56 protein-coding genes and 1 tRNA gene (1 of these 57 cut by a window edge) are annotated in these 55360 nt (G+C 69.3%); 30 read left to right on the top strand and 27 right to left on the bottom strand.

Features of this window, described 5'->3' with window-relative positions; all coding sequences use genetic code 11:
- The 7 genes from FPZ12_RS19420 to FPZ12_RS19390 all read right to left on the bottom strand — a co-directional run.
- On the bottom strand, positions 1 to 1212 hold the 5' portion of the coding sequence (locus tag FPZ12_RS19420) for a thiamine pyrophosphate-binding protein (protein ID WP_144746755.1). The gene continues 489 nt to the left of window position 1, outside the view; only the first 1212 of its 1701 coding nucleotides appear in the window; the start codon lies at positions 1210 to 1212; its stop codon lies beyond the left edge, outside the window.
- Positions 1202 to 2131: an SDR family NAD(P)-dependent oxidoreductase gene (locus FPZ12_RS19415; RefSeq protein WP_144746757.1), complete on the bottom strand. Its 930-nt coding sequence runs from the start codon at positions 2129 to 2131 to the stop codon at positions 1202 to 1204. The genes FPZ12_RS19420 and FPZ12_RS19415 overlap by 11 nt, the downstream gene beginning before the upstream one ends.
- Entirely contained in the window at positions 2128 to 3948 is a 1821-nt protein-coding gene (locus tag FPZ12_RS19410) for a flavin-containing monooxygenase (protein WP_144746759.1), read from the bottom strand. The genes FPZ12_RS19415 and FPZ12_RS19410 overlap by 4 nt, the downstream gene beginning before the upstream one ends.
- Before the next feature lie 3 nt (positions 3949 to 3951).
- On the bottom strand, positions 3952 to 5307 hold the full coding sequence (locus FPZ12_RS19405) for an aromatic ring-hydroxylating oxygenase subunit alpha (RefSeq protein WP_144746761.1): 1356 nt from the start codon (positions 5305 to 5307) through the stop codon (positions 3952 to 3954).
- A gap of 12 nt (positions 5308 to 5319) precedes the next feature.
- On the bottom strand, positions 5320 to 6156 hold the full coding sequence (locus FPZ12_RS19400) for an SDR family NAD(P)-dependent oxidoreductase (RefSeq protein ID WP_144746763.1): 837 nt from the start codon (positions 6154 to 6156) through the stop codon (positions 5320 to 5322).
- A 5-nt stretch (positions 6157 to 6161) separates the two neighbouring features.
- Positions 6162 to 7751, bottom strand: a complete 1590-nt coding sequence (locus FPZ12_RS19395; protein WP_208025910.1) for an SMP-30/gluconolactonase/LRE family protein — start codon at positions 7749 to 7751, stop codon at positions 6162 to 6164.
- Between the two features lie 540 nt (positions 7752 to 8291).
- Positions 8292 to 9089 (bottom strand): FadR/GntR family transcriptional regulator, encoded by a 798-nt coding sequence (locus FPZ12_RS19390; protein WP_144746767.1) that lies wholly within the window; start codon positions 9087 to 9089, stop codon positions 8292 to 8294.
- A 95-nt stretch (positions 9090 to 9184) separates the two neighbouring features.
- Between FPZ12_RS19390 and FPZ12_RS19385 the strand changes: the two genes are divergently transcribed.
- The 4 genes from FPZ12_RS19385 to FPZ12_RS19370 are packed head-to-tail and all read left to right on the top strand — an operon-like array spanning position 9185 to position 13344.
- Positions 9185 to 10324 (top strand): acyl-CoA dehydrogenase family protein, encoded by a 1140-nt coding sequence (locus FPZ12_RS19385; protein WP_144746769.1) that lies wholly within the window; start codon positions 9185 to 9187, stop codon positions 10322 to 10324.
- Positions 10321 to 11226 carry an acyl-CoA dehydrogenase family protein gene (locus tag FPZ12_RS19380; RefSeq protein WP_144746771.1) on the top strand — a complete coding sequence of 302 codons (906 nt, stop codon included), beginning with the start codon at positions 10321 to 10323 and terminating at the stop codon, positions 11224 to 11226. The genes FPZ12_RS19385 and FPZ12_RS19380 overlap by 4 nt, the downstream gene beginning before the upstream one ends.
- Positions 11216 to 12352: an acyl-CoA dehydrogenase family protein gene (locus FPZ12_RS19375; RefSeq protein ID WP_144746773.1), complete on the top strand. Its 1137-nt coding sequence runs from the start codon at positions 11216 to 11218 to the stop codon at positions 12350 to 12352. Before FPZ12_RS19380 ends, FPZ12_RS19375 begins: the two co-directional genes overlap by 11 nt.
- The gene (locus tag FPZ12_RS19370; protein ID WP_144746777.1) at positions 12349 to 13344 is read left to right on the top strand and encodes an acyl-CoA dehydrogenase family protein; all 996 of its coding nucleotides are present in this window, start codon (positions 12349 to 12351) and stop codon (positions 13342 to 13344) included. Before FPZ12_RS19375 ends, FPZ12_RS19370 begins: the two co-directional genes overlap by 4 nt.
- Here FPZ12_RS19370 and FPZ12_RS19365 read toward each other — a convergent pair.
- The 3 genes from FPZ12_RS19365 to acuI are packed head-to-tail and all read right to left on the bottom strand — an operon-like array spanning position 13289 to position 17087.
- Positions 13289 to 14923, bottom strand: a complete 1635-nt coding sequence (locus tag FPZ12_RS19365) for a class I adenylate-forming enzyme family protein (RefSeq protein ID WP_144746779.1) — start codon at positions 14921 to 14923, stop codon at positions 13289 to 13291. The genes FPZ12_RS19370 and FPZ12_RS19365 overlap by 56 nt on opposite strands.
- A gap of 15 nt (positions 14924 to 14938) precedes the next feature.
- Positions 14939 to 16114, bottom strand: coding sequence for a MaoC family dehydratase (locus tag FPZ12_RS19360; RefSeq protein ID WP_144746781.1), 1176 nt, complete (start codon positions 16112 to 16114; stop codon positions 14939 to 14941).
- A gap of 13 nt (positions 16115 to 16127) precedes the next feature.
- Positions 16128 to 17087, bottom strand: a complete 960-nt coding sequence (gene acuI, locus FPZ12_RS19355; protein WP_144746783.1) for an acrylyl-CoA reductase (NADPH) — start codon at positions 17085 to 17087, stop codon at positions 16128 to 16130.
- Between the two features lie 139 nt (positions 17088 to 17226).
- On the opposite strand from acuI, the gene FPZ12_RS19350 reads away from it, so the two are divergent.
- The 3 genes from FPZ12_RS19350 to FPZ12_RS47010 are packed head-to-tail and all read left to right on the top strand — an operon-like array spanning position 17227 to position 20282.
- Complete coding sequence (locus FPZ12_RS19350; protein WP_144746785.1) at positions 17227 to 18366, top strand: CaiB/BaiF CoA transferase family protein; 1140 nt, start codon at positions 17227 to 17229, stop codon at positions 18364 to 18366.
- Positions 18359 to 19120 (top strand): enoyl-CoA hydratase/isomerase family protein, encoded by a 762-nt coding sequence (locus FPZ12_RS19345; protein ID WP_144746787.1) that lies wholly within the window; start codon positions 18359 to 18361, stop codon positions 19118 to 19120. Before FPZ12_RS19350 ends, FPZ12_RS19345 begins: the two co-directional genes overlap by 8 nt.
- Positions 19121 to 19145: 25 nt before the next feature.
- Complete coding sequence (locus tag FPZ12_RS47010; RefSeq protein WP_208025909.1) at positions 19146 to 20282, top strand: GyrI-like domain-containing protein; 1137 nt, start codon at positions 19146 to 19148, stop codon at positions 20280 to 20282.
- Between the two features lie 159 nt (positions 20283 to 20441).
- On the opposite strand, the gene FPZ12_RS19335 is transcribed toward FPZ12_RS47010, so the two are convergent.
- The 7 genes from FPZ12_RS19335 to exaC form a co-directional block, all read right to left on the bottom strand.
- The gene (locus FPZ12_RS19335; RefSeq protein ID WP_144746789.1) at positions 20442 to 20750 is read right to left on the bottom strand and encodes a hypothetical protein; all 309 of its coding nucleotides are present in this window, start codon (positions 20748 to 20750) and stop codon (positions 20442 to 20444) included.
- 167 nt (positions 20751 to 20917) lie between these two features.
- A tRNA-Asn gene (locus tag FPZ12_RS19330) sits at positions 20918 to 20990 on the bottom strand.
- An 85-nt stretch (positions 20991 to 21075) separates the two neighbouring features.
- Positions 21076 to 21579, bottom strand: coding sequence for an EXPERA domain-containing protein (locus tag FPZ12_RS19325; RefSeq protein WP_144746791.1), 504 nt, complete (start codon positions 21577 to 21579; stop codon positions 21076 to 21078).
- A 16-nt stretch (positions 21580 to 21595) separates the two neighbouring features.
- A complete protein-coding gene (lepB, locus tag FPZ12_RS19320) occupies positions 21596 to 22552 on the bottom strand; it encodes a signal peptidase I (protein WP_144746793.1) in 957 nt (318 codons plus the stop codon).
- 16 nt (positions 22553 to 22568) lie between these two features.
- Positions 22569 to 24455 carry a propionyl-CoA synthetase gene (locus FPZ12_RS19315; protein WP_144746795.1) on the bottom strand — a complete coding sequence of 629 codons (1887 nt, stop codon included), beginning with the start codon at positions 24453 to 24455 and terminating at the stop codon, positions 22569 to 22571.
- A gap of 10 nt (positions 24456 to 24465) precedes the next feature.
- Positions 24466 to 24834, bottom strand: coding sequence for a DUF779 domain-containing protein (locus FPZ12_RS19310; RefSeq protein WP_208025908.1), 369 nt, complete (start codon positions 24832 to 24834; stop codon positions 24466 to 24468).
- Between the two features lie 2 nt (positions 24835 to 24836).
- On the bottom strand, positions 24837 to 26360 hold the full coding sequence (gene exaC, locus FPZ12_RS19305) for an acetaldehyde dehydrogenase ExaC (protein WP_144746797.1): 1524 nt from the start codon (positions 26358 to 26360) through the stop codon (positions 24837 to 24839).
- A gap of 186 nt (positions 26361 to 26546) precedes the next feature.
- Between exaC and FPZ12_RS19300 the strand changes: the two genes are divergently transcribed.
- Positions 26547 to 28055 (top strand): helix-turn-helix domain-containing protein, encoded by a 1509-nt coding sequence (locus FPZ12_RS19300; RefSeq protein ID WP_144746799.1) that lies wholly within the window; start codon positions 26547 to 26549, stop codon positions 28053 to 28055.
- Here FPZ12_RS19300 and FPZ12_RS19295 read toward each other — a convergent pair.
- A complete protein-coding gene (locus FPZ12_RS19295) occupies positions 28039 to 28896 on the bottom strand; it encodes an MIP/aquaporin family protein (RefSeq protein WP_144746802.1) in 858 nt (285 codons plus the stop codon). The genes FPZ12_RS19300 and FPZ12_RS19295 overlap by 17 nt on opposite strands.
- Positions 28897 to 29047: 151 nt before the next feature.
- Here FPZ12_RS19295 and FPZ12_RS19290 point away from each other — a divergent pair, with 151 nt between their 5' ends.
- From FPZ12_RS19290 to FPZ12_RS19260, 7 genes are all read left to right on the top strand, one after another.
- Complete coding sequence (locus FPZ12_RS19290; protein WP_144746804.1) at positions 29048 to 29479, top strand: diol dehydratase small subunit; 432 nt, start codon at positions 29048 to 29050, stop codon at positions 29477 to 29479.
- Positions 29480 to 29489: 10 nt separating this feature from the next.
- A complete protein-coding gene (locus tag FPZ12_RS19285; RefSeq protein WP_144746806.1) occupies positions 29490 to 31184 on the top strand; it encodes a propanediol/glycerol family dehydratase large subunit in 1695 nt (564 codons plus the stop codon).
- Between the two features lie 10 nt (positions 31185 to 31194).
- Positions 31195 to 31776, top strand: a complete 582-nt coding sequence (locus FPZ12_RS19280; protein ID WP_144746808.1) for a propanediol/glycerol family dehydratase medium subunit — start codon at positions 31195 to 31197, stop codon at positions 31774 to 31776.
- 7 nt (positions 31777 to 31783) lie between these two features.
- On the top strand, positions 31784 to 33628 hold the full coding sequence (locus tag FPZ12_RS19275) for a diol dehydratase reactivase subunit alpha (RefSeq protein WP_144746810.1): 1845 nt from the start codon (positions 31784 to 31786) through the stop codon (positions 33626 to 33628).
- 2 nt (positions 33629 to 33630) lie between these two features.
- Entirely contained in the window at positions 33631 to 33951 is a 321-nt protein-coding gene (locus FPZ12_RS19270; RefSeq protein WP_144746812.1) for a glycerol dehydratase reactivase beta/small subunit family protein, read from the top strand.
- Positions 33952 to 33963: 12 nt separating this feature from the next.
- Positions 33964 to 34374: a GlcG/HbpS family heme-binding protein gene (locus tag FPZ12_RS19265; protein WP_144746814.1), complete on the top strand. Its 411-nt coding sequence runs from the start codon at positions 33964 to 33966 to the stop codon at positions 34372 to 34374.
- A 77-nt stretch (positions 34375 to 34451) separates the two neighbouring features.
- The gene (locus FPZ12_RS19260) at positions 34452 to 35312 is read left to right on the top strand and encodes a CARDB domain-containing protein (RefSeq protein ID WP_144746816.1); all 861 of its coding nucleotides are present in this window, start codon (positions 34452 to 34454) and stop codon (positions 35310 to 35312) included.
- 44 nt (positions 35313 to 35356) lie between these two features.
- Here FPZ12_RS19260 and FPZ12_RS19255 read toward each other — a convergent pair whose 3' ends face one another.
- From FPZ12_RS19255 to FPZ12_RS19245, 4 genes are all read right to left on the bottom strand, one after another.
- Positions 35357 to 36292, bottom strand: a complete 936-nt coding sequence (locus FPZ12_RS19255) for an LCP family protein (protein ID WP_144746818.1) — start codon at positions 36290 to 36292, stop codon at positions 35357 to 35359.
- Positions 36289 to 36798: a SigE family RNA polymerase sigma factor gene (locus tag FPZ12_RS19250; protein ID WP_144746820.1), complete on the bottom strand. Its 510-nt coding sequence runs from the start codon at positions 36796 to 36798 to the stop codon at positions 36289 to 36291. The genes FPZ12_RS19255 and FPZ12_RS19250 overlap by 4 nt, the downstream gene beginning before the upstream one ends.
- Positions 36799 to 36892: 94 nt before the next feature.
- A complete protein-coding gene (locus FPZ12_RS45650) occupies positions 36893 to 37090 on the bottom strand; it encodes a hypothetical protein (RefSeq protein ID WP_208025915.1) in 198 nt (65 codons plus the stop codon).
- Positions 37091 to 37151: 61 nt separating this feature from the next.
- A complete protein-coding gene (locus FPZ12_RS19245; protein ID WP_144746822.1) occupies positions 37152 to 37502 on the bottom strand; it encodes an STAS domain-containing protein in 351 nt (116 codons plus the stop codon).
- Positions 37503 to 37757: 255 nt separating this feature from the next.
- Between FPZ12_RS19245 and FPZ12_RS19240 the strand changes: the two genes are divergently transcribed.
- Both FPZ12_RS19240 and FPZ12_RS19235 read left to right on the top strand, forming a co-directional pair.
- Positions 37758 to 38183 (top strand): ATP-binding protein, encoded by a 426-nt coding sequence (locus tag FPZ12_RS19240; RefSeq protein WP_144746824.1) that lies wholly within the window; start codon positions 37758 to 37760, stop codon positions 38181 to 38183.
- A gap of 25 nt (positions 38184 to 38208) precedes the next feature.
- Positions 38209 to 38673 (top strand): DUF3237 domain-containing protein, encoded by a 465-nt coding sequence (locus FPZ12_RS19235; RefSeq protein ID WP_144746826.1) that lies wholly within the window; start codon positions 38209 to 38211, stop codon positions 38671 to 38673.
- Positions 38674 to 38749: 76 nt separating this feature from the next.
- Here FPZ12_RS19235 and FPZ12_RS19230 read toward each other — a convergent pair whose 3' ends face one another.
- On the bottom strand, positions 38750 to 39643 hold the full coding sequence (locus tag FPZ12_RS19230; protein WP_144746828.1) for an isocitrate lyase/PEP mutase family protein: 894 nt from the start codon (positions 39641 to 39643) through the stop codon (positions 38750 to 38752).
- Positions 39644 to 39775: 132 nt separating this feature from the next.
- On the opposite strand from FPZ12_RS19230, the gene FPZ12_RS19225 reads away from it, so the two are divergent.
- From FPZ12_RS19225 to FPZ12_RS19205, 4 genes are all read left to right on the top strand, one after another.
- A complete protein-coding gene (locus tag FPZ12_RS19225) occupies positions 39776 to 40069 on the top strand; it encodes a hypothetical protein (protein ID WP_144746830.1) in 294 nt (97 codons plus the stop codon).
- 74 nt (positions 40070 to 40143) lie between these two features.
- Complete coding sequence (locus tag FPZ12_RS19220) at positions 40144 to 41313, top strand: universal stress protein (protein ID WP_150980409.1); 1170 nt, start codon at positions 40144 to 40146, stop codon at positions 41311 to 41313.
- A gap of 559 nt (positions 41314 to 41872) precedes the next feature.
- Positions 41873 to 42379, top strand: a complete 507-nt coding sequence (locus FPZ12_RS19210) for a DUF3995 domain-containing protein (RefSeq protein WP_144746834.1) — start codon at positions 41873 to 41875, stop codon at positions 42377 to 42379.
- 106 nt (positions 42380 to 42485) lie between these two features.
- Positions 42486 to 43256: an enoyl-CoA hydratase/isomerase family protein gene (locus FPZ12_RS19205; protein WP_144746836.1), complete on the top strand. Its 771-nt coding sequence runs from the start codon at positions 42486 to 42488 to the stop codon at positions 43254 to 43256.
- A 240-nt stretch (positions 43257 to 43496) separates the two neighbouring features.
- Here FPZ12_RS19205 and FPZ12_RS19200 read toward each other — a convergent pair whose 3' ends face one another.
- Complete coding sequence (locus tag FPZ12_RS19200; RefSeq protein WP_144746838.1) at positions 43497 to 44123, bottom strand: TetR/AcrR family transcriptional regulator; 627 nt, start codon at positions 44121 to 44123, stop codon at positions 43497 to 43499.
- A gap of 74 nt (positions 44124 to 44197) precedes the next feature.
- Between FPZ12_RS19200 and FPZ12_RS19195 the strand changes: the two genes are divergently transcribed.
- The 4 genes from FPZ12_RS19195 (at position 44198) to FPZ12_RS19180 (ending at position 47247) form a co-directional block, all read left to right on the top strand.
- Positions 44198 to 44992, top strand: coding sequence for an alpha/beta fold hydrolase (locus FPZ12_RS19195; RefSeq protein ID WP_144746841.1), 795 nt, complete (start codon positions 44198 to 44200; stop codon positions 44990 to 44992).
- Between the two features lie 3 nt (positions 44993 to 44995).
- Positions 44996 to 45442, top strand: a complete 447-nt coding sequence (locus FPZ12_RS19190; RefSeq protein WP_144746843.1) for a YdeI/OmpD-associated family protein — start codon at positions 44996 to 44998, stop codon at positions 45440 to 45442.
- A gap of 204 nt (positions 45443 to 45646) precedes the next feature.
- Entirely contained in the window at positions 45647 to 46015 is a 369-nt protein-coding gene (locus tag FPZ12_RS19185) for a YciI family protein (RefSeq protein WP_144746845.1), read from the top strand.
- Positions 46012 to 47247, top strand: a complete 1236-nt coding sequence (locus FPZ12_RS19180; protein WP_144746847.1) for an RNA polymerase sigma factor — start codon at positions 46012 to 46014, stop codon at positions 47245 to 47247. Before FPZ12_RS19185 ends, FPZ12_RS19180 begins: the two co-directional genes overlap by 4 nt.
- 110 nt (positions 47248 to 47357) lie before the next feature.
- Here FPZ12_RS19180 and FPZ12_RS19175 read toward each other — a convergent pair whose 3' ends face one another.
- Positions 47358 to 47819 carry a nuclear transport factor 2 family protein gene (locus tag FPZ12_RS19175; protein WP_144746849.1) on the bottom strand — a complete coding sequence of 154 codons (462 nt, stop codon included), beginning with the start codon at positions 47817 to 47819 and terminating at the stop codon, positions 47358 to 47360.
- A gap of 222 nt (positions 47820 to 48041) precedes the next feature.
- On the opposite strand from FPZ12_RS19175, the gene FPZ12_RS46875 reads away from it, so the two are divergent.
- Positions 48042 to 48176, top strand: a complete 135-nt coding sequence (locus FPZ12_RS46875; protein WP_279537823.1) for a hypothetical protein — start codon at positions 48042 to 48044, stop codon at positions 48174 to 48176.
- A gap of 26 nt (positions 48177 to 48202) precedes the next feature.
- Here FPZ12_RS46875 and FPZ12_RS19170 read toward each other — a convergent pair whose 3' ends face one another.
- The gene (locus FPZ12_RS19170; RefSeq protein ID WP_166462823.1) at positions 48203 to 50992 is read right to left on the bottom strand and encodes an AAA family ATPase; all 2790 of its coding nucleotides are present in this window, start codon (positions 50990 to 50992) and stop codon (positions 48203 to 48205) included.
- A gap of 163 nt (positions 50993 to 51155) precedes the next feature.
- On the opposite strand from FPZ12_RS19170, the gene FPZ12_RS19165 reads away from it, so the two are divergent.
- Entirely contained in the window at positions 51156 to 52373 is a 1218-nt protein-coding gene (locus tag FPZ12_RS19165) for a PucR family transcriptional regulator (protein WP_166462822.1), read from the top strand.
- 7 nt (positions 52374 to 52380) lie between these two features.
- The gene (locus FPZ12_RS19160; RefSeq protein ID WP_144746855.1) at positions 52381 to 53451 is read left to right on the top strand and encodes a PucR family transcriptional regulator; all 1071 of its coding nucleotides are present in this window, start codon (positions 52381 to 52383) and stop codon (positions 53449 to 53451) included.
- Positions 53452 to 53634: 183 nt separating this feature from the next.
- Here FPZ12_RS19160 and FPZ12_RS19155 read toward each other — a convergent pair whose 3' ends face one another.
- Positions 53635 to 54297, bottom strand: a complete 663-nt coding sequence (locus FPZ12_RS19155) for a cutinase family protein (RefSeq protein ID WP_144746857.1) — start codon at positions 54295 to 54297, stop codon at positions 53635 to 53637.
- Between the two features lie 203 nt (positions 54298 to 54500).
- Between FPZ12_RS19155 and FPZ12_RS19150 the strand changes: the two genes are divergently transcribed.
- Positions 54501 to 54875 (top strand): YidH family protein, encoded by a 375-nt coding sequence (locus tag FPZ12_RS19150; RefSeq protein ID WP_144746860.1) that lies wholly within the window; start codon positions 54501 to 54503, stop codon positions 54873 to 54875.
- Positions 54872 to 55156: a DUF202 domain-containing protein gene (locus FPZ12_RS19145; RefSeq protein ID WP_144746862.1), complete on the top strand. Its 285-nt coding sequence runs from the start codon at positions 54872 to 54874 to the stop codon at positions 55154 to 55156. The genes FPZ12_RS19150 and FPZ12_RS19145 overlap by 4 nt, the downstream gene beginning before the upstream one ends.
- Positions 55157 to 55360 lie beyond the last annotated feature (204 nt).

The following is a 55360-nucleotide window of genomic DNA, read 5'->3' as shown; positions in this document are numbered from 1 at the left end:
GGCCTGCGAGTACGTCCAGCCGAAGATCGTGGTGGCCCCGCCGTCGCGCACCATGATGCCGTCCGCCGGGAACACCTTCGTCGCCTCGACGGCCAGCCGCGCTGGATGCACGGGAGACCTCCCGGACGGCGCCGACTCCGCCAGCTCCGCGAGCCGATCCGCGTCCTGCTTGATCCAGTTTTCCAGCCGCGGCACCGGTTTGCGTGGCGCGAGCGCTTCGGTCAGCTGCGGGACGACCGCGCGCAGATCGCCGACGAGCGGGACGTCGACGGGCCGGTTCACCCCGATCGCGGCGGGATCCTGTTCGACGAGCACCCATTTCCGGTTCGCCTCGTTCTCCACCCAGTGCCGCCCCCGTCCATAGTGGACAGGTTCGCCCAGTTCGGTGCCGAGCGCGACGCAGAGATCGGAGCCCACCACGGCTTCGACCGCCGAGGGGGAGAAACCGTACGGAAAGGTGCGGTCCTCCAGTCCCGCGATGTACGACGTCCCGCCCGAGGTCTGGATCACGGGGCAGGCCATCAGATCGGCCAGCGCCTTCACCGATTCGCCGGCGCGAGCGGTGTGAACTCCGTGCCCCACCAGGAGAATCGGCTGTTTCGCGGCCCCGATCAACGCGGCGGCTTCGGCGATCTTGTCCGGCCCCGCGGTCTGCCCGACCAGCCGGTACGCCGAGGGCGGCAGCGCCGGCGGCACGTCCAGCTCCTCCTGGATCACGTGCGCCGGGTACTCGATGTACACCGGGCCCGGCGTACCGGAAAGCGCCTTGCGAAGCCCTTCCCGGATGATCTCGTCGGTCTGGTCGGCGTATTCGATGCTCGCGGAGTACTTGACCGAAGGCTCGACCAGCCCGGCCTGCTGGACGAACTGGATCCGCCCGCGCCGTACCCGCTGCTCGGTGATCCGCGCCCGCTGCCCGCCGAGGAAGATCACCGGCGAGTTCTCCACCTTGGCGCACATGATGGCCCCGGCCAGGTTCGCGATGCCAGGGCCGAGCGTGCCGATGCACACCGCGGGCTTGCCGGTCATGCGGGAGACCGCCTCCGCCATGAAACCCGCCGACTCCTCGTGATGCGGCGACACCACGCGCCAGCCGCGTTCCTCGGCGAGGTGGAACAGGTGCACGAAGTTCGGGTCCGGGATGCCGAAGAGCGTGCTGATGCCCTCCGCCTCGAAGAGCTGCAGGATCCGTTCGTAGACCTTAACCGACATGCTGTTCTTCCTCCGTGGCGATCGCGAAACTCCGGCGGATGTGGTCCACGTGGGCGGACGGGACGACGGGCAGGATCCAGGGCGCGCCGGTGTCACGGATGGCGCCGAGGTCCTCGGCCACCTGCTCGACGGACCACGAAGGCCGGTACACGCCAGGGGTTTCGGCGAGGAACATCCGCGCCACCCGGCCGGCGATCGACACCAGCATCTCCCCGGTGATCGTGCAGGACTCGTGCGCAAGCCAGCCCACGACGGGCGCCGCCAGCTCGGGTTCCATCGGCGGGTAGGCCGAAGTGTCGATCCCCGCGGCCATCCGCGTCAGCGCGGCGGGCACGATGACGTTGCACCGCACGCCGCAAGCCGCGCCTTCGAGAGCGACCACATTGGACAGTCCGACGATGCCGGCCTTCGCCGCCGCATAGTTGGCCACGCCCTGGTTGCCGTAGAGGCCGCCGATCGAGGACGTCAGCACGACCCGGCCGTAACCCGCGTCGCGCAACACCGGGAACGCCGGGCGGACAACGTGGAAGGCGCCGCGCAGGTGCACGTCCAGCACGGCGTCGAAGTCCTCGTACGTCATTTCCGTCAACGGCGCGGAGCGCACGATTCCGGCGTTGTGCACGAGGATGTCGAGGCGCCCGTAGTGGTCCAGCGCGGACGAGACGATCCCGCGGCCTCCTTCGGCGGTGGCCACGGATTCCGTGCAGGCAACGGCTTCGCCGCCGTCCGCCGTGATTTCCCGGACCACGTCGGACGCGGGCCCGGCGTCCGCGCCGTTGCCGTCCATGCTGACGCCAGGGTCGTTGACCACCACCTTCGCGCCGCGCGAGGCGAGCAGCCGGGCGTACGCGCGGCCGAGGCCACGGCCCGCGCCGGTGACCACCGCGACCCGGCCGTCGTAGCGGAGTCCGGCGGTCATCCCTTGTCCAGCCCGGCCAGCTCACCGGTTTCGCGCCACGCGCTGAGCAGGTTCTCCAGCTCGTAGAAGCCGCCCCAGAACGGGTCTCCCAGGAACGAGCGGCCGTTCGGCTCGCCCTCGCTGTTGTAGTAGCCGGGCGTGCATTCGGTGACGAAAGTACTGTTGTCGACCGCGTTCGCCCGGATGGCGCGCACCCACTCCTCCTCGGCTTCCTCGGTCGGCGCCACCACGGTGAGCCCGCGGGACTGGGCCTCCTTGAGGATGTAGGCGATGTGGTCGGCCTGCTGCTCGAACATCAGCGTGGTGGCGGCGGTGACGCCGCCCTGGATGAACCCGGTGAACAGCAGGTTCGGGAACCCGTGCGCCATGATCCCGTGCAGGGTGCGGAAACCGCGGCCCCAGTGGTCGTAGAGCGAGCGGCCGTCGCGCCCGGCGAACGGCTGGATGTCGAGCTGGCGGTCGAGTGACGTGGTGATCTCGAACCCGCTCGCGAAGATGATGCAGTCGACCTCGTGCTCGACCCCGTCCGCGACGACGCCGCGCGCGGTGATGCGCTCGACGCCTTTCGTCGCCGAAACGTCGATGAGGCTGACGTTCGGCCGGTTGTACGCCTGCAGGTAGTTGTCGCTGAAACACGGCCGTTTGCACATGTTGCGGTAGTACGGCTTGAGTTTCTCCGCCGTTTCCGGGTCTTCGACGATCCGGTCCACCCGGCGGCGGACGCGTTCCATCGCCCGGTAGTCCTCGAGTTCCTTCCACTCCAGGAGCTTTTCCACGGTCAGCTCGGCCCACCCGTTGGTGGCGTTGAGCTTCGCGGCCAGGTTGCGGGCGACCTCCGTCCAGCCGTCGCAGATCAGGTCGGGTTCACCGGGGGAGTAGAACGCGAAGGCGGCGTTGTGGAAGTTGCGTTGCCGCTCCGCCCGCCAGCCCGGCTCCAGCGACGAGGCCCAGGCGGGATCCGTCGCGCGGTCGCCGCGTTCGAAGATGTACGACGGCGTCCGCTGGAACACGTAGAGATGCTCGGCGGCCTGCGCGAGGTGCGGGATCACGCCGACGCCGCTCGCGCCGGTGCCGATGATCGCGACGCGCTTGTCGCCGAGCTTGTCCAGGCCGCCGTGCATGTCGCCGCCGGTGTAGGCGTAGTCCCAGCGCGCCGTGTGGAAGGTGTGGCCATCGAACCCGGTGATACCCGGGATTCCGGGCAGCTTCGGCCGGTTGTACGGGCCCTGGCACATCACGACGAACCGGGCGCGGATGTCGTCGCCGCGGTTCGTGCCGATGCGCCAGCGCCGGATCTCCTCGTCCCATTCCAGCGAACGCGCCAGGGTGTGGAAGATCGCCTTGTCGTAGAAGCCGAACTGCTTCGCGATGCGCTGGGCGTGCTCGAAGCATTCGTCGCCGAAGGAGAACTTCTCCTTGGGGATGTAGCCGGTCTCCTCCAGCAGCGGGAGATAGCAGTAGCTGTCGGAGTCGACCTGGATGCCGGGGTAGCGGTTCCAGTACCAGACGCCGCCGAAGTCGCCGCCCAGTTCGAGGATCCGGAACCCGGTCACGCCCGCCTGCTTCAGCCGGTGCGCGGCGATCAGGCCGGCGAACCCGCCGCCGAGGATGACCACCTCGATGTCCTCGGTGATCGGCTCCCTCGGCTGCACCGGGGTGTGCGGGTCCTCCTCGTAGAACGCGGCGAACTCGTCCTCGGCTTCCAGATACTGTTGCTGGCCCTCGGGCCGTAGCCGTTTGTCCCGCTCTGCCAGGTACTTCGCCCGCAGGGCGTCGCGATCGACGTCGGGAGTCTCGGTGGGTGCGCAGTGCTCCATGTTTCAGGCCAGCTCTCGCGGTTCGCCGGTACCCAGGTACCTGGCCAGGTTGTGGTGCAGGTTGACGATGCTGCGTTCGCGGTACGGATTCGGTTTGGGGCCGGGGAAGCCGCGGGACTTGAGTCCTTTTTGGACGGCAGCCATGTTGGAGAAGTCCTGGGGCAGCACGGTGCGCCAGCCTGGGTCGTCCTGCGGTGTGTACTCCCAGCGCGTCTTCGGTTCCTCGCCGGGCGGGAACAGCTCGTACACCGCGGCTTCGAAGATGCACTTGTCCGGGTCGTGGCCGTAGGGGCGGAACCGGTAGCAGAGCATGTTGTTCAGCGCGTGCCCGATCTGGAAGTTGGGGAAGATCTGCCACGCCGTGCCGCTCTTGGCCACGGTTTCGGCGTCCACGGTCGGCCAGATCACGCCGCGTGCGGCGTCGTCGCGGCGGGCCGAGTCCAGCCAGTGCCGCAGGACCTCGCCGGGCGGGGTGCCCTCGGGCAGCTCGTCGATCAGCCGCCGCGCCGCGTCCACCAGCGTCCTGGTGGTGTTCGTGTTCGCGTTCTCCCAGGTGAAGTTCTGCAGTTCGATGGTGGACAGGCGGGCGTCGGGGCCGGTGCCGAGACGCAGCTTCGCCTGGTTCTCCTCCATGCCCTTCGGCGCGTCGTAGCCGATGTTGCTGTGCTTGCCCTGCGCCCTCGCCCAGCCGAGGAACCCGCCGAACTTCATGAACTCGGGGTGGGTGTAGGGCACATGGTAGGTCTCCATGAACGCCTCGAAGGCGACCTTCCAGTTGCAGTCGAACACCAGCCAGCGCCGCCACCGGTAGCGCATGTTCTCCAGGTGGAACGGTTCGAGCAGGCTCGCGGCCGGTTCGAGGTAGTCCCGCAGCGGTTCGCAGTCCGGGTCGAGGTTGATCCAGATCCAGCCGCCCCAGGTGTCGACGTTCACCGGTTTGAGGCCGTCGTTGTGTTCGGTCAGCGAACCGGCCCAGTCTTCGCGCTCGGGCACGTGGGTGTTGCGGCCGTCGAGGTCGTAGCGCCAGCCATGGAAACCGCAGACGAACTGACGGCAGAAACCGCGGCCCTGGTTCTCCTGCGGGCCGGTGTCGACAAGTCGTCGGCCACGGTGCGCGCAGACGTTGTGATACGCGCGGATCCTGTCCGGCGCGGTGCGCACGATGAGCACGGAGTCGTCCATGATCTCGTAGGTGAGGAAGTCGCCCACCTTGGGCAGTTCCTCGACGCGGCCGGCCTGCTGCCACACCTTCGCCCAGAGCTTGTCCCGCTCCGCGCGGGCGTAGTCCTCCGAGATGTAGGCCTCGACGCCGATCGTGAGTGGTTCCGTGAAGGCTTCGGCAGGGACTGTCCCGGTCATGGCAACTCCTGGTCAGCGGGTGATGGCGGCGCGAAACGCCTCGTCTTTGAGAAAGAGTGAGGTGTTGTCGGCGCCGAGGTGTGTCCACTTGAGATCGAGGCCGCCGTCCACCAGGATCGTCTGCCCCGTGATGTAGCTCGACAGTTCGGAAAGCAGGAAGAGGATGGCCCCGGCCTGTTCCTCCGGACGGCCGCGGCGTCCCATCGCGATGGCACGGCGGTCGCGTTCCGCGTCCTGGTCGACGTACGTGCCGGAAGCGGGTGTCTCGGTGACGCCCGGCGCGACGGCGTTCACGCGGATGCCGTCGAGGGCAAGTTCCACGGCCATCGTGCGGGTCGCCGCGACCAGCGCCGCTTTCGCCGTGCCGTACCCGACGTGGAAGGGCGCGGTGTTCATCCCGCTGATCGAGGAGATCGAGACGATCGACCCCGGGCGGCCCCGGGTTTTCAGCTCGGCCGCCACCGCCTGGCTGAGGAAGAACATCGTTTCCAGGTTCTGCGTTAACAGCGCGCGCCAGTCTTCGCGGGTGACGCGGGTGGCGGGCATCCAGGTGGCGGGCGCCGCGCCACCGGCGACGTTGACGAGCCCGTACAGCTCGCCCTTCCGGGCTTCCTCCAGTATCGCGGCGATGCCTTCGTCGGTGCTCGCGTCCGCGACGACCGGGACGACCGAAAGCCCTTCGGCCACCAGGGGAGGGACGTATTTTTCGAGGTTCTCCGGGGAACGGCCCACCGCGACGACGGTCGCCCCGGCGCGCGCGGCCATCGTCATCACCGCCGTGCCGATGCCGCCGCCCGCCGCCCCGGAGACGATGATCGAACGTCCTTGCAGGCCAAGAAAATCCGGCACCGGGTTCACCTCGCCTTCCGCAGCGCGAGCACGCTGCCATCGGCGTCGGCGGAGACGTAGAGCGTGCCGTCCGGCCCGGCGGCGATCCCCGCGAACGGGCCCTGCGGACCGGAGAACGGCGGCAGCCCCTTCAGGGGTTTCGGCCTGACCCCGGGCGGCGCGCCGACCGGCAGGCCGTCGGCGATCTTGTGCCGAGCCTTGCTTTCGAGGTCGACGCCGACGAGCGCTTTCGCGCCGGCGTCGACGACGTAGAGGACGCCCTCACGGACCAGAATCCCTTGCGGTGTCTCGAATCCGTCGACCACGGTGTCGGCGCCGGCCCCGGTGACCGCGACGATGCGCCCGGCCCCGGCCTCCGCGACGAGGCAGGTGCCGTCCGCCGCGAACGCCACCCCGATGGGTTCGTCGAGACCGGACGCGAGCTCGTCGGTCTCCCCGGGCCGCACGCCGAGTACCCGCCCGGTGCCGGTTTCCGTGACCACGACGCTCCCCGCAGGCGAGACCGCGATGCCGTAGAGCTGGTCGAATCCCCGGGCCAGGACCTCGCTCTCGTTGCTGCCCGGGCGCCAGCGGGTGACCTCGCCGTTCGAGGTGGTGACCAGGAATTCGCCAGGGGAGTGCGCGACCACGCCGCGGATGAACCCGGGATAGCCTTCGGAGAACAGCATTCCGAGGGTGGCCAGGCCGTCTTCGCCCACGACGTAGAAGTACGTTCCGTCCGCGATGCAGAGGGTGCCGTCCTCGTCGACGGTCAGGTCCAGCGGCCAGTTCAGCCCGCCGGGCAATGTGGCGCTCGTGCTGCCGTCGCCGAGGATTTCCGTGATCTGGCCGGTGAAGTTCGAGACGAACAGGCGGTCTCCGGCGAAGGTCAGGTTGTCGAGGCCGGGGCTCACGGTGGCGAGCACGGTGCTTTCGCCGCTGCGCGGGTCGATGCTCAGCACCTCGCCGGTCTGCACCTGGGTGGAGACGATGCGGCCCGCGGCGTCGAACTTCACGGCGTCGGGCACGCCGAGCCCGGCCGCGACGCGTTCCGGCTCGCCGCCGTCGGGGTGGATGCGCCAGATCTCGTTGGTGCCCATGACCGGGTAGTAGAGGAGCCCGTCGGGGCCGGCCTCCATCGCGTTGGGCATGGCCAGGTTCTCGGCGAGGATCCGCGGCTCGCCGCCGTCCGGGAACAGCTCCAGCAGCCTGCCGCCGACGCGGCATTCGTTGACGAACAGCCGATCCCGGTGGACCGTGATGCCGTTCGCGCTGGGCAGGTCGTCGCGCAGCACGCGGGTGCGGCCGTCCGCCCCGCGCACGCTGACGCGCCCGTCCATCACCTCGGTGGCGTAGAGGTTGCCGCGCGAGTCGAAGGCCACGTCGTCGGGCGCGATGATGTCGCCACCCTTGGCGCTGACCGTTTCCAGCTCGCCGGTGGCGAGGTCGAGTGCGCTGATCTGGCTGCCGGTGACCTGGGCGACGTAGACGCGGCCGTCCGGTCCGGCGCGCAGGCCGTTGGCGCCGAACAGCCTGCTGGGCGGGGTGAGCCGGTGGAGGCTCCATCCGTCGGCGAGGCCGGGTGATGTGCTGGTGTAGCGCGCCCCTTGGTTCAAGGTGCGGCCTCCTGGGGTGTGGGTACCTCGATGTCCGTATGCACTGGCGGAGAATCCGCCTCTCATCGAGGAGACTGTAGGCTCCCACACCCCGAAAACTCAAGTATTACCATCCTTGTAAGGATAGCCGCGCAGACGGGAACCCCCGTACCCCGCGTGTTGGCCGTTCCCGCGCGCGATTTGGCTCCCGGCGTTGGTGTGTTGGCCGTGGGGGGTTGGTGTATTGGCCGCCGGCGGTGGCAAACACGCACGCGGGAACGAGGCGGCCGATGCGGGCCTGGCGGGGCGGCCAACACGCGAACGTGAGCGGCCAACTCACGAACCGGAGGGGCAAACACGCGAACCGGAGCGGCAAACACGCCTGCGGGAGCCGCCAACACGCCTGCGGGAGCGGCCAACACGCCAGCGGGAGCCGCCAACACGCCAGCGGGAACGGCCAACACGCCAGCGGGAACGGCCAGCTCGCGCACGGGAGGGGCGAACACGCCCGCGGGAGGGGCGAACACGCCGGCTGGCGGCGAGAGGGTGTGAGCTACTGGATCAGAGCTGCGAGCGTTGGCCGCGGAGGGCTTGCATGGCGCTGGAGGCGTTGACGATCCCGTCGTCGAAGCGGTCCAGCACGATGGCCTGGGTGGCGACGAGATGCTTGCGGTACAAGCGTTCCGCCTCCGTGGCGCGACCGGCCGCGATCTTCTGCGCGATCCGCCGGTGGGTGCGGACGGCCTCCTGCGCCTCGGCCTCCGACGGGTATCCGCCGCGCCTCGTGATCCGCTCCGCCCAGGCCTCCTCCTGCGCCGACCACAGGGTGACGAGGCTCCGGATCACGTAGCGCACCGTGGCCGTCGGAGTGTGCTCGACGACGAGTTCGTGGAACTCCCGAGCCGTCTGGGTGAACGCCACCCCGTCCCCGACCACGGCGAGGGAGGCCTCGATGTTCGCGGTGAGCGCGGGCACCACCGTCTCGGCGCGATCCTCGCGGCGCGCGCATTCGGCCGCGCACAGCGGTTCCAGCATCCGCAGGCTCGCGGCGAGATCGCCGAGCGTGACCCGGGCGCCTTGCAACGCCAGCCCGAGGTGGTACGCCGCCGACCATTCGTCGGGCCGGTGCACCTCGGCGCCGCCGACGTTGCCGCGGCGCACCGTGACCAGCCCTTCGGTCTCCAGGATCCGCAGCGCCTCACGCACCGAGGGGTAGCTGACGCCGAAATCCTTGACCAGCTGGTCCTGGGTGGGGAGCCGGTAGTCCTCGGTGCCGGCGAGGATCCGGGTGCGCAGTTCCGCCGCGACCGTCTCCGCGATGCGGCGCTGGGTGACCCGGCCGCGGGGGGCATTCGTCACGGGCGAAACCCTTCGTCCATGCGCGCAGCCTAGTCAGCACGCCTCGATCATTCAAGTATTGCTATCCTTGCCAGGATTTAAAGTACCGTGGGGTCATGGACTTCGCGATGGGTGGGGCCGCCTCGTCGCTGCGGGGTGAACTTCGCCGGCTGGTGAAGGAGCACGTTCCCCCGGACTTCCTCGGCTCTTTCACCGGCGATCCGGCCGATTTCGAGGCGGCGCAACGGTTCTGCCGCCTGCTCGCGGAACGCGGCCTGCTGTGCCTCGCCTGGCCCGAGGAGTTCGGCGGCCGCGGCGCTTCGGTGTGGGAGCAGACGGTGGTGCGCGAGGAGATGTGGGCGCATCACGAGCCCCGCGGCGCGCAGTACATGGGGGTCAACTGGGTGGGCCCGGCCATTATGCGGCACGGCACGCCCGCTCAGCAGCGCAAGCATCTCCCGCCCATCGCGGGCGGCGAAGTGATCTGGTGCCAAGGGTTTTCCGAGCCGGACTCCGGTTCGGACCTGGCCTCGCTGCGCACCGCCGCCCGCCGCGACGGTGACGGCTGGCGCATCACGGGCCAGAAGATCTGGACTTCGTACGCCGCGCTGGCGCAGTGGTGTTTCCTGCTGGCGCGCACCTCGAAGGGCGAGCGGAAGCAGCAGGGCCTCACGATCTTCCTCGTGCCGATGTCCGATCCGGCCATCGAGGTCCGCCCCATCCGCAGCATGATGGGCCCGCACCACCTCAACGAGGTCTTCATCGACGACCTGGCCGTCACGGAGGCGGACGTCCTCGGCCCGGTGGACGACGGGTGGCGCGTGGTGCAGGAGGTGCTGGCGTTCGAACGGGTCGGCATCGCCCGGTACGCCCGCTGTGAGCGTCTGTTGCGGGCCGCGCCGTCGGCGCTCGGTGCGCGCTGGGAGCAGGTCCCGCAGGAGCTGCGCGCGAGGCGCGCGCGGATGCTCACCCACTGCCGCCGCGCCCGGCTGCTCGCGTACCGCGTGGTCTCCTTGCAGAGCGAGGGAAAGGTGCAACCCGGTGACGCCGCCGCGTACCGGATAGCGGTCACGAGGCTCGATCAGGACAGTGCCGAGGTGCTCGTCGAAATCGCCGCGTACGCGAGGGAGTCCGCCGAGCGTTTCCGTCGCGAGGTGGACGAGCACTGGCGCTACTCGCAGTCCGCCACCGTCGCCTCGGGAAGCCTGGAGATACAACGGATCCTGCTGGCCCGGGCACTGCTGAGCGGCTCATGAACATCGAGCTGAGCGGGGAAGCGCTCGAGTACGGGCGCCAGGCGCGCCGGGCGATCGACGCCGCGGGCGGGGACACGCTGGTCCAGTTGACGGAGGCGGAACCCGAGAAGCGCGAAAGCATTGTGGCGCCGGTGCTCGACGAGCTCGGCGCGTGGCAGCTCGAACCCCGCGGAAAAGCCGACGAACTGGAGGCAGCCGCCGCGTTGTGCCGTGCCGCCGGGTACTGGGCGCTGCCCTATCCGGTGGCGGAACGCCTTGCGCGGCCTGCGGATCTGGAGGTGGACGGGCTGGTCGTGGTCGCGGTTTCCGCCCCCGCCGGTCCGATCGCCGGGCTCGATCTCCGGTGGGCGGCGGTGACCTTGGGCGGCAGCCGGTCCCGTGCCGAAGCCCTGCCGGGCGAGCCGCCGCGCACGTCGGCTTTCGTCACGCGGCTGGCGTGCGAGCCGCTCGACGAAAACGGGGCGAAGGACGTGGCGCTCGGCCTGGTCCTGCCATGCTGGACGCTGCTCGGGATGCTCGACAGGGCGCTCGAGCTGACTCGCGCGCACGTGCTGATGCGTGAGCAGTTCGGGCAGCCGCTGGCGAAGTTCCAGGGCGTGCAGTTCCATCTCACCGACGCGGAGGTGGAGCGCGGCGGGGTGGAAATACTGGCCAAGCACGCGTTGTGGAATGTCCAAACCGGACAGGAGTCGGCGTTCGAGGACGCGCTGGGGCTCCGGCTGGCGGCCGTCGAGGCGGCGGAGGCGGTGTTCCGGGTGGCGCACCAGCTGCACGGGGCGATCGGGTTCTGTGACGAGGCAACGCTTTCCTGGCTTTCCCGGTACAGCCTGCCGTTGCGGCGGCTCCCGCTCGGGCTCTCGGCGACGCTGCGTGAGTTGACGCTGGTGACCGATGCGGGCTGAGTTTCGCGCGGAGGTCCGCGAGTGGTGCCGCACACACATCCCGGACGACTGGCGGCAGGTGCCGGACGAGGAGTTCGTCCGGTTCCAGCAGGAATGGTTCCAGGAGCTGCGGGCCGCCGGTTTCGCCGTGCCGCACTGGCCGGCGGAATGGGGCGGCGGGATGTCCGTCCCCGAGCAGATCGTGCTGTACTCCGAGCTCGCCGCGCACGACGCGCCCCGGCTGGTGCTGGCTTTCGTCGCGATCCACCACGCCGCGGCCACGCTGCTCGCGGCCGGGACGGACGAGCAGCGCAAGCGGCACCTCCCGGCGATCCTCGACGGCGAGATCTGGTGCCAGGGCTTCTCCGAGCCTGGCGCAGGCTCCGACCTCGCCGCGCTTCGCACGACCGCGCGGAAGCAGGGGGACGCGTACGTCGTCAACGGGCAGAAGCTGTGGGCGAGCGGCGCAGCGCACGCCGACTGGTGCTTGCTCCTCGCCCGCACCGATCCGGAAGCGCCGAAGCGCCACGGGATTTCCTACTTCCTGCTGGACATGACCACGCCCGGCCTCGACGTGCGCCCGATCCGCCAGGCGACGGGGGAATCGCATTTCTGCGAGATCTTCCTCAACGACGTCGAGATCCCGGCCGCGAATCTCGTCGGCCCGGAGAACGCGGGCTGGCAGGTGGCGCAGCGGACGCTGGGCGCCGAGCGCGGGATGACCATGCTGGAGCTGGCCGAGCGCCTGGGAAACCAGGGATTCCGGCGGATCGTGCAGCTGTGCGCGCCGCTGGACGATCCGGTGGTGGCCGACCGGCTCGCGATGTTGGAGACGGAGCTGGCCGGGTTGCGCGCGTTGTGCGCGGAGCTGGTGGCGACGGACGATCCGGGCCCGGCGGACGCGTCGGTGGTCAAGCTGTACTACAGCGAACTGCTGCAGCGGATGACGGACTTCGGGGCGGAGGTGGCGGGGCTGCCCGGGCAGGCCGAGCTGCACAGATCGGCGTCGAGCGGGTGGGAGTCCGGTGCGTGGGTGCTGGACTTCGTCGGCTCGTGGGAGTGGACGATTCCCGGTGGTACCAGCGAAATCCAGCGCACCATCATCGGCGAGCGCGGCCTCGGCCTGCCCCGGGAGCCGGCGTCGTGACGGACTTCGCGGAGTTCCACGACGAGTTGCGTGCGACGGCGCGTGACGTGCTCGCGGGCGAGGTCGGCTGGGCGCAGGTGACGCGAGCGGGCTGGCCGGGCCTCGAGGTCCCGGAGAAGTTCGACGGCGCGGGCGCGGGCTTCGCCGAGGTCGCGGTCGTGCTGCGGGAGCTGGGCCGTGCGGCGGCGCGCGGCCCGTATCCGGCGGTCGCGTTGTCCGTGGCGGCGCTCAATCTCGTGGAGCCCGAGCCGGTCCGAGACGAGCTGTTGCGGGAAACGGGTGCGGGCCGGGTGATCCCGATTCTCGTGCTGGACGGTGATTTCCGTGTGGAGGGCGCGCGGCTGTCCGGCTCGGCGGAGTTCGTGCTCGACGCGCCCAGCGCGGGATGCTTCCTGCTCCCGGCGCCGGAAGGTCTCGTGGTGGCCGACGCGCTGAGTGTGACCGAACAGCCGGTGGTGGACGGCACGCGCTCCTTCGGGCGGGTTGTAGCGGACGAAGCCGCCGTGTCGTCAGTGCTGCGCTTCGCCGTCCCTGAGCCCCTGCAGCTGCTGCGTGACCGGGCCGCCGTTGCCGTCGCGTGCGACAGCCTCGGGCTCAGCGAAGCGATGCTGGAGGCGACCGTCGCCTACGCCGGGATACGCGAGCAGTTCGGGCGCAAGATCGGGTCCTTCCAAGCGGTGAAGCACGCCTGCGCCGATATGTACGTGCAGCTGCGCGTGGCCGGGAAACTCGTCGAGGCGGCCGTGGGCGGTGGGTCCGTCGAGGCGGCGATGGCGAAGTCCTATGTCTGTGCGGCGGCGGTGGACATCGTGGGCAAGGCGATGCAGTTACACGGCGGGATCGGCTACACGTGGGAGAGCGGGGTGCACGCGTTTCTCAAGCGCGCCACGCTGAATCGTTCGTTGTTCGGCTCGCCCGCGATGCACCGGAGGCGGCTCAGTGAGCGGTATCGAGGCGTTTGGCCGCCAGCTCCCGCAGGTCGCTTGTCTTGATCTTCGCGCTGCCCGTAAGCGCTATCTCCGACTCCTCGAAGAACAGAACCTGACGCGGCACCTTGTAGCTGGCGAGCCGCTCCTTCAGGAACGCGCGGACGTTCTCGCCCGTCAGGCCGGCGCCGTCGTGGGCTACGATGCACGCGACGACGACCTCCCCGAGCGTCTCGTGCGGCAGGCCGACCGTGCGGGCGAACTTCACCCCGTGATGGCTCACGAGCGCCTCGTCCACCTCCAGCGGCGAGACGTTCGCGCCGCCGGTCTTGATGATGTCGGTGAGCCTGCCCTCCCAGTACAACCGGCCGTCGCCGTCGAGATACCCGCCATCGCCGGTGCGGAAGAACCCTTCGGCGTCAAGGGTTTCGTCCAACGGCGTGCCCACGTAGCCGAGCATGAGCGTAGGGCCCTTGACGCAGATCTCGCCGCGCCCGCCCCGGGGTACGACGGAGCCGCCGAGCGGGTCGACGATCTTCACCGTCACCCCGGGCAGCGGCACGCCGCTGCTGCCGGCGTGCACTTCCGCCGGGGTGTTCGCCGGGTAGCCCGTCGTGATCGTGAACGTCTCGGTGTTGCCGTAGGCGTGGCCCGGCTCGGACCAGTTCGACGACACCGTGGGATGCCGCGCGAGCGCGGTGTCGGAGTCCACGAACCGCAGGCTGCTCAGGTCCACGCTGTCCCAGTTCGGCGCGGCCTGCAGCTGCGCCCACTGATGCGGCCAGGCCACGGGGAAGGTCACGCGCTCGGACTGCATGAGCGCCAGCGCCTCGGCGGCGTCGAAGGTCCGTTGCAGGACAAGGGATCCCCCGCCGGCCAGCGTCGAGCCGATCGCCATGCCGAAGTTACCGGACCAGAAGAAGCCGTTGGCCGTCCAGCACCGGACCGTGTCCTCCGGGCCGAACCCGTACATCCGCCGGAACCGCCACAGCTGGATGCATACGCCGCGATGCGCGCTCAGGATCCCCTTCGGCTTGCTCGTGGAGCCGGACGAGAAGAAGAGCACGCCCGCGTCGCTGGGATGCACGGGTAGCTCCAGCTCACGCGGCTCGTTCCGGCCTCGCGCGAGGAAAGCGGCCCAGGACTCGTCGCCGAACGCCGCGACATCGCGGAGGAACGGGTACCTCGCCGAACGCAGTGAGCCGGGCGCCGCAGTGGCGATCCGCGGCTCCAACTCGTCGAGCATGGCGGAGAAGTCCTTCTTCAGTACCGTTTTCTCGAACAACAGCACCGAAACGCACGAAGTCCGGAGCAGCTGGTCGAGTTCTGCCGGGGTGGAGAAGGTGCTGAGCGTGACGGCGACGCCGCCCGCGAGCGAAGCTCCGAACACCGCGGCCAGCCATTCCGGCCGGTTGGTCATCAGCACGCCGACCCGGCCGTCCTTGCCGAGCCCGCACGCCCGCAGCGCCCGCGCGACTTCGAGCGCGCGTTCCCACAACTCCCCGTACGTCCAGCGCGTTTCGCCGAGCACCAGTGCTTCGCGTTCGCTGTACCGCGCGGTCACTTCGCGCAGGAAACCCGGCAGCGTGAGTGCGCCAAGGCCCGGCTCGTCGGCGAGCGCGGGACCGGAAACGACCGAGGACATCGCGGACTCCCGTCTCTAGCGGGGTAACTCGACTTCTGCCGTGCAGTCGACGATCACGTCACCGTCCTGGTTGGTGAGCCGCAGTTTCACCCCGACCAGCGGCACGCCCCACGGGCTTTCCGCCTCCTTGCCGGTGATCTCGGCGTCGAACCAGGTGATGTCACCCTCGAACGCCGGGCTGCGGAAACTCGCCTTGGAATGGCGGACCATCCCATCGTTGCCCGCCCAGTAGGCGAGGAAGTCGGTGCACCACGCGCCCATCGTCGCGCCGTAGCCGTAGGAGCGGGCCATGCCGACTTCGCTCGCCCGCTCGCTGTCGATGTGGCCGCGCGAGGGGCCGACGTAGAGCCCGTCCCGTTTGCGCGGGTCGATCCGCGCGCCTTCCTCGTCGAACTCGAAGCCTTCGACCCAGCCCGGATCCTGGTTGACCCACGGATCCTCGACCCCGGGCGGCGCGACCCAGCCGAACGTGCCCCAGATGTTGAACAGGAAGGCCCGGTACTCGGTGGTGAAACTGGCGATGCTGTGCGGGCCGAGCACGCGGCGTGGCAGCTTGTCGCCGACCTCGACCTCGTCGAACCGCGGCGAGACCCCGAGCCGGTTGGACAGGATCCACTCGTGCCGGAGCTTCTCGAACTCACGCAGCTCGGCCGCCGTCCAGGTCTTCACCTCACCGACCTGGTTCTCGTACATGCCACGCTGTTCGGCCTCGGCGGCCAGATAGCGGATCGCGGTGGACCGTTCGCGCGCCACCAGCGCGCCGTGCTGGTTGGTGTGCTTGGTGTCCCCGCGCGAGAACATGGTCGGCCCGGCGAACTTCGTCTCCACCACCTTGTAGTCGTGGAATCGCCGCTCCTGGAACAGTTTGTCGCCAGGGCGCACCGGGCAGCCGTAGAACCACCACTCCTCGCCGCCGAAGATCAGGTGGCTGCCCGGGATGTGCCCGACGCAGGCCGGCGCGGCGCCGTGCCCGTAGTCCAGCGCCACCGCGATCGACTGCGGGGCGATGATGCCGCCGTAACGGGATTCGCGGGCGAACTCCTCGTCCCAGTGCAGCGGGTTGGGGTAGTCCATCGCCATCGCCCAGCGGCGGATGTCGGAGGCGCTGCACGGCTCCCACAGCTGCCCGCCGCCGACGAGCCCGCCGACCCTGTGGTCCACATCGGACAGATCGAGTTCGGCCCCGCTCACGTGTTCCTCCCGGTCATCGGTTGACGTCGACGACGATGCGGCCCCGGACCTTGCCGTCCAGCAGCCGTTCCGCGGCTCCGGCCGCCTCGTCGAGCTTGATCTCCTGGGTGATCTCGTCGAGCACGTCCGCGGCCAGGTCGCGGGACAGCCTGCTCCACGCGGCCGTCCGGTGCGGCTTGGGCGCGTACACGCTGTCGATGCCCAGCAGGGAAACGCCGCGCAGGATGAACGGCGCCACGGAGGCTGGGAAGTCCATTCCCTGCGCCAAACCGCACGCCACGACTGTGCCGCCGTAGCGAGTCTGGGCGCACGCGTTGGCCAGGATCCAGCTACCGGCTGAATCGATGACGCCCGCCCAGCGTTCCTTCTGCAGGGGCTTTCCCGCCGCCGCGAATTCGGCGCGGTCGAGCACTGTCGTGGCGCCGAGTTTGTGCAGGTACGCGGCCTCGGCGGACTTCCCGGTCACCGCCGCGACCGAATAGCCGGCCTTGTTCAGCAGCGCGACCGCGACGCTGCCGACTCCGCCTGTTGCGCCCGTGACGAGGACTTCGCCGTCGCTAGGGTCCATGCCGGCCAGAGCGTCCACGCAGAGGGCGGCCGTATAGCCCGCCGTGCCGATTGCCATCGCCTGCCGGGCCGTGAACGCGGACGGCAGGGGCACCAGCCAGTCGCCGTCGACCCGGGCGCGCTCGGCGAGCCCGCCCCAATGGCTTTCGCCCACGCCCCAGCCGTTGAGCACCACGTTGTCGCCCGCGGCCCAGTCCGGGTGGCTGCTTTCGGTGACGGCGCCCGCGAAATCGATTCCGGGCACCATCGGGAAGGCGCGCACGACGGGGGAGCGGGCCGTGATGGCCAGCGCGTCCTTGTAGTTCAGCGTGGAGTACCCGACTTCGACGGTGACGTTTCCCTGCGGAAGCTCGTCGACGTCGGTGAGCCGGGCCGTGCCGCCCTTCTCGATGAGCAGTGCTCGCATCGAGGACCCTCCTGCGGTGGTGGGGACCCCCGGGACTCTACGCACTCTCGAAGTTATAAAACAAGTCTTGCAAACCTTATAAGGATGGTTACGCTGAAGGGTGGCCCAGGCGTCGGCGGGGACGGTGGTACCAGCGCGAATGTCCACATCAGACGGTCCGTTGTCCGGGGTCCGCGTCGTCGACCTGACGGCGATGGTGATGGGCCCGTACTGCACCCAGATCATGGCGGACATGGGGGCCGACGTGGTCAAGGTCGAGCCCCCGGCGGGGGACAACACGCGGTACATCTCGGTGGGGCCGGAGCCCGGGATGGCGGGCGTGTTCGTGAACGTGAACCGCGGGAAACGCAGCGTAGTGCTGGATTTGCGCGGGGAAGAGGAAAAGGCCGCGTTGCGCCGGCTCGTCGGGCGGGCCGACGTGTTCATCCACTCCATGCGCGCCTCGGCGATCGCGAAGCTCGGCTTCGGCTATCCGGACGTGGCCGCGCTCAACCCGTCCATCGTCTATACGAACTGTTACGGCTACGGCCGCGGCGGCCCGGACGCGAACCTGACCGCGTACGACGACACCATCCAGGCCGAATGCGGCCTGCCGTTCGCGCAGGAACAACTGACCGGTGAGGCCAGCTACGTCGGCACGATCCTGGCGGACAAGGTGGCCGGGATGACGGCGTTGTACGCCACGATGATGGCGCTGTTCCACCGGGAGCGGACGGGGGAGGGGCAGGAGGTCGAGGTGAGCATGTTCGAGACGATGGCCGCGTTCATGCTCGTGGAGCACGCCAACGGGGCGATGTTCAGTCCGCCGCTGGGATCGGCGGCGTACCCCCGCGCGTTGACGCCGAACCGCAAGCCGTACCGGACGCGCGATGGTTACCTGTCCGCCCTGGTGTACAACGACAAACAGTGGTCGGCATTCGTCGGCGCCGTGCGGCCCCCGTGGGCCGGCGAGCAGTTCGCCACGTTGGAGCAGCGGGCGCGGCGGATCGACAAGGTCTACGCCCTGCTGGCCGAGACCTTCCTGGAGCGTACGACGGGGGAGTGGCTGGAGTTGTTGCGCTCGCTCGACATTCCGGCGGCGCCTGTGCGCACGCTCGACGAGCTGTTCGACAATCCGCAGCTGAACCAGGGCGGGTTCTTCGAAACCGTCGAAACGCCTTACGGCCCAGTGCGTTTCCCCGGTCCGCCCGCGCGGTTCTCCCGTACGCCAGGGCATGTCGCGGGCCCGGCGCCCAGGCTCGGTGACCACACGGCGGAAGTCATGGCCGCCGATGGGTGACGCCGTCCTGTTCGAGGCGAGCGAGGGCATCGCGGTGATCACCCTGAACCGCCCCGCGACGCGCAACTGCCTTTCGCGCGAGGTCCGCGAGGGCTTGCGCGCTGCCTGGTCCCGGTTCGAGGCAGAGTCGGCGTTGAAGATCGCGATCCTCACCGGCGCGGGCTCGAAGGCCTTCTGCGCGGGCGGTGATCTGGCGGAGATGGTGGAAACGGGGATGGCCGTGCCGCCGCGCGAGATGTTCGCGCTGCCGTACGACACCGTGGAGCTGACGAAGCCGACGATCGCCGCCGTGAACGGCGCGGCGTACGCGGGTGGCTGGATGATCGCGCAGGCGTGCGACCTCTGCGTGGCGTCGGTCGAGGCGACGTTCGCCATCACGGAGGCGAAGGTCGGGCGGAGCTCGCCGTGGGCCGCGCCGCTGATTCACATGATCCCGCAGCGGATCATGATGGAGATTCTGCTGACCGGACGTCCGGTCAGCGCGCGGCGGGCGTACGAGATCGGCCTGGTGAACCGCCTCGCTTCGCCGGACGACGTGCTTTCGGTGGCGATGGAGTTGGCGCGGGAAGTGCTGGCGTGCGCCCCGCTGTCCGTCCGCGCCGCCCGCGAGACGGTGATGTTGTCGACGGAAATGGGCCGCTCGGCCGCGCTGCAAGCCGCCCGCCACGCGTCGGAGACGTGCTACCGAAGCGCCGACGCGCAGGAAGGGCCACGAGCGTTCCTGGAGAAGCGGGCTCCGCGGTGGTCGGGGTGACTATTCCAGCGCTAGAATAGCGGGTGTGACGCTGACCGATGCGGAGCTGACCGTGCTCGGGCTCGTCGTGGAGCAGCCGCGGCACGGGTACGAGCTGGATCGGGTCATCGAGGAGCGCGGGGTGCGTAACTGGACCGCGCTCGGGTTCTCGTCGATTTATTACGTGCTCGACAAACTGGCCAAACGGGGGCTGATCGAGTCGGCCGGCGCGCCCGCGTCGAGGAAGTCCCGCGCCACCTTCCGCGCGACGGCCGCCGGCCGCGAACTGTGCGCCACCGCCACCCGCGACGCGCTCACCACGCTGACGCCGTTGCATGCCCGCGTGTTGATCGGGATGGCCAACAGCCCCGGTTTGCCGGAGGCCGAGGTGTCGGCCGGCCTGACCGAACGCCTGTCCGCCCTGCGCGCCCAGCTCGCGACGGTCCGTGCCACCCGGCGTGCGCAGGAACCGTTGCCCGCGGCCGCGTCCGCGATCTTCGACTACAGCGAGGCCATGCTCGCCGCTGACGTGGCGTGGACCGAGAACGCGTTGAGGGAGACGATGGTGGAGAAGTACGACGTCAAGAAGGTTCATCGGGAGCTCTATTCGCCGTCGTCCAAGGGTTTCAGCGTCGTCGACGTGCCGGAGCTGCAGTACCTCGCCATCGACGGCCGCGGTGACCCGAACACCTCCACCACGTACGCGAACGCGGTCGAAGCGCTCTATGGGGTGGCGTACACGGTGAAGTTCGCGAGCAAGAACTCCCTCGGCCGGGACTTCGTCGTCGGCCCGCTCGAGGGTTTGTGGCGTGCCGATGACCCGGCGGTGTTCCTCGCGCGGCGCAAGGAAAGCTGGGCATGGACCATGATGATCAGCCAGCCGCCCTGGATCACCGAGGATCTGGTCCAGTCCGCCGTCGCCGACGTGGTGCGGAAGAAGGAAAACCCCGCGGTTGCCCAGATCCGGCTACGTCGTGTGGCCGAAGGAACCTGTGTCCAGATCCTGCACATCGGCCCCTATGACGACGAAACCCCCACCCTGCAACGCCTCCACGACGACTACCTCCCGGCCCACGGCCTCACCTACAACGGCGACCACCACGAGATCTACCTCAGCGACCCGAGACGAACGATGCCGTCGAAGTTGAGAACCGTCCTGCGGCAACCGGTGAAGGCGGGGTAGGTCGGGGCCTGTCGAGCGTCTGCCTCGCTGAATGGGGCGCAGCGGCGGATGGCCCAGCGCATGAACCGGCCGGCCGACGACTGCTGAGGTAAATCGTGATTCGTTCAAGGGCTTGATCGACGGCATGAAACACCAGAAGTAGCAACGCTCGCTGTTGCCCTAGATGCTTGTGGCTTTCACGCACATCTCGATCAGGAACCACGCCGCTGCCACGATCCACACACCCTCGTTCAGGATGATCCCCCACAGGGCCGGGGTGGATTTGGTGTGCCCGCGAGCGTGGTAGGCGCAGGGGAACCCGATCACAGTGATGACCAACAGAGCCCCCGCTCCGGCCCCGGTGGCGGCAGCGCGAGCATCGGTGGTGAGGCTTGTGACGATCGTTGCGGCGAGGGTGAGGGTCGCGAGGATGCCGCAGATGAAGTCAGCGGTACCGAGTGCGTCGGGGCGTCGGATGGCGGTGGCCATAGCGGGGGCTCCGTGGGGGCTGTGGATGTCGCCCGATAGTCGCGGACTGGCAAGGAGTCGTTACCGCCGCCCGGATCCACGTGGTCTCAAGTATGCGAGTTTTGTGCGAAAGCGGGTTTCGTGAGGGGATACAAACAAAAACCCCAGGTCTCTGACCTGGGGTGATGCTCCCCCGGCTGGACTCGAACCAGCAACCCTTCGGTTAACAGCCGAATGCTCTGCCAATTGAGCTACAGGGGAATGCTTGGGTGCCGACCCGGATCTCTCCGGGCCAACGGGTACAAACTTTAGCGCACCGGCGATCGCGCTCTGCGACCACCCCCTGTCAGAACCGGCGGGTGAACGGGAGCGGCTTGCGCATGCGGGCGAGCAGCACCAGCGGCACCAGCACGTACGGCAGGTTGAACGCCAGGAACTTAGCCGGGTTCTGGGTCCGCCACTCCGGCTCGCCGAAGAACTCGACACCGAAGACGACCACGCCGGTCAGGGTGACGATCATCGTGGCGTAGATGACCGCAGGCAGCTGGATCCAGTTCCGGCCCGTGACCAGGGCATACACCAGCACCACGTAGAACGGCATGTACACGAAGGCGGACAGGCCGGTCACTATCCGCATCCACGAGGGAGGGTGCATGAACAGCGGATCTGCATCGTGGGCGTACCAGTAGTTCGAGTTGACGAAGAAGTTCGCCGACGGGTGCGTGAAGTCGACACCCACCGTCGGCAGCAGATCGCTGATCACCGAGGTCACGGTGAACGCCGCGAACACCACGGCGAAGAACACGTCGACGCCGCGGCGGCGCAGGGGGAGGTTCGCCGGCGTGGTCATCTCCGGCGAACCGCTGTCATCGCCGCTTCCGGCGGGACGAGCGGGACGAGCGGGACCGGCGGGACGAACGCACCGAGCGGCCCACACGCCGGCTCGCGGCGAGCGTCGGCCACGCGGCGACGGCCCCGAACGCGACGGGGAGGCCCTGCTGCCAGTCCGGCGCGCCCAGTGCTTCGGCGCCGGTCGACGCCTGCGGGTCGGTGTCGCTCACGCCACCCCACCGGCTCGGCGGCAGCACGATGAACCTGGCCTTGCCGATGATGTTGCCGACCGGCACGGCCCCGTTCACGCCCCCGCCGCCCTGGTACCGCGAGTCCATCGAGTTGTTGCGGTTGTCGCCCATCACCCAGACCTCGCCGTCCGGGACTTTCACCGGATCGAATGAATCCTGGACCGGGTGGCCGGGGTCTTCCCAGTGGATGTACGGCTCGTTCAGCGGCTTGCCGTCCACCAGGACCCGGTTCTGCGCGTCGCAGCACTGCACCGTCTGACCGCCGGTGGCGATGATCCGCTTCACGAAGTCACGTTCGTCGGGCGGGGCGAGGCCGAACACCGAACCCACATCCTGGAAGAACCGGATGAACGAGTTGCTCGACCGCTGCGTCGGAGCTTCGTTCTCCACCCACGGCTGCGGGCCCTTGAACACCACGACATCGCCGGGTGTGGCGTCGGTGAAGTCGTAGGTGAGCTTGTCGACCAGCACCTTGTCGCCGTAGCAGCCGTCACAGCCGTGCAGCGTGGTCTCCATCGAACCCGACGGGATCGTGTACACGCGGGCGAAGAACTGCTGGAACACGAAAGCCAGCACGAGCGCGATCACGATCAGGATCGGCAACTCGATCCAGAAGGGACGCTGCTTCTTCGGGGCTTTTTTCTTCCGCCTGCTGCCTTTTTCGCCAGATTCCGGGGATACGTCCGGATTCGGGCGGTCCGGCTCGTCCGCGGCGGCACTCGAGTACACGGGTTCGACCACGGCGCCAGGCTACCGACTACTCCCTGGCGGTGCTGACCGGCGTAAGCACGGTACGCAGGGCATCGAGCACGGCCGGGTCTTCGATTGTGGAAGGGACCGGTTCGTCCCGGCCTTCGGCGAGCGCCCGCATGCTCTTGCGCAGGATCTTGCCGGACCGGGTTTTCGGCAGCGCGTCGACGACCGACACGCTCCGGAACGCGGCCACCGCGCCGATGTCCCGCCGCACCGCCGCGACCAGTTCCTCGCCGAGCACGGTTTCGTCCACGGTCACCCCGGATTTCAGCACCACGAACCCGCGCGGCAGCTGCCCCTTCAATGCGTCGTGGACACCGATCACCGCGCATTCCGCGACCGCGGGGTGCGTCGCCAGCGCGGCTTCCATCGCGCCGGCCGACAGCCGGTGCCCGGCCACGTTGATCACGTCGTCGGTGCGGCCCATGACGAACAGGTACCCGTCCTCGTCGCGGAAACCGCCGTCGCCGGTCAGGTAGTAGCCCGGATACCGCGAGAGATACGAAGCCACGAAACGCTCGTCGTCCTCCCACAGCGTCGGCAGAGTCCCCGGCGGCAACGGCAACCGCAGGCAGATCGCGCCCTCACCGCCGCGCGGCAGTTCCGCGCCCTGCTCGTCCAGTACCCGCACGTCGTAGCCCGGCATGGGCACCGTCGGCGAGCCCGGTTTGACCGGCATCGGTTCCAGGCCATGGGGATTCGCCGCGATCGCCCATCCCGTCTCGGTCTGCCACCAGTGGTCGATCACCGGGACCCCGAGCTTTTCCCGTGCCCAGTGGAAAGTCTGCGGATCGAGCCGTTCCCCGGCGAGGAAAAGCGTTTCCAGCCCTGGCAGATCGCCCGCGTCCGCCGCCTCCGGATCGACCTTCTTGATCGCGCGGATCGCCGTCGGCGCGGTGAACAACGCCTTGACCCCGTGCTCCGCGATCACCCGCCAGAACGCCGACGCGTCCGGGGTGCCGACCGGTTTTCCTTCGTACACAACGGTTGTCGCGCCCACGAGCAGCGGCGCGTACACGATGTAGGAGTGGCCGACCACCCAGCCGACGTCGGACGCGGTCCACCACACGTCGCCCGGCCCGATGTCGTAGATGTTGGTCATGCTCCACGCGAGCGCCACCGCGTGCCCGCCGTTGTCGCGCACGACGCCCTTGGGTTTCCCGGTGGTGCCGGACGTGTACAGCACGTACAACGGATCCGTCGCCGCGACCTCGACGCACTCCGCTGGGGAGGCGCCGGCGACCAGCGAATCGCCGTCGTGGTCACCCGGAAGCAGCTCCGCGCGCGACACTTCGCGTTGGAAGACCACGACTTCCGGCCGTTCCCCGCCCGCGAGTGAAAGCGCTTCCTCGACGATGGGCCGGTACGGGATCACGCGCGTCGGCTCGACGCCGCACGAACCGCACACGATGGCTTTCGGCCGCACGTCGGCGATCCGGACAGCCAGCTCCTTGGGCGCGAAACCGCCGAACACCACCGAATGCACCGCGCCGAGGCGGGCGCACGCGAGCATCGCGACCACCGCCTCCGGCACCATCGGCAGGTAGATCACCACCCGGTCGCCCTTGCCGACACCCAGCTCCCGCAGCGCGCCGGCGAACCGCGCGACCTTCTCGAGCAGTTCCGCATACGTGTAGCGCGCTTGCGTTCCGGTGACCGGGGAGTCGTATACGAGGGCGAGCCGGTCGCCGTGCCCGGCTTCGACGTGCCGGTCGAGCGCGTTGTAACAGGTGTTGAGCCGTCCGTCCGGGAACCAGCGGTACCAGGGCGGCCGCGCGTCGTCCAGCGCCTGGCGCGGTTCCCGCGCCCAGCTGATCGCCTTCGCCGCGGAGAGCCAGAAGCCCTCCGGATCACGCAGGCTTTCGGTGTAGACGTCCGCGTAGCCGCCCATTCCCGTCCTTTCAGTCCATTGTGGCCAGTTCTTGATCGGTGAGCAGGCGCGAGCGGATCAGGAACCGCACGCCTTCGGGGGCTTCGAGCGAGAACCCGCTGCCCCGGCCCTTGACCACGTCGATCGTGAGATGGGTGTGTTTCCAGTATTCGAACTGCGAGGCCGACATCCACACCGCGATCGGGGCGGGCACCCCGGCGACGCTGAGGTCGCCGAGGTGCACGTCCGACTGGCCGGTGCGGAACTCGCCCGCCGGGTAGCACATGGGCGCGCTGCCGTCGCAGCAGCCGCCCGACTGGTGGAACATCAGCGGTCCGTGCTGCCCGGCCAGCTGCCGCAGCAGATCCGCCGCGGCTTCGGTGAGATCCACCCGGGACATGATCAGAAGAACCCTTGCGCGTCGGGGGAGTACGACACGAGCAGGTTCTTGGTCTGCTGGTAGTGGTCCAGCATGTCCTTGTGGTTCTCGCGGCCGATACCGGACTGCTTGTACCCGCCGAACGCCGCGTGCGCGGGGTAGACGTGGTAGCAGTTCGTCCACACGCGACCGGCCTGGATGTCGCGCCCCGCACGGAAAGCGATGTTGCCTTCGCGGGACCAGACGCCGGCACCGAGGCCGTACAGCGTGTCGTTGGCGGTCTTGATCGCGTCGTCGTAGTCGTCGAACCGGGCGACCGACACGACCGGGCCGAAGATCTCCTCCTGGAAGATCCGCATCTTGTTGTCGCCCTCGAACACCGTCGGCTGGATGTAGTAGCCGCCGGACAGTTCGCCGCCGAGGTCCGACTTCTCGCCACCGGTGAGGATCTTCGCGCCCTCCTGCTTGCCGATGTCGATGTAGGACAGGATCTTCTCGAACTGGTCGTTGGACGCCTGCGCGCCGATCATCGTGTCGGTGTCGAGCGGGTGGCCCTGCTTGATCTTCTGCACGCGAGCCACGCCGTCGCTCATGAACCTGTCGTAGATCGAGGACTGCACGAGCGCGCGGGACGGGCAGGTGCAGACCTCGCCCTGGTTGAGGGCGAACATCGTGAAGCCCTCTTGAGCCTTGTTGTAGAACGCGTCGTTCTCCGCGGCCACGTCGGCGAAGAAGATGTTCGGGCTCTTGCCGCCCAGTTCGAGGGTGACCGGGATGATGTTCTCGCTGGCGTACTGCATGATCAGCCGCCCGGTGGTGGTCTCCCCGGTGAAGGCGACCTTCCGGATCCCGGGGTGCTGCGCCAGCGGCTTGCCCGCTTCGACGCCGAACCCGTTGACCACGTTCAGCACGCCGGCCGGCAGCAGGTCGGAGATCACCGAGAGCAGCACGTGGATGGACGCCGGGGTCTGCTCGGCGGGCTTGAGCACCACGCAGTTACCCGCGGCCAGGGCGGGGGCGAGCTTCCAGGTGGCCATCAGGATCGGGAAGTTCCACGGGATGATCTGCCCGACGACGCCGAGCGGCTCGTGGAAGTGGTACGCCACGGTGTCGTTGTCGAGCTGCGAGATCCCGCCCTCCTGGGCGCGGATCGCGCCCGCGAAGTAGCGGAAGTGGTCGATCGCGAGCGGGATGTCGGCGGCGAGGGTTTCGCGCACCGCCTTGCCGTTGTCCCAGGACTCGGCGACCGCGAGCTTCTCGAGGTTCGCCTCCATCCGGTCGGCGATCTTGTTCAGCACCGCGGCCCGCTCGGCCGGTGCCGTCCGGCCCCAGGCCGCGGCCGCGCCGTTCGCGGCGGCGACCGCGCGGTCGACGTCCTCGGCGGTGCCGCGGGCGATCTCGGTGAAGCTCTTGCCGGTGACCGGGGTCGGGTTCTCGAAGTAACCGCCCTTGGCAGGCGGCACGTACTCGCCGCCGATGAAGTGGTCGTAGCGCGGTTCGAACGCCACGACGCTGCCGGATTCCCCCGGAGCCGCGTACTTCGTCATGGAGCTGGTCCCTCCTGGTCGTCGTTGGCCGGTGTAGTGGGGCAACGGTAGGAACGGCGACGTTGCAGACGCGTTGCAACGACCGGGTCGTGCACTTGCAGAAGGCGCGGGCCGCGCGGCATGCTGCCTGGTGGGCCCGGGGTGCGCACCGGCCCGGCCGCCCGTCAACGCCGCCGCGGAGAGCCAATGAACGTCGAGACCGCCCGCCCGAAGTCCGCTTCGACGCTGTCCCTGTCCTCCGATCCGGAAGCGCAGTTCGAGCTGCTGCAACGGGTCCGCGAGGCCACGCTCAGCGGCAGCCGCCCGCCGGCGGCGCCCCGGTCGGTGATCTCGGAGTCCTGGCAGCGCTCGCTGCTCGCGCACATCGACCCCGACGACTACCGGCCGCCGGTGGTGTACCAGCCGGACGAGGTGGAGGACGTCCGGGCCGCGCACCCGCTGCAGGCGGTGCTGGCCCCGATGCGGGAACTGCTGGTCACGATCGCCGACGAGTCGCGGCACGTCATGATCATCACCGACGCCGAGGGCACGATCCTGTGGCGCGAAGGCCCGGCGGGGCTGTGCAAAATGGCCGATCCGGTCGGGCTGTGCGAGGGCACCGGCTGGTCGGAGGCCAGTATCGGGACCAACGCGATGGGCACCGCCCTCGCGGTCGACGCGCCGGTGCAGATCTACTCCGCCGAGCACCTCGTGCGCACCTATCACACCTGGACCTGCGCGGCCGCCCCGATCCACGACCCCGACACCGGTTCGGTGCTCGGCGCGGTCGACATCAGCGGGCTGCTCGACGCGCTGCACCCGGCCACGGTGTCCCTGGTCAACGCCACCGCCCAGCTCGCCGAGAGTCATCTGCGGCGGCGGATGGCCTGGTACGACGAGCGTTTGCTGGCCAGGAACATGACGCATCTGGCGAGCCTGCGCGGGGAGCCGGGAGCGTTGCTGACCTCCTCCGGCCGGGTGATCGCCGCCGAGCCCTGGGGCGATCTCCCGCAGCGCGTGCGGATCGCGTCCGGTGTGGACAGGGTGTTGCTCGACGACGGGCGCGAGGCGCGGCTGGAGGCGTTGCCCGAGGGCTACCTGCTCCGGCTGCCGCGGACGTCGCGTGTGGCGAGCCGCCCGACGTTGTCGTTGTCGTTCCTGGGCGAGCATCCGAGCGTCGCGCTCGATGGCCGTGAGCTGCCGTTGACGTTGCGGCGTGCGGAAATCCTCGCGTTGCTGGCGATGCACCCCGCGGGCCTGACGGCCGAGCAGCTGGCGCTGCAGTTGTACGGCGACGAGGGAAATCCGACCACGGTTCGCGCGGAGATCCACAGGTTGCGTACGCAGCTGGGCGCGCGGGTGATGAAGGCGAAGCCGTATCGCCTCGACGCGGATCTCGACGCCGACTTCCTCGCTGTACGCGATGCGCTCAGCGCGCGCGACGTGAAGACGGCCGCGGCCGCGTGCACCGCTCCGTTGCTGTCGCGTTCGGACGCTCCGGCGATTCGCGCGGAACGGGATCAGCTGGTCGCCGCCGTCCGTTCGACGGTGCTCGAGCGCGGGGACGCCGAAACGCTGTGGTCGTTCGGCCGGACCGAGACCGGGCGGGACGATCTGGAGGTGTACGAGGAGCTCACCCGGAGGCTTCCGGCGGGAGACCCGCGCCAGGGAATGGCGCGGGCCCACCTGGACTGGCTGCTCACCGAACCGGCGTGAGCTCCTCGCGGGCCTGCAGGACCCGGCCGATGAAGAAGTCGTAGGCCAGCGCGCCGACGACACCGCCGACCAGCGGCCCGACGATCGGGATCCACAGGTAGGGTCCCACTCCGGGTGCCGTACCGGGAATCGCCGTGTCGCCCCAGCCCGCGAAGAACGCGAACAGTCGGGGCCCGAAGTCGCGGGCCGGGTTGATCGCGTAACCGGCGTTGGCGCCGAACGAAAGCCCGATCGCGGCGACGGTGAACCCGATCAGCAGCGGCCCGAGGCGGAGCGAGGTGGCTTTGCTCCGGTTGTCGACCACGGCCAGCACGAGCGCGAGCAGTACGGCGGTGCCGACCACCTGGTCGAGCAGCGGGCCGACCCAGCTGTCGAAGTACTTCGCCGGTGCGGTGGCGAAGATCGTGAACGTGGTGGCGTGCCCGTCGGGGCCGGCCGCCGCTTCGTACGCCTTGATCGCGGGCCGGTACACGGCGTAGATCAGGGCCGCCCCGGCGAACGCGCCGGCGATCTGCGCGGCCCAGTAGCCGGGCACCTTCTTCCACGGGAACCCGCGTCGTACGGCCATCGCGAGCGTCACCGCGGGGTTGAGGTGCCCGCCGCTGATCCCGCCGGACAGGTACACGGCGAACGCGACCGCGAACGCCCAGCCCCACACGATGAGCAGCCAGTCGCCCGCGCCCTGGAAGATCACGGTGTCACCGGCCGTGCGGCCGGAGCCGGGCAGCCCGGCCACGGCCATCGCCACGCATCCGTCACCGAGCGCGATGAGCACGAAGGTGCCGAAGAACTCGGCGAGCAGATCACCAAAACTGCCGCGCAATGGCGGGTTGTCGGTCACGGGGTCCTCCTTGACCTCGGAATGCCTGAGCAACCCACGGTGCGGACGCCGGGGTTGCACGGACGTTGCTGCAACGTCGGTGCAACGTGGGCCGATCTACCGTCGGCCGCGTTCGGTGACCTCGTTCGACGGCGAAGGCAGGTGGCCCCCCGTGGCGCAAACCCGTTCCCCGGAACTCGATCCCGGTCGTGACTACCCGCTCGCGACCCGGCGTCCGGAACTGCTGCGCACCCCGACGGGCAAGCGGCTCGACGAGCTGACGATGGACGCGGTGCTGGCCGGGGAAGTCGCCCCCGAGGACCTGCGGATCGCGCCGGAGACGCTGCGGCTGCAGGCGCAGATCGCCGAGCGTGTCGGCCGCCCGCAGCTCGCGCAGAACTTCCGCCGAGCCGCGGAACTGACCGCGCTGCCGGACGAGCTGGTGCTGTCGATCTACAACTCGTTGCGGCCGCGGGCGTCCACGAAGGAGCAGCTGACGGAGATCGCGGACCGGCTGGACAACGAGTTCTCCGCGACGCTGTGCGCGAACCTCGTCCGCGAGGCGGCGGACGTGTACGAGCGACGCGACATCCTGGCGAGCTGAGGAGCACGAGATGACCCAGACTTCCCAGCGGCATTCGAAGCGCACCGAGGTCCTCGAGCAGCGGCCGGTCAACCTGGACGGGTTCGTCGAGGAATGGCCCGAGGTGGGCATGGTCGCGATGGACAGCCCCTTCGACCCGGAGCCGGGCGTCCGGGTCGAGGGCGGCGTCATCGTCGAGATGGATGGGAAAACGCGGGCCGAGTTCGACTTCCTGGACCAGTTCATCGCCGACCACGCGATCGACGCCGGCGCGACCGAGGCCGCGATGGCCTTGTCCGCCACGGAGATCGCGCATCTGCTGATCGACCCGCGGGCCTCCCGCGCGGACGTGCTGGCGGTTTCGCGCGGGCTCACCCCGGCGAAGCTCCTGGAAGTCGTCAAGACCATGAACGTGGTCGAGATGATGATGGCGCTGCAGAAGATGCGCGCCCGCCGGACCCCGGCGAACCAGGCGCACGCGACCAGCGCGAGGGACAACCCCGTGCAGGTCGCGGCGGACGCCGCCGAGGCTTCGCTGCGCGGCTTCCGCGAGCTGGAGACCACGCTCGGCGTCGTGCGGTACGCCCCGCTGGTCGCGATCGCGCTGCAGGTCGGCTCGCAGGCGGGGACTCCGGGCGTGCTGACGCAGTGCGCGCTGGAGGAAGCCACCGAGCTGGAGCTCGGGATGCGCGGGATCACGGCTTACGCCGAGACGATTTCCGTCTACGGCACCGAGCCGGTGTTCTGCGACGGCGACGACACCCCGTGGTCCAAGGCTTTCCTCGCTTCCGCGTACGCCTCGCGCGGCATCAAGATGCGCTTCACCTCGGGCACCGGCTCCGAGGTGCAGATGGGCAACGCGGACGGGAAGTCCATGCTGTACCTGGAAATCCGGTGCATCCTGGTGACCAAGGGCGCCGGGGTGCAGGGCCTGCAGAACGGCTCGATCAGCTGCATCGGGGTGCCCGGCGCGGTCCCGGCCGGGATCCGCGCGGTGCTGGCGGAGAACCTGATCGCGAGCACGGTGGACCTCGAATGCGCCTCGGGCAACGACCAGTCGTTCTCGCATTCGGACATGCGCCGGGTGGCGCGGCTGCTGCCGCAGCTGTTGCCGGGCACGGACTTCGTGTGCTCGGGGTATTCCTCGACGCCCAACTACGACAACATGTTCGCCGGGTCCAATGTGGACGCCGAGGACTACGACGACTGGAACGTCCTGCAGCGTGACCTCCAGGTAGACGGTGGTCTCCGGCACGTGCCGGAAACCGAGATCCTCGCGGTGCGCGCCAGGGCCGCGCGAGCCCTGCAGGGGGTGTTCGCGCAGCTGGGCCTGCCGCAGATCACGGACAAGGAGGTCGAGGCGGTCACGTATGCGCACGGCAGCCAGGATCTTCCGCCGCGGGACGTGCTGGAGGACCTCAAGGCCGCGCAGTCCGTGATGGACCGCGGGATCACCGGGCTGGACATCGTGAAGGCGCTGGACGCGTCCGGCTTCGGCGACATGGCCCACACGCTGCTCGCCGTGCTGCGGCACCGGGTTTCCGGCGATCTGCTGCACACGTCGGCGATCCTCACCCCGGACCTGGAAACGCTTTCCGCGGTGAACGACACGAACGACTACGCCGGCCCCGGCAGCGGCTACCGGCCGTCCGGTGCGCGGTGGGAAGAAATGAAGCGGCTGCGGCATGTCGTGAGCGCGCAGAATCCCGAGCAGGAAGTCGGCTGAGGAGTACGTCATGGCGGACACCAAAACGCGCACGCTCGACCTCACCGAACAGGGCCCGGCGGAACGGGGCACGACGTCGGACGAGGTCGTGATCGGGATTTCCCCGGCGTTCGGCGATTTCTTCTCCAAGACCATCGTGGACATCCCGCACGCCGAAGTGCTGCGGGAACTGCTCGCGGGCATCGAGGAGCAGGGCGCCCGCTCGCGGGTGATCCGGTTCCGCGGCGGCTCGGACCTCGCGGTGATCGCGCACGCCGCGGCGAAGCTGTCCGGCTCCGGGATCGGGGTCGGCGTGCTTTCCCGTGGCACCACGATGATCCACCAGAAGGACCTGGTCCGGCTGTCCAATTTGGAGCTGTTCCCGCAGGCGCCGCTGATGGACCTGGAGACCTTCCGCAAGGTGGGCCGTAACGCCGCCCGCTACGCGAAGGGCGAGTCCCCGGAGCCGGTGCCCGCGCGCAACGACTTCATGGCGCGGCCGCGGTGGCAGGCGAAGGCGGCGTTGCTGCACATCAAGGAGACCGAGTTCGTCGTGCCCGGCGCGGCGCCGGTCGAGCTGGGCGTGCGCATCCGCCTGGCGGACGCCGGGTAGCGCGGCCGTGGCGCTGGTCGTCGGCGTCGACATCGGCAACTCGACCACCGAAGCCTGCGTCGCCGAGGTGGGCACTCGCAAGGAGGTGGCCTACCTCGGGGGCGCGCTCGCGCCGACGTCGGGAATCAAGGGCACCACGGCCAACGTGCCCGGCGTGACCCGCGTGGTGCGCGAAGCGTTGCAGGCCGCGAAGCGTGATCCGGCCGAGTTGACGGCCGTGCTGGTCAACGAAGCGACTCCGGTGATCAGCGGGCTGGCGATGGAGACCATCACCGAAACGATCATCACCGAGTCCACGATGATCGGGCACAACCCGGACACCCCCGGTGGCGCCGGGCTCGGCGTCGGGACGACGGTGGACTTCCCGGCGCTCGGCGAGTGCCCGGCGGGGGAGCGGGTCATCTGCGTCGTCGGCGTGGGCGTGGATTTCGAGGACGCCGCCGAGGGGATCAACGCGGCGGCCGCGCGCGGGGTACGGGTCACCGGCGCGGTCGTGCATGCCGACGACGCGACGTTGATCGCGAACCGGCTGGACACGCCGATCCCGGTGGTCGACGAAGTGACCTTGGTGGACCGGGTTCCGGTGGGCATGCTCGCCGCCGTCGAGGTCGCCGAACCCGGCCGCACCATTCGTACCCTGTCCAATTCCTATGGCATAGCAACGGTTTTCGGGCTCGACGCGGACCAGACCCGGATGATCGCGCCGGTGGCCCGGGCGCTCGTCGGGAACCGGTCCGCCGTCGTCGTGCGCACTCCGGCGGGCGACGTGACGGACCGCCGCATCCCGGCCGGCGCGCTCACCCTGATCGGCGAGCAGTCGAAGCGGTCGATCGGGATGGACGCCGGCGCGGGAGAGATCATGGCGGCCCTGCGCCGCGTCACCCCGCTCACCGACGCCGAGGGCGAGCCGGGCACACACGTCGGCGGGATGCTCGCGCGGGTGCGCGACACGATGTCGGGGCTGACGGGAACGAAGGCGAGCGCGGTGCGGATCCAGGACGTGCTGGCGGTCGACACGTTCGTCCCGCAATCGGTGACCGGCGCGCTGGCGGGGGAGTTCGCGCTGGAGACAGCGGTCGCGCTCGCCGCGATGGTCCGCACGAGCCGCGGCCCGATGCAGGCGCTCGCCGCGGAACTGCGGGAGGCGCTCGGCGTCGAGGTGCTGATCGGCGGGGTCGAGGCGGACATGGCCGTGCTCGGCGCGCTCACCACGCCCGGGACCGACCGGCCGCTGGCGATCCTGGACCTGGGCGGCGGGTCCACCGACGCCGCGATCGCGACCGAAAACGGGGTCGTGCGGTCGGTGCACCTCGCGGGCGCGGGCGATCTGGTGACGAAGCTGATCGACGCGGAACTGGGCCTGGAGAACCGGGAACTGGCCGAGGACATCAAGAAGAACCCGCTCGCCAAGGCGGAGAGCTTCTTCCACGTGCGGATGGAGGACGGCACCGCGCGCTTCTACGAGCAACCGCTGCCCGCCGACACCTTCGCGCGCGTCGTCGTCCTCGGCGAGGAGGGGCTGCGTCCGGTGCCGACGCGGCACAGCATGGAGAAGATCCGGCAGGTTCGCCGTGGTGCCAAGGAAAAGGTGTTCGTGGTCAACGCACTGCGCGCGCTGGAGCAGGTCGCGCCGGGCGGGAACCTGCGGCAGATCGGGTTCGTCGTGGTGCTCGGCGGGTCCGCGCTGGACTTCGAGATCCCGGAGCTGATCGCCGAAGCCGTCGCCGGGCTCGGAATCGTGTGCGGCACAGGGAATGTGCGCGGCACCGAAGGCCCGCGCAACGCCGTGGCGACAGGGCTGGTGGCGCGGTACGCGCTCACGGAAGCGCTCGGCGAAGCGGTGGGGAGCTGACGATGCCCGTGCCACCCACTGTCGTCGTGTACAGCGCCTTTTCCCCTTGCCTGCGGGAAATCCTTGCCGGGCTGGAGGAGGAAGGTGTCCCGGCGGAGGTCTCCTCCTATCCTGGCGGGGATGCCGTCGTGCTGGCTTTCGCCGCCGCGCTGGCCTCACCGCTCGACGTGGGTATCGGCGTCGGTGACACGGGGACCGTCTGCGTGCACCACGCGAAGCTGCCCCAGGACGAGCCGGCGTTGACCGGCCCGGCGGGCGAAGCGCGCCGTCTTGGGCACAACGCCGCCCGGCTCGTCACCAGGATTCCGCTCAAGACAAGGTGAAGGAGAAACAACGTGGCCCCTCGACTCGCGCTCGCCGACGCCCAGAAGGTCCTCGACGCCGCGCTGGCCAAGGCCGGTGAGATCGGCCAGCCGATGAACGTGGCCGTCGTGGACGACGGCGCGCATCTGCTGGCCTTCGCCCGGCAGGACGGCGCGATACTGGCCAGCGTGGAGATCGCGATCGGCAAGGCGCGCACGGCGGCGCTGCTGAAGATGACCACGGCCGTGCTGGGCGAAGCCGCGGCGCCGGGCGCGCCGCTGTACGGGATCGAGGTGACCAACGGCGGCCTGGTCATCTTCGGCGGCGGGATTCCGCTGGTGCGCCGAGGTGAGGTGGTCGGGGCGATCGGCGTGAGCGCGGGCAGCGTCGAGCAGGACACGCAGGTGGCCGAGGCCGGCGTAGCGGCTTTCCCGAAGCGCTAGGCCCCGCGCCGTAACGAACCGGGTTCGTCCGGCGACTGACGAGAGTCCAAACACGACAGTCGGCGGAACGGAAGGTCATGAATCCGAGACGAAGAACCCTGTGCACGGTGCTGGCGGCCGCCACCTGCGCGATCCTGCCCGTGGCCCCCGCGCTCGCGGCGGACGAGCCGACCAGTTCGGCCCAGCTCGCGCCCGCCACCGTCGCCCAGGGTGGCACCTTCACCGTGACGGAGCAGATCCACAACTCGCAGAGTTTCACCGTCACCGGAGCCAAGGCCGCGCTGTACGGGGCGGAGCGGTCGCTGGTCGACGTCGCGGATCTGGTGTCCTGCACCGGAACGATCGCGCCCTGTGGCGCGCTCGGCAGCAGCTACCGCGGCGGCGTCGGCGACCTGCCCGCCGGAGAGAGCCGCACCGTCGTCTTCACCTTCCGGGTCAAGGACACCGCCGATCCCGGCGCGCTGACCCTGCAGACCCAGCTCGTGGGCGACAACTACGCCTTCGACACTCTGGACGGCCCGGCGCTCACCGTGACCGGCGCTCCCCAGGCCGCCGACATCAAGGTGTCGCTCGACGCTTCCGCGGTCAACGGGTTGCTGGGCACGAAGATCACGTACGCCGCGACAGTGAGCAACACGGGCCCGGCCGCCGCGACCGAGATCCGGCTCTCCGGCACGTACGCCAATGGCTTGGTGTACGCGGGTTCGACGGACTGCACGCATCCGGCGAACACGCGCACTGTCACGTGCGGTCTGCCTTCGCTCGCCTCGGGGGCGAGCGCCACGGTGAAGTTCGCCGTCGTGCCAGGACTGCTGGCTGTGGGACCGTTCACCACAACGGTTCAACGCACGCAGAGCACCCCGGCTGATCCCGTCGCCACGAACGACACCGCCTCGCGCGCCTGCTCGGCCCTGACCGGCCTGCTGGTGCGCTGCTGAAAGACCCGGGCCCCGCGGCTTCGCACCGTGGGGCCCGGTCCTGTTCAGTTCACGCAACCCGCGTCGTCCGCCGGGGGCGGCGAGGCGGTGAAGTCCTGCACGAACTCCCGCACCTTCGCGGGCTCGGCGGTGAACATGTTCTCGTTGTCCGGCGAGTCCACGGGGATGGTCGCCGTGCTGACGTTGCCGCGCAGCATCCCTGCGGCGGTCAGGGGATTCCAGCCCGCGTCGGTGTGCACGCTGTCCCGGACGGCGGCGATCACGGCGCCGTCGGTGAGTTTGCCGAGCGCCTGCTTCGCCAGCGACCGCATGAACAGCTGCAGCCGGGCGATGCGGTCGAGGTCTCCGTTCGGCAGGCCGAACCGCTGCCGCAGGAAGGACAGCGCCTGCGCGCCCGAGAGCGTCTGGTTGCCGGCAGGCAGGGACGCGCCGGAATACGGGTCGTGAGAAGGGTTCCGCAGGCACACCGGCACTCCGCCGACCGCGGTACTGAGCTTCGCGACCCCGGCCATGTCGACCATCGCGTAGTGGTCGATCTTGACGCCGGTCAGGTTCTGCACCGTCGTTTTCAGCGCCTCGGCGCCGCCCGCGCGGTACGCGGAATTGAGCCGGCCCGGGCCCTGCCCCGGGATGTCGACTTCGGTGTCACGCGGCAACGCGACCGCCGAGCCCGAACCGTCCTTGCCGAGATGCGCGAGCACGATCGAATCGGTGAAGCCGTTGTCGTCCAGCCCGGCGATGAGGATGTTCTGCTCGACCGGAGCGGTCCCGACCGGCAGCGCCGGGTTGCGCAGCAACTGCGGCACCACCACGGCCGCCGCGACGGCGACCACGACGGCGGCCGCGGTCAGGACGATCAGCGCGCCCCTGCGGCGGGGCTTGCGGCGTTCCAGTTCCGCGAGCACGAGGCGTGCGTCCACGGCGCGGTCGGCCTCGGCCTCGAAGGCCTGGCGGATGAGGCTTTCGGTGTCGCGGGTCATGACAGGGCCTCCGTGACGGACATGCGGGCTTCGTCGGCGCGCAACGCGCTCAGCGCCCGGGAGATGTGACTGCGGACGGTGCCGGTGGCGCAGCCCAGCACCTCGCCGATCTGTTCGTCCGTGCAGTCCTCGTAATAGCGCAACAGGATCGCGGCCCGTTGTTTACGCGGCAGCCGCGCTATCCGGTGGCGCATCGCGTCACGCTCGGCATAGCGGTGAGCGTGGTCGGCCGTCGGCGCGCCGAGCTCGTCCAGCTTTCCGTGCGTCGAGGCGATGACCTTGGAGGCCCGTCGGCGCCGCCAGGACAGGTACTCGTTGGTGACCATGCGGCGCAGATAGCTCTCCGGCGCGTCCATCGAGGAGATCCGCGGCCACCGGACCTGCGCCCGCAGCAGCACCTCCTGCACGACGTCCTGGGCCAGATGCGGGTCGCAGGTCAGCGCGGTCGCGTAGCGCAGCAGCCGGTCCAGCCGGCCGGCGACGAACTGCTCGAAGCGCTCAGGCACGCCTCCCCCTTCTCACGGTGTGACTGTGCGTGGGGAATAACGCGCCGGATGCACCGATTTGTTGAAAGCCCCGTCCGGAATTTTCCGGGCGACGCTACAGGCTACGGCCGGCGGCCAGCGCGCAGCCGAGCGCGATGAGCGCGAAGAAGACCGCGACCGCCCAGGCCCACCAGGCCGCGGTGCTGACCGCGAGGAACACTTGCAGGCCCGCCGTGACGGCGAAGACGAGTGCGCAGAGCAGCCACCACCAACGGCGGTTCCGCATGCTCGCGGCTGGAGGGTGAACGGACACGGGGCATCACCTCGACCTGGTGCCTATGCACCGTTATCGGGCGTGGCCCTTGGTCGTTACCTCATACCGCGGTCAGCGCCGCTTCCCGCGTCGGGTACAGGGCGAGCACCTCGTCCAGCCCGGTCACCGTGAACGCGCGGTGCACCTCACGGGCCGGGGCGACTATCCGCAGCCGCACGTCACCGGCCTGCTCGTGCGCGCGCATCAGGGCGGCCAGCCCGGCCGAACCGAGGAACTCGACGGAAGTGAGATCGACCACTATCGCCTTCGGTGACCGCGCCAGTAATTCGTCCAGCACACCCCGCAGCCGCGGGGCGGTCAGCATGTCCAGGTCACCGCCCACGACGACCACCGCGAGGCCGTCCTGAGGCCAGGTGGTCTCCAGTTTCAGGGAGCCCGGTGGCTGCGACATGACGGTGCTGACCTCCCTGTTCCGGCGGCCGAAGCAGACCAGGACGAGCCTCGCCCGGCGGTGGCGCACCAGCCGGGCGAGCGGGCCCAGCGGCTGCGGACCCGACCGCGTGCTTGCAGCGTAGTCGTGACCTTCCGGCGGGCAAACGCGCGTGGGTTGCGATCCGGACGCTGTTCACCCGACGTTTCCGATCGGCATGCGCGGGGTAGACGGTCGGTCACTCGCGTTGAGCTGCCAGCGGAGGTGATCGTCAGCATGGGTGCGCCGGCACACGGTGAACGGATCGAACGGCTCACGTTGAGTGGCCTGCAGGATCTGGGAAAAGTGCGTGACGTGGCACGGGTACTGCTGCCCGGCTGCGCCGAGGACGATGTGATCGACTCCGTGCTGGTCGCCGACGAGCTGTGCACGCTGGCCTGCGAATACGGCAACCTGCCGGCCGGGGTGTGCCTGATCCGCTCCTTCGACAGACCGTCCCTGCGGGTGGCCGTCTCGGCTCCGCACCTGTCCCTGCCCTGCTCGCCGAGCGCGTCGCGGACCAGCAGGTCCGTGCTCGAATCCTGTGCCACGGACTGGGGTATCGGCAACGAGGGCGAGCGGATGACGCTGTGGGCGCATGTGCGGGTCCGGCTGGCCGAGACCGAGGACGCGTTCCCGGTCCCGCGCGCGCCGGTGGGCTGACAGACTGGGGCCCGAGGAGGCCCCGATGCAGCTGCCCGAACTCACGCTGAGCCGTATCGCGCGTGTGCGCGTCGAACTCGATCCGATGCTCGTGCTCGGGCAGACGCCGCAGGGGCTGCGGCGGATCGTCCCGATCGTCGGCGGCACTATCGACGGCAGGCGGCTGCGCGGGCGGATCCTGTCCGGCGGGGCGGACTGGCAGCTCGTGCACGACGACGGGACGGCGCTCATCGACACGCGCTACACCGCCGAAACCGACGACGGCGCGCTGGTTTACCTGGCCACCAACGGAGTCCGGCACGGCCCGCCCGAGGTGCTGGAGCGCGTGATCGCCGGCGCCGAGGTCGGCCCCGAGGAGTACTACTTCCGCGTGAGCGTGCGTCTCGAAACCGGCGACCCGCGCTATTCGTGGCTCAACCGCACCGTTTTCGTGGCCTACGCCGCCCGTTCGGCGGACGCGGTCGAGTACGACCTGTACGCCTTGGACTGACGCCGGTCACGAATTCGGGTAGCGGTCGCCGATCGAGTTGACCTCGGGCAGCCCGATGAACTCGGACTGACGCCGGTCACGAATTCGGGTAGCGATCGCCGATCGAGTTGACCTCGGGCAGTCCGATGAACTCGGTGAACTCGCCGAACCCCGGCAGCGAGCCGAGGACGTTGAGCGGGGTGCCGTCCTTTTTGATCCGGCCGAGGGTCTCCCGCAGTGCCCCGGTGGCCGCGAGCAGTGTCGAGATAGGGCAGATCACGAGCCGGAAACCCAGCTCCCGCAAGCGATCCAGGCCGACCGGCGGGGTCTTGCCGCCCTCGACCCAGTTGAACAGCAACGGGAAACCGGCGAACTCGGCCGCGACCCGCTCGATCTCCTCCTCGCTCTGCAGCGCCTCGACGAACAACGCGTCCGCACCCGCCTCGCGATAGCGGTGCGCGCGCTCGATCGCCGCGTCGATGCCCTCGACGGCGCGGGCGTCTGTGCGCGCGATGAGCACGAAGTCGTTGTTGCGGCGGGCGCGCACGGCCGCCTTCACCTTGTCGACCATCGCGTCGGCGGTGACGACCTGCTTGCCTTCCATGTGACCGCACCGTTTCGGGGAAACCTGGTCCTCCAGGTGGATTCCCGCGACCCCGGCGGTTTCGTACTCGCGCACGGTGCGGATCACGTTGAGCGCGTTGCCGTAGCCGGTGTCGGCGTCGGCGACCACCGGCAGGTCCACCGCGGCCGCGATCCGGCGCGCCGCGTCGACCATCTCGGTCATGGTGAGCAGGCCGACGTCGGGGCGGCCGAGCAGCGAAGCGGTGACGCCGAAACCGGTCATGTAGACCGCGGGAAAGCCCGCGTCCTCGATCAGCCGGGCGCTGAGCGCGTCGTAGGCGCCGGGGGCCACCACGGGGTCTCCGCCTGCCAGGAGCTCCCGCAGCCGTGCCGGTCCGTCGAAGTCGCCACCGAGTAGCCGTGCCATGTTCACCCTCCGTATTCGTGCTTCCACCCACCCTAACCCGGGGTGGGGAAGCGTTTGCCGACAAAGGTTTGACCGCTTGGCCCGCCGGGCAATTCTGTGGTCGGTACGAGCGGTGTGCAGGAGGGGAGAGCCATGACGGAGGTGGCGTTCGAGACACCGGAACTCGCGATGGAGGCGGCGGATCAGCTTGCGGCGGCGGTGGCCGCGGCGCTGCGGCCGGATTCGCTGCCGCTGGAGTACGACCCGTGCCGGCGCGGGGTCGGGGCCGCGGTGGAACGGCTGGGGGACGCGCTCGTGCGGCTGATCGAGCAACTGGAGACGGGCGCCGGTTCGGTCGCCGGCGACAGCGCGATCACCAGGGCAGGCGAGCTGGCGGCGGCCGTCCGGTTCGCCAGGGCGCCGGCCGCGCTGGAGCTGCCGGCCTGAGATGGTCCAAAGTCCCTCGCGGTCGGGGACGAACGCCAGCGTCGCGGCGGCGGTTCGTTTCGTAGTTTCGGGGGATGAGCGAAGTCGCGGTCGGCCCGGTCGTGGTGGGCGTGGACGGATCCGAAGCGTCGCTGCGCGCGGTGCGGTGGGCGGCGCGGGAGGCGCGGTGGCGGCACACGCGGCTGCGCATCGTGCACGCGGTCGAGCCGCCGGCGTTCCATTTCACCAAGGGATACGTGGATACGGCCGGTGTCCTGGTGAAGCTGCGGGCCGAGGGTCGGCGCATCGTGGCCGAAGCCGCTGTCGAGGTGGCTGCTGCTGGGGCGGCCGGTGCCGGGGTGTCCGGTGCCCAGGTCCCCGGTGCCCAGGTGGCCCGTGCCGAGGTGTTCGGCGCCGAGGTCGCCGGGGCCGGGGCGCCGGGCGGCGAGGTGCCCGGTGCCGTGGTGTCCGGTGCCGACGTGGCCGGTGCGGAGGTGGCCGGTGCCGGGGTCGCCGGTGTCGGGGTGTCCGGTGTCGGGGTGTCCGGTGCCGACGTGGCCGGTGCGGAGGTGGCCGTTGCCGGGGCGCCCGCTGCCGGGGTGCCCGGCGCCGAGGTGTTCGCTGCCAACGTGGCGGGTGGCGGGGTGCCCGGTGCCGAGGTGGAAACCGAGGTCTCGATCGCCGCCCCGGCGAAGGCGCTGTTGGCGGAGTCACGCGGGGCGCAGCTGCTCGTGCTGGGCATGACAGGGCAGAGCGCGTTCCCGGGGTTGATGGTCGGCTCACTGCCCGCGATGCTCGCCGCGCACGCGTACTGCCCGGTCACGGTGGTGCGCGGGGAAAGCCGCCCGGGCCCGGTGGTGGCCGGCATCGACGGCGGGCCCCTGTCGGACGCGGTAGTCGGGATGGCCATCGAGGAGGCCGCGCACCGGGGCGTGCCCCTGATAGCGGCCCACGCCTGGAGCGACGCGGATTTCGACGGCGGGGCCGTGCAGCCGTACTTCGGCTGGGAACCGGTTGCGGAGGCCGAAAAGCAGGTGCTGGCCGAAAGCCTGGCCGGGTGGCAGGACAAGTACCCGGACGTGACCGTCGACCGCGTCGCGGTCCGCGACCGGCCGCGGCACCTGTTGCTGGAGTGGAGCCGGACCGCGCAGCTGGTCGTCGTCGGCAGCCGCGGCCGCGGCGGCTTCGCGGGGCTCCTGCTTGGTTCGACGGGCCAGGCGCTGGTGCACCACGCGCAGGGACCGGTCTTGGTCGTCCGCAGCTGAGCACCGCCGAGGTGATCCCGGTCGGTTCGGCGAGCCGGACGTTGGCGCGTCGCGCCGAGGAGCCGACGCGGGTTAGCGCGCGCTTGGCTGTGCGCCGGTTATCGCTGAGCGGCTCGATGGGATGGGCGTTGGCGTGCGATGTCGAGGGCCCGGCGCTAATCGGCAAGCAGCCCGCTGTCGGCGTCGTGGCGCCAATCGTTTCGTCGGGGCGGGTGCGGGCGCGCCACGCGGCGGAGCCGGTGCTGCGCCGGCCGATGGAGTCGCCGCTGGTGCATCACGCCGAAGGCCCGGTGCGGCTGGTCCCGGAACGGATTGCCGATGGGGCGGCGCTGGTCGGTCCGCCCAGGCAGGCGCTGGCGCACCCAGCCGAGAGGCCAGTGCCGGCGCGAATGCCAATGCCGATGCCAGGGCCGATGCCGACGCGAATGCCAATGCCGATGCCAGGGCCAGTGCCAGCGCCAGCGCCAGTGCCGATGCCGGCGCCAATGCCGGTGTCGCTCGCGGTCGGTGTCGGGAGCGGCGCTGGCCGTGCGTGGCCGTTCCTCGGTAACTTCGGAGTATGGGGGCACTTCGTGGTATCGACCGGCGGTCACCGGTGACCAGGGACCGGATCGGCGTCGTCGCGGCCTATGCGGCCGGGGTGCTCGGTTCGGCGTACGCGCTGCTCAGTATTTACTGGACCGCCGGCGGGCAACTGTTGCTGGACACGGTCGGCGGCCAGATCGAAGACCTCGCCCGCCGCGGCGGCGCGGCCGCGTTCGCGATCGGCGCCGGTGCCACCGTGCTGAAGCTGATCGGCGCGGCGATGGGCTTCTGGCTCGCGGTGACCCACGGACGGCCCCGGTGGCTGCTGGTCCTGGCCACCCTGGCCGGTTCACTCCTGATCGTCTACGGGGGAGTGCTGGTGGTGACCGGCGCCCTCGTGCTCACGGGCGTGACCGACCCGCCCGGCGAAGTCGACTACAACGCCCTGACCTGGCACGTCGCGTTGTGGGACCTGTGGTTCCTGGTGTGGGGCGTCGCGTACGCGGTAGCCGCGGTGGCTTTCCGGTGGAAGTGGCGCTGATGCGGTTCGGTGCCGGGTTGTGCGAACGTCGCGTCACTGAGGTCCATTGTGGACGGTGTAGCCGGTGCCACTGCGAGATCGGGCGCGCGGCCCTTACGCTGCGGGCGTGACGAAACTGGACATCGAGCCCACCGGCCTTGCCGTGCTGACCATCGACGCGGGCCCGCTCAACCTGTACACCCCTGAACTGCACCAGGAACTCGACAGTGCCCTCGATGGCCTGCACGAGGACATCCGTGCCCTGCTCATCCGCGCCGAGGGCAAGGTGGTCAGTGGTGGCGTCGATGTGCACCAGTTCGCCGCGCAGGAGAATCCCGAACAGGCCAAGCAGTTGTTCGACCGGATGCTGGCGCTGCCCGACCGCATCGCCGCCCTGGAGGTGCCGACGGTCTTCGCCGCGCACAGTTTGTGCCTGACCTGGGCCTTCGAGGTCGCGGTCGCCTGCGACCTGATCCTCGCCGCCGAGCGGGCGAGCTTCGGGCTGGTGGAGAAGGTCGTCGGCCTGACCCCGACGATGGGCGGCACCCAGCGCCTGGCCGCGCGCGCCGGTGTCGGACGGGCGAAGGAGTTCGTGATGACCGGCGACCGTTATCCTGCAGCGACCCTGGAGCGGTGGAATGTCGTGAACCGCGTGCTCCCTGATGAAGGCTTCGACGAAGCCGCCCGCGCCTTCGCGACGACACTGGCCACCGGCCCGACCCGCGCCCACGCCGCGACGAAACGGGTACTGGCCCACTTCGAACACGGCGGCGTCCCAGAAGCGAACGCGCACATCACCACCATCGCCGCGGACCTCTACCGCACCGAGGACCTCCGCTCTGCCGTCCGATCCTTCTTGGAAGACGGCCCAGGCAAAGCCACCTTCACCGGCCGCTGACGCATCGGCCCGCCGAGCGGCAACGGCCCTGGTCGTTCAGGGAGCTCCCGCGGGTGCCACGATCATCCGCGACGAGCTACCCGCCGCCGGCTCTCACGCGATCGTCCTCGGCTGTTGCCAAAGCTCGTTGCCGCAAGTTCGTTGCCGCAAGTTCGTTGCCGGAGTCGGCCACCAGCGTGGACCGTCGCACGCTCCGTGCCCTCGCTTGTCGCCATCCCGCACGTGCGGAGTGCCGTTCGGTCAGCGTCTGCCATACGCGGCAAGGAAAACGCGAACCCCTGCCTCGGCGAACCGAGTCACTTCCGCGGGCTCGGGAGGTCGCTCCCGGCCATGGAAGAGCGCACGGTCCAACGGCCTTCCGAGGATCAGGAACGCGAAGTGCTCGGCCGCCAGCGCCGGATCCTCGATCTCCAGCAGTCCCCGCTCCGCCAGTTCGCGGAAGCATTCGGCCAGTCGTGCCAACGTTCGTTCCGGTGCGCGCTCGTAATAGGTGCGGGCAAGCCCGGGCAGCCGTCCGGATTCGCCGATGATCAATCGCCGTAGCCGGATTACCTGCGGTTGCAGTACGACCGTGAGGTACCGGCGTGCCAGCTCGCGCAGTGCCGGTTCGAGGTCGGTGGCCTCCAGCAGCGACCGGATCTCGGTCCCGAACGGCTCCGCGGCGGCATCGAGAGTGCCGAGGATGATCTCGTGGAACAGCCGCTCTTTGTCCGCGAAGTTCTTGTACACGGTCTGTTTGGACACCGCGGCGGCCGCCGCGATCTCGTCCATGCTGGTTCCCTGGTACCCCTTCTCGAGGAAGATCCCGGTCGCAGCGTCGACGATCGCCTGCCGTTTGCGGGCAGACCGGTTCGATTCGTCAACCATCGCGACCTCCTCGGGTACTAGACGGTCCAGTACCCGCAGAGTACTGTCCCGTCCGCTACCGGAAGGAGAGGCCGATGGCCACCGTGACTTCCTGTGACGGCACCACCCTCACCTACGACCGGACTGGTTCGGGCCCGGCGTTGATTCAGGTCGACGGCGCGCTGTGCCACCGGGCGTTCGGCCCGAGTGGCCCGCTCGCCGAGCAGCTCAAGACGGAGTTCACCGTCTTCAGGTACGACCGTCGAGGTCGCGGCGGAAGCGAAAACACGTTGCCCTATTCCCCGGATCGCGAGATCGAGGACCTGCAAGCCGTGCTGGCCGAAGCCGGTGGTTCCGCTTTCGTCTACGGCGTGTCCTCGGGCGCGGGCTTGGCTCTCGAAGCCGCCAAGAACCTTTCCGGGATAACGAAACTCGTCGTGTACGAACCCCCTTTCATCGTCGATGACAGCCGGGCCCCGGTGCCCGAGGACTATCCGGAGCGGGTGGCCACCGCTGTCGAGTCCGGCCGCCGTGGCGAGGCCGTCAAACTGTTCATGAAATCAACCGGAGCTCCGGGCTTTTTCGTCGCGATCATGCCGCTGGTCGCTCCCTGGTCCAAGCTCAAAGCCGTCGCGCACACCATTCCGTACGATCTCGAAATCATGGCCTCCCACCAGCACGGCCACCCCCTGCCCGCCGAGGAATTCGGCAAGGTCTCCATACCGACCCTCGCGGTGGTCGGCGGCAAAAGTCCGCACTGGATGCAGCAGAGCGTGCGAGCGGTGGCTTCCGTCGTTCCGGAAGCCAGGTTCGAGGTGCTGCCAGGCCAGAACCACATGGTCAAACCAGGACCGCTCGCGCCCGTGCTGACCGGCTTCTTCAAGGAGTGACCCATGAGGTTCCGCGCCGAGCTCAGACTGAACGGGAAGACCGCCACCGGAATCCCGGTGCCCGACGAGGTCGTGGCCTCGCTGGGATCTCGCCGGCCCGCTGTGCGGGTGACGATCAACGGACACAGCTACCGGAGCACAGTGTCTTCAATGCGTGGTGAGTTCCTCCTTCCGGTCAGTGCCGAGAATCGTCAGGCCGCCGGTATCTCGGCCGGCGATGAGGTGGACGTCGAGCTCCGGCCGGACACCGAGCCGCGTGAGGTCGAGGTCCCCGCGGATCTTGCCTCGGCCCTGGCCGGAGACACCGAGGCCCGGGGCTTCTTCGAGAGCCTTTCCTACAGCCACAAGCGTGCGTACACGCTCTGGATCGACGACGCGAAGAAGCCGGAAACCCGGCAGCGCCGCGTTACCCAAGCCCTCCAGATGCTGCGCGAGAAGCGCCGCCGCTGAAACCCGGCCACGTCTGAGCTCTCCGGGGCGGAGCCGAAGACCGTACGCGGCGGGAATCGTCGTCGACGATGTCCGTACTCGCGGTCTTCACGCCCAGCCGGATTCGATGGCGAATACTCGACGGCGGATGTCGAGATCGTGTCCGCCGCTCCGACCTGTCTGCGAGAGGACACACCGGGGCCTCCGCCTACCGAGGAGCAAGCCATGAAATACCTGTTGATCATGCACATGAACCCGAAGATCTGGGACGCGTTGACCGAGGAGGAGCGCAACGCCGTGATGCAGGGCCACGAGCCCTTCATCGCCGAGATCCGTGAGTCCGGGGAAATGATCAGTACCGAAGCGCTCGGTGATCCCTCCACCAGTGCCGTGGTGAGGGTGATCGATGGCGCGCCGGTGGTCACCGACGGCCCGTTCCTCGAGACGAAGGAGTACCTGGCCGGGTACTACCTCGTCGATTGCGAAACCAGGGAACGCGCCCTCGAACTGGCCGCGATGATTCCCGACGCCGCGGTGCCCGGCATGGGCATCGAGGTCCGGCCCGTGATGTTCTCCGCCGGAATGGAGATGTGAACACCCCCGCCGGGATCGGGGACCTGCTGCGCGAGTCTGCGCCGCAGGTCCTCGGCGCGCTCATCCGCCGCTACGGCTGGTTCGACGCCTGTGAGGACGCCGTGCAAGAGGCCATGCTCGCTGCTGCCGTCCAATGGCCGGACGCGGGTTGCCCGGCCAACCCGCGCGGTTGGCTGATCACGGTCGCATCCCGCCGGCTCGTCGACCTGACCCGCAGTGAGGACGCTCGCCGCCGCCGGGAAGAAACAGTCGCGGCGCGAGAACCCGTCGAGGAGCCCGCGCCACACGAACAGCCTTCCGGCGAGGACGACACTCTCACATTGCTGTTTCTGTGCTGTCATCCCGAGTTGTCGGCAGCCTCGCAGATCGCACTTACCCTGCGCGCGGTCGGCGGGCTGACGACAGCCGAGATCGCCAGAGCCTTCCTGGTGCCGGAAGCGACGATGGCCCAGCGGATCAGCCGCGCGAAACAACGGATCAAGAAGTCCGGGATCCCCTTCCGGATGCCCGCCGTCGCAGACCGGCCCCCGAGGTTGCGGACAGTCCTCCATGTCCTCTACTTGATCTTCAACGAGGGCTATGCCGCCACGTCCGGCGCTGACCTGTATCGCATCGAGCTGACCCGTGAAGCGATCAGGCTGACGCGGCTCGTGCATGCGTTGTTGCCTGGACCTGGTGAGGTCGCGGGACTGCTCGCCCTCATGCTGTTGACCGATGCGCGCAGCCCGGCGCGCACGGATGCTCATGGCCTCCTCGTCCCGCTCGCCGAACAGGACCGAAACCTGTGGGAGCGCGCGAAAATCGAGGAAGGCGTCGGCCTGGTCTCCGCATCGCTGGCGAACGGTGAACTCGGGGAGTACCAGCTGCAGGCGGCGATCGCCGCCGTGCACGCCGAGGCGTCCGGCATGGCGGACACGGACTGGCCGCAGATCCTTGTGCTGTACCGGATTCTCGACAGGATCGCGGGCAACCCGATGATCACTCTCAATCGTGCGGTGGCCGTGGCGATGGTCGAAGGCCCGCGTGCGGGACTCGAGCTGCTCGACTCGGTCGCCGCCGACAGTAGGATGGCAGGGCACCACCGGCTCGAGGCCGTCCGCGGCCATCTGCTCGAGATGGCCGGCGACCTCGATGCGGCCTGTGCGTGCTTTCGCGGCGCGGCACGTCGAACCCCTTCGGTCCCGGAGCGGCGCTATCTCGAAGCCCAGTACCGGCGCCTTGCCGGCGGGTAGCCTGGCTGACACTTTCCCCGCATATGCCTGGAGAAATGATCGCCGGGCGCCCTTTTCGCCACGTCGCCCCGAATGGGGAACAGCTGGTCCGGCACGGAACGCCGCCCGGATCAGCCTGCCAGCCAGGGATAGCGCGCGGTGTCCTTGCCGGCGTAGTCCGGATCCAGGTAGATGAACACGCGCTGGATCTTCCAGTCGCGGACCTCGAACACATCGCACCAACGGCCCGCTCCCCATTCCGGGACACCGGCCCGCCAGCCGCCGTCCCGGTGCTCGCCGTGGCTCGTGCCCTCCGCGACGAAGGTGTCGCCGCCGGAGAAGATCCAGTTGAATCCCGCGTAGTCGTGCCGGATCGACCGGATCGTTCCCCCGACATCGCCGAAGAGCTTGCCGATCTCGGCCTTCCCGTTGGCCAGGCCCCATTTCGGGAAGTACACCTGCGCGTCTTCGGCGAACAGCTCCAGTATTCCGCCACCGGAACTGGTCACTCCGCCGTTGTCGAAGGCTTTGAGATACTCCAGCGCCACCGATTTGCGTTGCTCGTCGGTCATCGTCCGGGTGGACAGCGACATGGCCGTCTCCTTCCGCTCGTTCGCAGTGTCCCAGGAACGGCCGTGCGTCGTCGATGGTCGAAGACATGGATGTGAACCCCCTCGGTCGGTCGTGACGACCCACGCTAGCGGCCGGGCCGGCGCCACACCATCTGCCGAAAGACAGATTTTATTTTCGCCCTGGACCCGCTACTGTGGGAAACACCGCCCGATCCGTGGCGGTGGACTCAGGGGGATGATCGTATGGATGATGTCGTGTTCAGCGTGGTTTCGTGGAGCGAGGCCCGTACCAGGAGCCGCAACGCGTCGAGGGATTTCTCTTGGCACGCCGAGGATCTGCGGCCTGATGAGCCTGAACTGGCGCGCGCCGGGCCGTGACCCGTGGCTCGATTGTCCACAATGGATTATTGAATGTGGGGCTGTTGCACCCGCTTCAGCGATCCTTGTGCGACTTCGTCGCCTTGGCGGAAGAAGGCCGTGAGTTCCACCCTGGACCGGATTCCCAGTTTGGCGAAGATGTTCCGGAGATGGTGCTCGACGGTCCGGGGGCTGAGAAACAGCTGCGCGGCGACCTCCCGGTTCGTGGCTCCTGCCGCCACGAGGCGGGAGATCTGAGCCTGCTGCGGGGTCAGGTCCACCGATGCCGGAGCCGTGTGGTCAACGGCTTCGCCTGCCGCGCGCAGCTCCGCGCGGGCGCGGTCCGCCCAATAGCTGGCCTCGTAACGCTGGAACGTCTTCCACGCGTGGCGCAGGTGGGTTCGCGCGGCGCGCGGTTTACGGCTCCGGCGGAGGCGTTCACCGTAGAACAGTTCCGTTTTGGCGAGCTCGAACGGGCGGCCACCGGCGCGGTGCAGGCGCAAGGCTTCCCGGAAGCGTTCGCCTGCCTCGTCGTCGTCGGCCACGAGAGCCTGGCACCGTTGGGAAAGGGCGAGATAGGCCGTGTTCATCGTGCCGCAGGCCCAGCGGTCGAAGGTTTCCAGCGCGACGGTCGCGGCGGCGTTCTCGTCGCAGCGCACCGCCGCTTCGATGAACGCGGGGATGGCCATCACGCGAACGAACGGGTTGGAGTTGTCGGCACCGGATACGACCGGGCGCAGCCGGGTCAACGCGTCCGCGGGCCGGTCGTCGGCGAGGTCGAGGCAGGCCAGCGTCCAGGCTGTCGAGGCGGTCGGCCGGCTTAGGCCGCGTTTTGCGGCTTCCTCGGCGGCGCTTTCCAAACGTGCCAAGGATTTTTCCCGGTCGCCCAGCAGGGCGGCGGCCAGAGCGAGCATGGTGAGGTGATTGATCGCGCAGTTGTGCTGTCCGGCGACCTGGGACAGGCGCAGGCCCTCTACCGAGGCAGTCGCCGCGGCACTGTACTGGTCCAGTCGTAATGCTGAGTAGGCGAGGAATTCGAGAGCCCACGGAGCCAGTGCTGAGTTTCCGTCGCCGAGTGCGGCGTCCACGGCCTGGGTTGCCAGCTCCTGGGCTTGGACGTCATCGCCGACCACCAGAGCGGCGACGGAGGCCCAGGTTTTGGGCGCGCAGCCGGGCAGGAGTTCGGCGAGTTTGATGACGCGGCGCAAAGGTTCGCGGGCTTCGTCGTGGCGGCCGCTCAGCGCGGCCGAGAGCCCGTCGAAATGGTCGTAGACGAGTTGCAGCAAGGGAGGTTCTTCAGGAGAAGACAGTGCGCTCGCCCGCTGGGCGGTGAGGAAGAAGCCGTCGACGTTGCCGGCAAGGCAACTGGCTTCCGCGGCATACATCAACGCGGTGGCGGCCAAGGGCAGATGGGACTCGGTGAGCCCGTGCGCGGCGTCGAGGAGGAGACGGTGACCGATGGCGGGAGTGCCGTCACGGAGTTCGATCTCGCCCTGGAGCAGATCGGCGAGCCCGCGGACGCTGGTGTCACAGGTGAGCGGCCGGAGGCGGTGCAGGAGCGCGCGACTGCGCTGCGTGCGACCGGCGAGCCAGCAGTCACGTGCCGCGGAAAGGAGGCGAATCGCCTTGACAGTCGGATCGGAGGTGAGGTCGGCGGCCTGCCGGCAGGCACGAGCGGAGGATTTGTAGTCTCTCGATCTTCGTGCGGTCGCGGCGGATTGCTCGAGCTCGTCGGCCAGTTGGCCGTTGGGAATAGGCGAAATGGCCGCACGGTGGGCGAGTGCGCGCAGGTGCCGCTCTTCGGTGTCGAGGATGCGCGCGAGTAGTTCGTGGGCTTGCTGGCGGTCGGCCAGCGGCATGTCGGCGTAGACCGAGGAGCGGACGAGACGATTGGGGGTTTCCACGAGTCCGCCCTGGTCCAGGAGGAGTCCGGATTCGGTGGCTTCCTCGATGGCGGTCAGTGCGATGCCGGTTTCGGTGGCGAGCCGGACCACTGTGTCGACGTCGAGCCATTCGTCGGCGGCAGCGATGCGCACCAGTTTGCGGGCGTCGGGCGACAGACGGTCGAACCTGCCGCGGAACTCCGCCCGGAGTGGGCTGTCCGGCGGGAGTGCCACCGGAGGCGGTGTGGTTCCTGCGAGCTGGCCGTGGGTCAACGACGTCGCGAGTTCGGTCAGGGCGCGGGGATTCCCCGAGGCCAGCGAGATCAGTTCCTCGGCGAGGTCCGTGGGCAGGCCGTCGGACACCTGCTGGTCGAGCACCCGTCGGCTGGCGTCGTCGTCGAGCGGGTCCAGTGCAAGGCGCGGGAATTCGGCGGGTCCGGGGAAACTGTCCGCGAGCAGGAACACGATCGGCTCCGCGGCGAGCCGGCGTGCGGCGAACAGCAAGGCGCGCCGGGATTCTTCGTCGATCAGGTGCAGGTCGTCGGCGCGGCACAACACGGGTGTTTCGCGGGCCAATTCGGTTAGCAAGGAGGTGAGTGCCGAACAGAGAGAGAACTCGTCCGGGGGTGCGGAATGGGGCTCGCTGTCACCAAGGTCACAGCCGGCTACGATGGCCAGCGCGACGGCGTGTCGCTGCGGGAGCAGCGCGACGTGGTGCGCGACGGGCCTGAGCAGCTGGTTCAGCCCCGCCAGGGAAAGCGCTTTCTCTGTTGCCACGCCTCGAACACGCAGTACCACGAACTCCTCGGCGGCGGCTTCGGCCGCGGTGAGCAACGCCGTCTTGCCCAGGCCGGTCGAGCCGTGGATCTCGACAGTGCCACCACGGCCTTCGCGAGCACGACGAACCAGGTCGGCGAGGGTGGCGAGCTCGTGATCGCGGCCGTGCAGGCTCACCGCGAAACCTGTGGAGACAACGGAAATCCCGTTTTCAACGGACATACCGACAGTGTTGCTCTTTGGTAACGGTAAGGGAAGGGACTGGTGATTTCACCGATGCAGACAGTCGCTGAAGGGCCACAAGATGCGACGCCTGGTCCGCTGAGTTCAGGAGATGGTGATGCACGCAGGAAATGTGGTCGTGGAGGGTGGGCGCCTGGCCGTGATGGAGGAGCGAAGACGGCGGCTGGCGATGCTGCTGCGGCCGGAGCTGCCCAGCCTCGTCGAGGAGATCGTGCGCGAGATCCGCCGCAGCGTGCCCGAATACGGCCGCCCGCTCGACGAGGCCCACAGCACGGTGCTGCGTGATCGGGTCGAATACGGGGTCAAGCTGTTCGTCGATCTGCTCGAGTACCCGCACCTGGCCAGAACGGACGCCGACCGCACGTTCCGTAGCATCGGCCGTGCCGAAGGGCATTCAGGCCGCACGCTCGACCAGTTGCACGCCGCGTTGCGGATCGGAGGCCGGGTCGCCTGGCGGCGGGTCGCGAGGGTGGAACGGCAGCGCGCGCTGTCGGCGGTGGACGTTTCCTGGCTGGCGGACCGGCTGTTCGTGTTCCTCGATGAACTGGCGGCCTTGTCGGTGAAGGGCTACCGCGAGGCGCAGACGCGCGCCAAGGATGCCGGGCGGGGGATGCGGCGGCGTTTGCTGCAGCTGATCCTCAAACGGCCCGCGGTCGCCAAGTCGGCCATCACCGAGTTGGCCCGCACGGTCGGCTGGACCGTGCCGGAACAGTGCGCGCTGGTCGCCGTCGACGCCGAGCCGAGTGGGCACGTGCGCGCGGATCCGATGCTGGGCGCGGACATCCTGGCGGATCTCCGTGAACCGGAGCCGTGCCTGTTGCTTCCGGGGCCCGTCACCACGGAACGGTTGCAGCGCCTGTCCGCCGCGTTCCACGGCGCGCACGTCGCGGTGGGGCCGACGGTGGCGATCGCCGATGCCGCCGCGTCGTTGCGGTGGGCACGTCAAGCCTTGCGGCTGGTCGGTGACGGGGTACTGCCGGATGTGCCCGTCACGGTCTGCGGTGATCACTGGTCGACCCTGTGGCTGCTGGGGGATCCCGGACTGCTGAAGCAAGTCACGAAGCGCCGACTGTCGCCGCTCAACGCGTTTCCCACGAAGCAGCGGGCGCGGCTGGCGGGCACGCTGTTCGCCTGGCTCCAGTCTCAGGGCAACGTGCAGGAGACGGCGTCGAAGCTGCAAGTGCATCCGCGGACGGTGCGTTACCGGATGCGGCAGGTCGAGGAGATCTTCGGCGAGGATCTGCGCGACCCCAACGCGCGCTTCGAGATCGAGGCCGCGTTGCGCGCGTTGAAACTGCTCGGTGTGGCGTACTGAGTCCGTCGTGATCTCCGGTTCGACGGCCGCCCTCATCCGCGACGACGTGCTCGCCGCGGTCGGCAGGTCGGTGCCGGGGCCCGTGGCCGAGCGGGTACTGGCGGACTACCTCGCCGCGGTCGCGACAGGCTTCGAATGGACCGAGGAGCGACGCGGCTACTACGCCCAGCACGCGGACGTCGCCCGGGCGGTGCTGCGGGCTCTGTGGCGGCACCTGGAAGTGCTCGCGCGCGAAGGGCACCTTCAGTGGGATGCGGTGTGGCGGCTCGGCGACATCGCGCTCGCCGCGCAAGACGAGATCGACGCCAGCGCGGCCGGGCATCGCCGGTTGCTCGAGCAGTTGCTGTCCGAGAAGGAGAGCGAACGTCGCGCCGCCCAGCGGACGGCACGGCAGGTCGGCTGGCCGATGCCCGAGACGCTCTGCATGGTCGTGCTCACCGGGCAGCCGACGGAACTGCCGGCAGGCGCATTGGCCGATCTGCGGCGAGAAGTGCCGCGAGTGCTGGTGCCCGATCCCGACGGGCAGGCGTGGGCGAGGTGCTTCCAGGGGCCGCGCGCGGTCGTCGGTCCGGTGGTGCCGTCGACCGAAGCGGTGCGTTCGCTCGAGCAGGCGCTGGAGGTCGGGCAGCTCGTGCAGGCCGGATTCGTCGCCGCGGACGACGTCGTGTGGTGCGACGAGCATCTGCGGGCGCTGCTGTTGATGCGCAATCGGGGGCTGATCCGGCAGTTGGGAGACCGGACGCTCGCGCCTCTGAAGACGATGGAGCCCAAGAAGCGGGCCCGCTCGTGGGAAACGTTGCTGGCGTGGCTGCGGGCGCGCGGGAATCTCGCCGAGGTGGCCGAGATCCTGCGGCTGCATCCGCAGACCGTGCGGTACCGGATGAAAGAGCTGCACCGGCTGTACGGCGAAAGCCTGGACGATCCGGGGTTCCGCCTGGACCTTGAACTGGCGTTGCGTGGCCTTGCCGCGCTCTACGCCGGACAAGTCGCCCGGGACGGCGTGCCACCGTTGGTGAACGTGTTGCGTGCGCGAGGTCTGCCCGATCTGGCTGACGAGTACTCCGGTGACCGGGTCTGAACCGGCGGCAGGCCGGATCACTGGGACTTTTCGCCTTGGCACGCTGCGCAAATCAGAAAACGCGCCGGTCACGTCGCCGCACGGGAACCCGATCTGGTTCGGGGTGCTGACGTAGACGGGGCTCCGAGCCGGAAGGGCAGGTCCGGCTCGGAGCCCCGTCCTTTCACGGCGGGTTCGCGCGAGTCAGGACGACGCGTTCACCTTGTCGGCCGCGAACCGGGCAGCGTTCGTGGCGCTGCCGTCGAAGCCGTAGGTCAGGTGGGCGAGCACGTTCACGCCGTTCGCGCAGACGGGGTCACCGACGTTGCACAGATCGATCGCCCGGCCGCCATACGTCGGGCTGTTCGCCGGAATGTTCTGGCCGAACAGTCGAAGCGGATTTCCGAAAACGGCAACAGCGGCTATTCTCGGCGCCAGCGCGGACGGAATCGTCTCGCCGGTTCCCAGCAGGGTCGGGATACCGATGGAGATGTCCGTGACGCTCGCGCCCTGCGAATAACCGCCGAGCACGAATTTCGTGCCGGGACAGGATGACGCGACCGAAGTGACGTGGCGGGTCATGTCGGTGGCTCCCGGGCCGGCGCTCGTCTGTGCCAGGTCGGCGGCGTAGTCCACGGCATAGGAAGTCACCGTTTTCCCGGGCAGATCCGCCTTCACGGCATCGGCGAACGGGCCTCCGGTGATCCCGAGGCCGGGCAGTTCGCCCGAGCCCCTGGCGAACACGATCTCCACGTCGGAGCAGGTGGCGGCCGACGAGGTCGCGGTGCCGAGCGCGACGGCACTCATCGCCGCGGCGGCAGCGCAACCACCGGCGACCAAGCGGCGCGCGAACTGAGCAGCAGGCATGGACAACACCATTCCCTTCACGGAAAAATCAATGAATGAGCGGCCTCGTGGCGAGAAATACGACCGGGCCGCCGAAAAAGGTACCGTGACCGTGAATGGCCGACAAGAATAGTGCCGTGACAAATTGTGGAGGGTAATTCATAAACGGGCTATGAAGGGTCAGGCGCGGCCGGATGCCTTCGCGGCGGCTACCGTACTGAGTCATGCACGATGAATCGGGCCGGCGTCCGCACTGGTATGAGGAAGGGGAGGAACCCGACTACCGGTTCACCCTGGCCAATGAGCGCACCTTCCTGGCATGGCTGCGCACAGGTCTCGCGCTGCTCGCCGGCGCGGTCGCGCTGGCCCAGTTCGTGCCCGCGTTCGCCATCCCCGGCCTGCGCACCGGGCTGGCAGCGCTGCTCGCGGTCACCGGAACGTTGTTGTCCGCCTTCGCCTACCGCCGCTGGGCGCACGTCCAGCGCGCGATGCGGCACGGGCGGCCACTGCCGATGACGTGGCTGCCTTTCGTGATCGGCTGGTCCGCGGCGCTTGCGGGTGCCGTCGTGCTGGTTCTCGTGTTGGCGCACCCAAAGTGAAGGCTGCCCCTGGGTTGCAGCCCGAGCGCACTGCTTTGGCGTGGCAGCGGACGTCCCTGTCGGCGGCGGTGCTGGCCGTGCTGTTGCTGCGCAGCGGGATCGTCGACAGGGCGCCGCTGACGATCGCGGCCGGGGTGTTCGCTGCCGCGCTCGTGCCGTTGTCGGGGTTCGCCGCGCGGTCGGTGCCCACGACAGGTGCGTCGCGGCGGCGCCTGATGCTCGCGACGGCGGCTGCGGCGGCTTCGGGCCTGCTCGCGGTGATAGGTCTGCTGGTTGGTTGACGCTCGGCTGGGCGAAGGTGGTGGGATCGGTCGCGCCGGATCCTGCGGAATGCGGGCCGAGTGGGTCGGGCTGGGCGGAAGTGGGCCGCGTGGGCCGGGGCCGGCGGAGTAGGGCGGATCGGGCGGGCTGAGCCTGGGCCGGATCCGGAGGAGCGCGGGCCGAGTGGGTCGGGCTGGGCAAGAGTGGGCCGCGTGGGCCGGGGC

Origin of the sequence: Amycolatopsis acidicola, assembly GCF_007713735.2 — a bacterium.
Taxonomy (GTDB): Bacteria; Actinomycetota; Actinomycetes; order Mycobacteriales; family Pseudonocardiaceae; genus Amycolatopsis_E; species Amycolatopsis_E acidicola.
Note: the sequence above shows the minus strand (reverse complement) of the source record. Positions and strands in the feature narration are given on the sequence as shown.

Excerpts from the sequence above, each read along its gene's own strand:
- acuI (WP_144746783.1), bottom strand. The coding sequence starts at position 17,087 with ATGCGAGCACTGCTCATCGAGAAGGGCGGCACGGCCCGGCTCACCGAC.
- FPZ12_RS19310 (WP_208025908.1), bottom strand. The coding sequence starts at position 24,834 with ATGTCCCGGGTGGATCTCACCGAAGCCGCGGCGGATCTGCTGCGGCAG.
- FPZ12_RS19150 (WP_144746860.1), top strand. The coding sequence starts at position 54,501 with ATGCACGATGAATCGGGCCGGCGTCCGCACTGGTATGAGGAAGGGGAG.
- FPZ12_RS19240 (WP_144746824.1), top strand. The coding sequence starts at position 37,758 with ATGGGTGCGCCGGCACACGGTGAACGGATCGAACGGCTCACGTTGAGT.
- FPZ12_RS19195 (WP_144746841.1), top strand. The coding sequence starts at position 44,198 with ATGGCCACCGTGACTTCCTGTGACGGCACCACCCTCACCTACGACCGG.
- FPZ12_RS46875 (WP_279537823.1), top strand. The coding sequence starts at position 48,042 with ATGGATGATGTCGTGTTCAGCGTGGTTTCGTGGAGCGAGGCCCGTACC.
- FPZ12_RS19200 (WP_144746838.1), bottom strand. The coding sequence starts at position 44,123 with ATGGTTGACGAATCGAACCGGTCTGCCCGCAAACGGCAGGCGATCGTC.
- FPZ12_RS19325 (WP_144746791.1), bottom strand. The coding sequence starts at position 21,579 with ATGACCACGCCGGCGAACCTCCCCCTGCGCCGCCGCGGCGTCGACGTG.
- FPZ12_RS19175 (WP_144746849.1), bottom strand. The coding sequence starts at position 47,819 with ATGTCGCTGTCCACCCGGACGATGACCGACGAGCAACGCAAATCGGTG.
- FPZ12_RS19165 (WP_166462822.1), top strand. The coding sequence starts at position 51,156 with ATGCACGCAGGAAATGTGGTCGTGGAGGGTGGGCGCCTGGCCGTGATG.
- FPZ12_RS19245 (WP_144746822.1), bottom strand. The coding sequence starts at position 37,502 with ATGTCGCAGCCACCGGGCTCCCTGAAACTGGAGACCACCTGGCCTCAG.
- FPZ12_RS19255 (WP_144746818.1), bottom strand. The coding sequence starts at position 36,292 with ATGACCCGCGACACCGAAAGCCTCATCCGCCAGGCCTTCGAGGCCGAG.
- FPZ12_RS19300 (WP_144746799.1), top strand. The coding sequence starts at position 26,547 with ATGAACGTCGAGACCGCCCGCCCGAAGTCCGCTTCGACGCTGTCCCTG.
- FPZ12_RS19415 (WP_144746757.1), bottom strand. The coding sequence starts at position 2,131 with ATGACCGCCGGACTCCGCTACGACGGCCGGGTCGCGGTGGTCACCGGC.
- FPZ12_RS19280 (WP_144746808.1), top strand. The coding sequence starts at position 31,195 with ATGGCGGACACCAAAACGCGCACGCTCGACCTCACCGAACAGGGCCCG.
- FPZ12_RS19335 (WP_144746789.1), bottom strand. The coding sequence starts at position 20,750 with ATGGCCACCGCCATCCGACGCCCCGACGCACTCGGTACCGCTGACTTC.
- FPZ12_RS19225 (WP_144746830.1), top strand. The coding sequence starts at position 39,776 with ATGACGGAGGTGGCGTTCGAGACACCGGAACTCGCGATGGAGGCGGCG.
- FPZ12_RS19260 (WP_144746816.1), top strand. The coding sequence starts at position 34,452 with ATGAATCCGAGACGAAGAACCCTGTGCACGGTGCTGGCGGCCGCCACC.
- FPZ12_RS19380 (WP_144746771.1), top strand. The coding sequence starts at position 10,321 with ATGAACATCGAGCTGAGCGGGGAAGCGCTCGAGTACGGGCGCCAGGCG.
- FPZ12_RS19345 (WP_144746787.1), top strand. The coding sequence starts at position 18,359 with ATGGGTGACGCCGTCCTGTTCGAGGCGAGCGAGGGCATCGCGGTGATC.
- FPZ12_RS19230 (WP_144746828.1), bottom strand. The coding sequence starts at position 39,643 with ATGGCACGGCTACTCGGTGGCGACTTCGACGGACCGGCACGGCTGCGG.
- FPZ12_RS19405 (WP_144746761.1), bottom strand. The coding sequence starts at position 5,307 with ATGACCGGGACAGTCCCTGCCGAAGCCTTCACGGAACCACTCACGATC.
- FPZ12_RS19235 (WP_144746826.1), top strand. The coding sequence starts at position 38,209 with ATGCAGCTGCCCGAACTCACGCTGAGCCGTATCGCGCGTGTGCGCGTC.
- FPZ12_RS19185 (WP_144746845.1), top strand. The coding sequence starts at position 45,647 with ATGAAATACCTGTTGATCATGCACATGAACCCGAAGATCTGGGACGCG.
- FPZ12_RS19155 (WP_144746857.1), bottom strand. The coding sequence starts at position 54,297 with ATGCCTGCTGCTCAGTTCGCGCGCCGCTTGGTCGCCGGTGGTTGCGCT.
- FPZ12_RS19210 (WP_144746834.1), top strand. The coding sequence starts at position 41,873 with ATGGGGGCACTTCGTGGTATCGACCGGCGGTCACCGGTGACCAGGGAC.
- FPZ12_RS19285 (WP_144746806.1), top strand. The coding sequence starts at position 29,490 with ATGACCCAGACTTCCCAGCGGCATTCGAAGCGCACCGAGGTCCTCGAG.
- FPZ12_RS19410 (WP_144746759.1), bottom strand. The coding sequence starts at position 3,948 with ATGGAGCACTGCGCACCCACCGAGACTCCCGACGTCGATCGCGACGCC.
- FPZ12_RS19190 (WP_144746843.1), top strand. The coding sequence starts at position 44,996 with ATGAGGTTCCGCGCCGAGCTCAGACTGAACGGGAAGACCGCCACCGGA.
- FPZ12_RS19375 (WP_144746773.1), top strand. The coding sequence starts at position 11,216 with ATGCGGGCTGAGTTTCGCGCGGAGGTCCGCGAGTGGTGCCGCACACAC.
- FPZ12_RS19365 (WP_144746779.1), bottom strand. The coding sequence starts at position 14,923 with ATGTCCTCGGTCGTTTCCGGTCCCGCGCTCGCCGACGAGCCGGGCCTT.
- FPZ12_RS19385 (WP_144746769.1), top strand. The coding sequence starts at position 9,185 with ATGGACTTCGCGATGGGTGGGGCCGCCTCGTCGCTGCGGGGTGAACTT.
- FPZ12_RS19220 (WP_150980409.1), top strand. The coding sequence starts at position 40,144 with ATGAGCGAAGTCGCGGTCGGCCCGGTCGTGGTGGGCGTGGACGGATCC.
- FPZ12_RS19315 (WP_144746795.1), bottom strand. The coding sequence starts at position 24,455 with ATGGGCGGCTACGCGGACGTCTACACCGAAAGCCTGCGTGATCCGGAG.
- FPZ12_RS19350 (WP_144746785.1), top strand. The coding sequence starts at position 17,227 with ATGTCCACATCAGACGGTCCGTTGTCCGGGGTCCGCGTCGTCGACCTG.
- exaC (WP_144746797.1), bottom strand. The coding sequence starts at position 26,360 with ATGACGAAGTACGCGGCTCCGGGGGAATCCGGCAGCGTCGTGGCGTTC.
- FPZ12_RS19270 (WP_144746812.1), top strand. The coding sequence starts at position 33,631 with ATGCCCGTGCCACCCACTGTCGTCGTGTACAGCGCCTTTTCCCCTTGC.